This window comes from Streptomyces sp. NPDC043896 (genome assembly GCF_056435605.1).
This window is the reverse complement of sequence record NZ_JBWKEE010000001.1, coordinates 141,269-197,567: the sequence shown is the minus strand read 5'-3', so window position 1 is coordinate 197,567 and position 56,299 is coordinate 141,269. Positions and strand designations below refer to the sequence as shown.

The 56,299-nt window shown below is 74.1% G+C and carries 52 protein-coding genes, 1 pseudogene and 1 riboswitch (1 of these 54 only partly in view); of the genes and pseudogenes, 24 read left to right on the top strand and 29 right to left on the bottom strand.

Annotated features, from left to right (window positions below; genetic code table 11):
• From AC069X_RS00970 to AC069X_RS00950, 5 genes and pseudogenes are all read right to left on the bottom strand, one after another.
• Positions 1-370, bottom strand: partial view of an amidohydrolase gene (locus AC069X_RS00970; protein ID WP_478724329.1) — the beginning only. It extends 887 nt beyond the left edge of the window; the window shows 370 of its 1,257 coding nt (coding positions 1-370); its start codon is at positions 368-370; the stop codon falls past the left edge of the window.
• A 137-nt stretch (positions 371-507) separates the two neighbouring features.
• Positions 508-1,647, bottom strand: a complete 1,140-nt coding sequence (locus tag AC069X_RS00965; protein WP_478723722.1) for a hypothetical protein — start codon at positions 1,645-1,647, stop codon at positions 508-510.
• A gap of 37 nt (positions 1,648-1,684) precedes the next feature.
• Entirely contained in the window at positions 1,685-2,605 is a 921-nt protein-coding gene (locus AC069X_RS00960; protein ID WP_478724327.1) for an N-acetylneuraminate synthase family protein, read from the bottom strand.
• Between the two features lie 378 nt (positions 2,606-2,983).
• Positions 2,984-3,343 (bottom strand): annotated as a pseudogene (locus AC069X_RS00955) (cytidylyltransferase domain-containing protein); the annotation flags it as partial.
• Positions 3,344-3,360: 17 nt separating this feature from the next.
• On the bottom strand, positions 3,361-5,127 hold the full coding sequence (locus AC069X_RS00950; RefSeq protein WP_478723721.1) for a DUF6716 putative glycosyltransferase: 1,767 nt from the start codon (positions 5,125-5,127) through the stop codon (positions 3,361-3,363).
• Between the two features lie 182 nt (positions 5,128-5,309).
• On the opposite strand from AC069X_RS00950, the gene AC069X_RS00945 reads away from it, so the two are divergent.
• On the top strand, positions 5,310-6,305 hold the full coding sequence (locus AC069X_RS00945; RefSeq protein ID WP_478723719.1) for a glycosyltransferase family 2 protein: 996 nt from the start codon (positions 5,310-5,312) through the stop codon (positions 6,303-6,305).
• On the top strand, positions 6,302-7,639 hold the full coding sequence (locus tag AC069X_RS00940; RefSeq protein ID WP_478723717.1) for a polysialyltransferase family glycosyltransferase: 1,338 nt from the start codon (positions 6,302-6,304) through the stop codon (positions 7,637-7,639). The genes AC069X_RS00945 and AC069X_RS00940 overlap by 4 nt, the downstream gene beginning before the upstream one ends.
• Positions 7,640-7,719: 80 nt before the next feature.
• On the opposite strand, the gene leuE is transcribed toward AC069X_RS00940, so the two are convergent.
• Together leuE and AC069X_RS00930 are read right to left on the bottom strand one after the other, a co-directional pair.
• Positions 7,720-8,370, bottom strand: a complete 651-nt coding sequence (gene leuE, locus AC069X_RS00935; protein ID WP_478723715.1) for a leucine efflux protein LeuE — start codon at positions 8,368-8,370, stop codon at positions 7,720-7,722.
• Positions 8,371-8,415: 45 nt separating this feature from the next.
• On the bottom strand, positions 8,416-10,011 hold the full coding sequence (locus tag AC069X_RS00930) for an acyl-CoA mutase large subunit family protein (protein ID WP_478723713.1): 1,596 nt from the start codon (positions 10,009-10,011) through the stop codon (positions 8,416-8,418).
• Between the two features lie 164 nt (positions 10,012-10,175).
• Between AC069X_RS00930 and AC069X_RS00925 the strand changes: the two genes are divergently transcribed.
• The gene (locus tag AC069X_RS00925; RefSeq protein WP_478723711.1) at positions 10,176-11,033 is read left to right on the top strand and encodes a L,D-transpeptidase family protein; all 858 of its coding nucleotides are present in this window, start codon (positions 10,176-10,178) and stop codon (positions 11,031-11,033) included.
• Between the two features lie 339 nt (positions 11,034-11,372).
• Here AC069X_RS00925 and AC069X_RS00920 read toward each other — a convergent pair whose 3' ends face one another.
• Both AC069X_RS00920 and AC069X_RS00915 read right to left on the bottom strand, forming a co-directional pair.
• Entirely contained in the window at positions 11,373-12,410 is a 1,038-nt protein-coding gene (locus AC069X_RS00920; RefSeq protein ID WP_478723709.1) for a hypothetical protein, read from the bottom strand.
• A complete protein-coding gene (locus AC069X_RS00915; RefSeq protein WP_478724325.1) occupies positions 12,410-13,159 on the bottom strand; it encodes an RNA polymerase sigma factor in 750 nt (249 codons plus the stop codon). The genes AC069X_RS00920 and AC069X_RS00915 overlap by 1 nt, the downstream gene beginning before the upstream one ends.
• Positions 13,160-13,494: 335 nt before the next feature.
• Between AC069X_RS00915 and AC069X_RS00910 the strand changes: the two genes are divergently transcribed.
• From AC069X_RS00910 to AC069X_RS00865, 10 genes are all read left to right on the top strand, one after another.
• Positions 13,495-14,109, top strand: coding sequence for a 2-oxo-4-hydroxy-4-carboxy-5-ureidoimidazoline decarboxylase (locus tag AC069X_RS00910; protein ID WP_478723708.1), 615 nt, complete (start codon positions 13,495-13,497; stop codon positions 14,107-14,109).
• 152 nt (positions 14,110-14,261) lie between these two features.
• Entirely contained in the window at positions 14,262-14,642 is a 381-nt protein-coding gene (gene sdhC, locus AC069X_RS00905) for a succinate dehydrogenase, cytochrome b556 subunit (protein ID WP_125818878.1), read from the top strand.
• Between the two features lie 5 nt (positions 14,643-14,647).
• Positions 14,648-15,130 (top strand): succinate dehydrogenase hydrophobic membrane anchor subunit, encoded by a 483-nt coding sequence (locus AC069X_RS00900; protein ID WP_267033120.1) that lies wholly within the window; start codon positions 14,648-14,650, stop codon positions 15,128-15,130.
• A 23-nt stretch (positions 15,131-15,153) separates the two neighbouring features.
• Positions 15,154-16,908, top strand: coding sequence for a succinate dehydrogenase flavoprotein subunit (gene sdhA / locus AC069X_RS00895; RefSeq protein WP_285345623.1), 1,755 nt, complete (start codon positions 15,154-15,156; stop codon positions 16,906-16,908).
• Positions 16,908-17,666 (top strand): succinate dehydrogenase iron-sulfur subunit, encoded by a 759-nt coding sequence (locus tag AC069X_RS00890; protein ID WP_125818876.1) that lies wholly within the window; start codon positions 16,908-16,910, stop codon positions 17,664-17,666. The genes sdhA and AC069X_RS00890 overlap by 1 nt, the downstream gene beginning before the upstream one ends.
• Positions 17,667-17,893: 227 nt before the next feature.
• Entirely contained in the window at positions 17,894-19,075 is a 1,182-nt protein-coding gene (locus AC069X_RS00885) for a serine hydrolase domain-containing protein (RefSeq protein ID WP_478723705.1), read from the top strand.
• A 114-nt stretch (positions 19,076-19,189) separates the two neighbouring features.
• Positions 19,190-21,187 carry a bifunctional metallophosphatase/5'-nucleotidase gene (locus AC069X_RS00880; RefSeq protein WP_478723704.1) on the top strand — a complete coding sequence of 666 codons (1,998 nt, stop codon included), beginning with the start codon at positions 19,190-19,192 and terminating at the stop codon, positions 21,185-21,187.
• Positions 21,188-21,268: 81 nt separating this feature from the next.
• Positions 21,269-21,688 (top strand): hypothetical protein, encoded by a 420-nt coding sequence (locus tag AC069X_RS00875; RefSeq protein WP_478723702.1) that lies wholly within the window; start codon positions 21,269-21,271, stop codon positions 21,686-21,688.
• Between the two features lie 3 nt (positions 21,689-21,691).
• Positions 21,692-22,120 (top strand): thiol-disulfide oxidoreductase DCC family protein, encoded by a 429-nt coding sequence (locus AC069X_RS00870; protein WP_478723700.1) that lies wholly within the window; start codon positions 21,692-21,694, stop codon positions 22,118-22,120.
• Positions 22,121-22,131: 11 nt separating this feature from the next.
• Positions 22,132-22,866 (top strand): TetR family transcriptional regulator, encoded by a 735-nt coding sequence (locus AC069X_RS00865; protein WP_478723698.1) that lies wholly within the window; start codon positions 22,132-22,134, stop codon positions 22,864-22,866.
• Positions 22,867-22,893: 27 nt separating this feature from the next.
• On the opposite strand, the gene AC069X_RS00860 is transcribed toward AC069X_RS00865, so the two are convergent.
• The gene (locus AC069X_RS00860; RefSeq protein WP_478723696.1) at positions 22,894-24,141 is read right to left on the bottom strand and encodes an MFS transporter; all 1,248 of its coding nucleotides are present in this window, start codon (positions 24,139-24,141) and stop codon (positions 22,894-22,896) included.
• Between the two features lie 107 nt (positions 24,142-24,248).
• On the opposite strand from AC069X_RS00860, the gene AC069X_RS00855 reads away from it, so the two are divergent.
• Complete coding sequence (locus AC069X_RS00855) at positions 24,249-24,785, top strand: MarR family winged helix-turn-helix transcriptional regulator (protein ID WP_478723694.1); 537 nt, start codon at positions 24,249-24,251, stop codon at positions 24,783-24,785.
• A gap of 73 nt (positions 24,786-24,858) precedes the next feature.
• On the opposite strand, the gene AC069X_RS00850 is transcribed toward AC069X_RS00855, so the two are convergent.
• Together AC069X_RS00850 and AC069X_RS00845 are read right to left on the bottom strand one after the other, a co-directional pair.
• The gene (locus AC069X_RS00850) at positions 24,859-26,490 is read right to left on the bottom strand and encodes a metallophosphoesterase (protein ID WP_478723692.1); all 1,632 of its coding nucleotides are present in this window, start codon (positions 26,488-26,490) and stop codon (positions 24,859-24,861) included.
• Positions 26,490-26,729, bottom strand: coding sequence for an SCO4848 family membrane protein (locus AC069X_RS00845; protein ID WP_478723691.1), 240 nt, complete (start codon positions 26,727-26,729; stop codon positions 26,490-26,492). Before AC069X_RS00845 ends, AC069X_RS00850 begins: the two co-directional genes overlap by 1 nt.
• A 121-nt stretch (positions 26,730-26,850) precedes the next feature.
• Here AC069X_RS00845 and AC069X_RS00840 point away from each other — a divergent pair, with 121 nt between their 5' ends.
• Positions 26,851-28,143 carry a D-alanyl-D-alanine carboxypeptidase family protein gene (locus AC069X_RS00840; RefSeq protein WP_478723689.1) on the top strand — a complete coding sequence of 431 codons (1,293 nt, stop codon included), beginning with the start codon at positions 26,851-26,853 and terminating at the stop codon, positions 28,141-28,143.
• A gap of 171 nt (positions 28,144-28,314) precedes the next feature.
• Here AC069X_RS00840 and AC069X_RS00835 read toward each other — a convergent pair whose 3' ends face one another.
• From AC069X_RS00835 to AC069X_RS00820, 4 genes are all read right to left on the bottom strand, one after another.
• Positions 28,315-29,214, bottom strand: coding sequence for a YihY/virulence factor BrkB family protein (locus AC069X_RS00835; RefSeq protein ID WP_478723687.1), 900 nt, complete (start codon positions 29,212-29,214; stop codon positions 28,315-28,317).
• A gap of 169 nt (positions 29,215-29,383) precedes the next feature.
• On the bottom strand, positions 29,384-29,968 hold the full coding sequence (locus AC069X_RS00830; protein ID WP_478723685.1) for a 2'-5' RNA ligase family protein: 585 nt from the start codon (positions 29,966-29,968) through the stop codon (positions 29,384-29,386).
• Between the two features lie 83 nt (positions 29,969-30,051).
• A complete protein-coding gene (trpS, locus tag AC069X_RS00825; RefSeq protein WP_478723683.1) occupies positions 30,052-31,065 on the bottom strand; it encodes a tryptophan--tRNA ligase in 1,014 nt (337 codons plus the stop codon).
• Between the two features lie 192 nt (positions 31,066-31,257).
• Positions 31,258-32,523 carry a serine hydroxymethyltransferase gene (locus tag AC069X_RS00820; protein WP_478723681.1) on the bottom strand — a complete coding sequence of 422 codons (1,266 nt, stop codon included), beginning with the start codon at positions 32,521-32,523 and terminating at the stop codon, positions 31,258-31,260.
• 33 nt (positions 32,524-32,556) lie between these two features.
• Positions 32,557-32,647: riboswitch (ZMP/ZTP riboswitch) on the bottom strand.
• Positions 32,648-32,764: 117 nt separating this feature from the next.
• On the opposite strand from AC069X_RS00820, the gene rocD reads away from it, so the two are divergent.
• From rocD to AC069X_RS00805, 3 genes are all read left to right on the top strand, one after another.
• Complete coding sequence (gene rocD / locus AC069X_RS00815) at positions 32,765-33,970, top strand: ornithine--oxo-acid transaminase (protein ID WP_478723679.1); 1,206 nt, start codon at positions 32,765-32,767, stop codon at positions 33,968-33,970.
• Between the two features lie 176 nt (positions 33,971-34,146).
• Positions 34,147-34,767, top strand: a complete 621-nt coding sequence (locus AC069X_RS00810) for a hypothetical protein (RefSeq protein WP_478723677.1) — start codon at positions 34,147-34,149, stop codon at positions 34,765-34,767.
• Between the two features lie 134 nt (positions 34,768-34,901).
• The gene (locus AC069X_RS00805; RefSeq protein WP_478723675.1) at positions 34,902-35,447 is read left to right on the top strand and encodes a hypothetical protein; all 546 of its coding nucleotides are present in this window, start codon (positions 34,902-34,904) and stop codon (positions 35,445-35,447) included.
• Here the strand turns inward: AC069X_RS00805 and AC069X_RS00800 are convergent.
• Both AC069X_RS00800 and AC069X_RS00795 read right to left on the bottom strand, forming a co-directional pair.
• Positions 35,437-36,633, bottom strand: coding sequence for a glutathionylspermidine synthase family protein (locus AC069X_RS00800; protein ID WP_478723673.1), 1,197 nt, complete (start codon positions 36,631-36,633; stop codon positions 35,437-35,439). The two genes, AC069X_RS00805 and AC069X_RS00800, sit on opposite strands and share 11 nt — an antisense overlap.
• Before the next feature lie 5 nt (positions 36,634-36,638).
• Entirely contained in the window at positions 36,639-36,941 is a 303-nt protein-coding gene (locus AC069X_RS00795) for a hypothetical protein (RefSeq protein ID WP_478723671.1), read from the bottom strand.
• 98 nt (positions 36,942-37,039) lie between these two features.
• On the opposite strand from AC069X_RS00795, the gene AC069X_RS00790 reads away from it, so the two are divergent.
• On the top strand, positions 37,040-37,852 hold the full coding sequence (locus AC069X_RS00790; protein WP_478724323.1) for a DMT family transporter: 813 nt from the start codon (positions 37,040-37,042) through the stop codon (positions 37,850-37,852).
• A gap of 437 nt (positions 37,853-38,289) precedes the next feature.
• Here AC069X_RS00790 and pdxR read toward each other — a convergent pair whose 3' ends face one another.
• Positions 38,290-39,729, bottom strand: a complete 1,440-nt coding sequence (gene pdxR, locus AC069X_RS00785) for a MocR-like pyridoxine biosynthesis transcription factor PdxR (protein ID WP_478723669.1) — start codon at positions 39,727-39,729, stop codon at positions 38,290-38,292.
• Between the two features lie 46 nt (positions 39,730-39,775).
• Here pdxR and AC069X_RS00780 point away from each other — a divergent pair, with 46 nt between their 5' ends.
• Positions 39,776-40,291 (top strand): carboxymuconolactone decarboxylase family protein, encoded by a 516-nt coding sequence (locus AC069X_RS00780; RefSeq protein ID WP_478723667.1) that lies wholly within the window; start codon positions 39,776-39,778, stop codon positions 40,289-40,291.
• 81 nt (positions 40,292-40,372) lie between these two features.
• Here the strand turns inward: AC069X_RS00780 and AC069X_RS00775 are convergent, their stop codons facing one another.
• From AC069X_RS00775 to AC069X_RS00755, 5 genes are all read right to left on the bottom strand, one after another.
• A complete protein-coding gene (locus AC069X_RS00775) occupies positions 40,373-41,263 on the bottom strand; it encodes a hypothetical protein (RefSeq protein WP_478723665.1) in 891 nt (296 codons plus the stop codon).
• Positions 41,264-41,266: 3 nt separating this feature from the next.
• Positions 41,267-41,641: a hypothetical protein gene (locus AC069X_RS00770; protein WP_478723663.1), complete on the bottom strand. Its 375-nt coding sequence runs from the start codon at positions 41,639-41,641 to the stop codon at positions 41,267-41,269.
• Positions 41,631-43,379 (bottom strand): hypothetical protein, encoded by a 1,749-nt coding sequence (locus tag AC069X_RS00765; RefSeq protein ID WP_478723661.1) that lies wholly within the window; start codon positions 43,377-43,379, stop codon positions 41,631-41,633. Before AC069X_RS00765 ends, AC069X_RS00770 begins: the two co-directional genes overlap by 11 nt.
• A gap of 137 nt (positions 43,380-43,516) precedes the next feature.
• Positions 43,517-44,506 carry a malate dehydrogenase gene (locus AC069X_RS00760; protein ID WP_478723659.1) on the bottom strand — a complete coding sequence of 330 codons (990 nt, stop codon included), beginning with the start codon at positions 44,504-44,506 and terminating at the stop codon, positions 43,517-43,519.
• A 223-nt stretch (positions 44,507-44,729) separates the two neighbouring features.
• Complete coding sequence (locus AC069X_RS00755) at positions 44,730-45,332, bottom strand: short chain dehydrogenase (protein ID WP_478724321.1); 603 nt, start codon at positions 45,330-45,332, stop codon at positions 44,730-44,732.
• 79 nt (positions 45,333-45,411) lie between these two features.
• Here AC069X_RS00755 and AC069X_RS00750 point away from each other — a divergent pair, with 79 nt between their 5' ends.
• Positions 45,412-46,305, top strand: coding sequence for a LysR family transcriptional regulator (locus AC069X_RS00750; RefSeq protein WP_478723657.1), 894 nt, complete (start codon positions 45,412-45,414; stop codon positions 46,303-46,305).
• Here AC069X_RS00750 and AC069X_RS00745 read toward each other — a convergent pair.
• Positions 46,292-46,843 carry a DUF3017 domain-containing protein gene (locus AC069X_RS00745; protein ID WP_478723655.1) on the bottom strand — a complete coding sequence of 184 codons (552 nt, stop codon included), beginning with the start codon at positions 46,841-46,843 and terminating at the stop codon, positions 46,292-46,294. The two genes, AC069X_RS00750 and AC069X_RS00745, sit on opposite strands and share 14 nt — an antisense overlap.
• A gap of 7 nt (positions 46,844-46,850) precedes the next feature.
• The gene (locus tag AC069X_RS00740) at positions 46,851-47,711 is read right to left on the bottom strand and encodes a bifunctional methylenetetrahydrofolate dehydrogenase/methenyltetrahydrofolate cyclohydrolase (protein ID WP_478723653.1); all 861 of its coding nucleotides are present in this window, start codon (positions 47,709-47,711) and stop codon (positions 46,851-46,853) included.
• A 252-nt stretch (positions 47,712-47,963) separates the two neighbouring features.
• On the opposite strand from AC069X_RS00740, the gene AC069X_RS00735 reads away from it, so the two are divergent.
• Positions 47,964-48,713, top strand: a complete 750-nt coding sequence (locus AC069X_RS00735) for an RDD family protein (protein ID WP_478723651.1) — start codon at positions 47,964-47,966, stop codon at positions 48,711-48,713.
• A 130-nt stretch (positions 48,714-48,843) separates the two neighbouring features.
• Here the strand turns inward: AC069X_RS00735 and purH are convergent, their stop codons facing one another.
• On the bottom strand, positions 48,844-50,427 hold the full coding sequence (purH, locus tag AC069X_RS00730; protein ID WP_478723649.1) for a bifunctional phosphoribosylaminoimidazolecarboxamide formyltransferase/IMP cyclohydrolase: 1,584 nt from the start codon (positions 50,425-50,427) through the stop codon (positions 48,844-48,846).
• Complete coding sequence (purN, locus tag AC069X_RS00725; protein ID WP_478723647.1) at positions 50,424-51,047, bottom strand: phosphoribosylglycinamide formyltransferase; 624 nt, start codon at positions 51,045-51,047, stop codon at positions 50,424-50,426. Before purN ends, purH begins: the two co-directional genes overlap by 4 nt.
• Before the next feature lie 249 nt (positions 51,048-51,296).
• On the opposite strand from purN, the gene AC069X_RS00720 reads away from it, so the two are divergent.
• Positions 51,297-51,878: a hypothetical protein gene (locus AC069X_RS00720; RefSeq protein WP_478723645.1), complete on the top strand. Its 582-nt coding sequence runs from the start codon at positions 51,297-51,299 to the stop codon at positions 51,876-51,878.
• A gap of 565 nt (positions 51,879-52,443) precedes the next feature.
• Here AC069X_RS00720 and AC069X_RS00715 read toward each other — a convergent pair.
• Entirely contained in the window at positions 52,444-54,006 is a 1,563-nt protein-coding gene (locus AC069X_RS00715) for a cell division protein PerM (RefSeq protein WP_478723643.1), read from the bottom strand.
• Positions 54,007-54,125: 119 nt separating this feature from the next.
• On the opposite strand from AC069X_RS00715, the gene AC069X_RS00710 reads away from it, so the two are divergent.
• Positions 54,126-56,180, top strand: coding sequence for a helix-turn-helix domain-containing protein (locus tag AC069X_RS00710; RefSeq protein ID WP_478723641.1), 2,055 nt, complete (start codon positions 54,126-54,128; stop codon positions 56,178-56,180).
• The last annotated feature ends 119 nt before the right edge of the window (positions 56,181-56,299 follow it).

Sequence of the window (56,299 nt, the reverse complement as noted above, 5' to 3'; positions counted from 1 at the left end):
GGACGTCGTGGCCGCAGGCGTGGGCCCGGTCCGGGTAGGTGGAGCGGTACGAGACGTGCGTCTTGGCGTCCGGGATGGGCAGGGCGTCGATGTCCGCGCGCAGGGCCAGCATCGGCCGTTCCCCGTCCCAGGTGCCGACGTCACAGATGAGCCCGGTGCCGGACTTCAGGACGCGTGGTCGCAGGCCGGCTTTCTCCAGCCTGGCCTTGATCGCCGCGGTGGTACGGAACTCCTGGTGTCCTAGCTCGGGGTGCATGTGCAAGTCCCGGCGGAAGGCGATCAGTTCGGCACGCAGCCGGTCCGGCAGCTTGCCGGGCAGCTCGGGCCGGACAGGCTTGCCGGGCAGGGCGGTCTGGGGCTCGCGGGACATCAACTGGTTCACCCGTTGAAGGGTAGGCGCACGGATGGGTCAACTGTCCGGAGATCACCAAAAGTTCATGCCCTTAGGGGAAAGAAAAGCGGCCTCTGGACGCATGACCGGTTGCACCCGGGGGTAAACTCGCGCGCTCATCCGGCCGCGGGCGTGCTCCCGGCGGGCAGTCTGCGCACATCACGGGCGGTGTCCGTGACCCCGTCGAGGAAGCCGCGGGCCCTGGGCGACGCGCCGGGGGCGAGCCAGGCGGGGTCGATACCGCATACGGCCACCGTCACGCCAGTACCGGTGAGCGCGTACGGCAGCGTGTGGACGACCGTGGACGGAAAGCTGACGATCGTACGGCCCACCGGCCCCCGACGGGCGATCAGCTCCAGCGGCAGGTCCGGCCGTACGATCTCCAGCCCCGTCGCCTCGCTCAGCGCGCGCAGCTTCTCCGGCGACTCCCGGCGGTGCGCGAAGTACCGGGTCACGCCGTGCTCCCGGGTCAGGGCGGACACGGCATCCAGGTAGCGGGCCGGGTCGACGACCCCGGTCTCCACGAGGGAGGTGCCGACCAGGTCGGTGCCCCTGGTCAGGCGGGGCGGGCCGAACCGGGCACGGGTCCAGGCGAAGTCGTTGACCCGCAGCTCGGTCCCCGGCAGCGGGGTGACCGGCATCGAGGTGAACAGCTCGACGCGCCGCCCCTCCCCCGGCCGCAGCCGGCGCCGCGCCGCGCCCGACACCGGTGCGTACGCCAGTTCGCGCACCCGGGACAGGGGCCCGCCGCCGGTGCGGTGCCAGCGGCGCAGCCGCTCGCCCCGGCCGAGCTGCGCGACGAACTCCATGGTGGCGGTGCCGTCGTCGACGACGACCAGTTCGGCGGCCCGGGCCGGGACCAGCAGCAGCTGGACGAAGCGGGAGAAGGGGTCGCCGACCACGATCCGCCCGGCCCGGCGCACGGCCGGGCCGAGGGCGGCCAGCGCCCGCAGGGGGGCGCCGGAGCCGCCGCGGGCCTCCTGCCAGTGCACGGCGTACCCCTCGTCGCGGGCGATCCCGGCGACCCGGCGCAGCTGCCCCCGGGACATGGGGTCGGTGGGCGGCAGGACGACGATCCGCAGCCGGTCGGCGACGGTGCGCGGGTCCGGCCGGCGGCGCTCGGCGAGGGGGCCGGGCTGGGCCGGGACGGCGGCCAGCAGGGGCTCGTGCCCGCGCCGGGTGTGCGCCCACTCCAGCACGTTGAGGAGCTGGACCGGGCTCTCCACGAGGGCCAGGGTGGAGGCGGAAGGGTTCACCACGTACTCCGTCGGGGGAGGAGGGGCGGCGGCCGGCTCAGATCGCGGCCGGGGCGGGGACGGTTCCCTGGACCCGGCGGAGCTTCTTCATGGGGCCGAGTTCGGAGGGGTAGACGCGCTTGACGCCGTCGCCGAGGGCGGTCTCGATGGTGCGGATGTCGCGGACGAGGCGGGCGAGGCCGCCGGGTTCGACGGAGGCGGCCTGGTCGGAGCCCCACATGGCGCGGTCGAGGGTGATGTGCCGTTCGACGAAGGTGGCGCCGAGGGCGACGGCGGCCAGGGTGGTCTGGAGGCCGGTCTCGTGGCCGGAGTAGCCGATCGGGACGTTGGGGTACTCCTCCTGGAGGGTGTTGATGACCCGCAGGTTCAGCTCCTCGGCCTTGGCCGGGTAGGTCGAAGTGGCGTGGCAGAGGAGGATGTTGTCGCTGCCGAGCACCTCGACGGCGTGCCGGATCTGCCGGGGGGTGGACATGCCGGTGGAGAGGACGACGGTGCGGCCGGTGGCGCGCAGGGTGCGCAGCAGGTCGTCGTCGGTGAGGCAGGCGGAGGCCACCTTGTGGGCGGGGAGGTCGAACTTCTCCAGGAAGGCGACGGCCTCGGTGTCCCAGGGGGAGGCGAACCAGGCGATGCCGCGCCGGGCGCAGTGCTCGTCGATGGCGAGGTAGTCGGCCTCGCCGAACTCGACGCGGTGGCGGTAGTCGATGTAGGTCATCCGGCCCCAGGGGGTGTCGCGCTCGATGTCCCACTGGTCGCGGGGGGTGCAGATCTCGGGGGTGCGCTTCTGGAACTTGACGGCGTCGCATCCGGCTTCGGCGGCGGCGTCGATCAGGGCGAAGGCGGTGCCGAGGTCGCCGTTGTGGTTGATGCCGATCTCGCCGACGACGTAGACGGGGCGGCCGGGGCCGGCGACGCGGGGGCCGAAGGTGCGGAGGCGGGGTTCGGTGGTGGCGACCGTCATGGCGGGTGGCGTCCTTCGCTCGGTGCGTGGGGTGTGGTGCGGGGTGCTCTGGCTCTGCGGGGTGTTCTGCGGGGTGTCGAACAGGGGCGCGAGGAGGCGGGCGCGGGCGAGGTCGTGGGGGTCGTCGACCTCCAGGACCCGCGCCGGGTCGCCCGGTACGGGCAGGACCCGGCCGAAGAAGCGGTGCCGGGCGGTGCGGAAGCCGGCGGCGGCCATGGCGTAGGCGGCGCCGGTCTCCAGGAGTTCCTCGGGGCGGTCCTGGCGGCGGGGACGGTACGAGGCCTCGTGGTTGACCCCGCTCCCGGAGCCGTCGGCGGCACGCCGCCAGAGGAAGCCGTGGAAGGGGGCGGTGGTCAGGGCCGAGTCGGCGCCGCCCGAGGCGACGGCGGCGGCGACGGACTCGACGTCCGGGCCGGTGAGGAAGGGGCTGGTGCACTGGACGAGGAGGACGACGTCCACGGTGAGCGAGTGCAGCTCCTCGAAGGCCTCCAGGGCGTGCAGGACGGCGGCCTCGCTGCTCGCGGTGTCCCCGGAGAGGGCGGCGGGACGGGCGATCACGTGGGCGCCGGCGGCGCGGGCGGCGGCCGCCACCGACTCGGAGTCGGTGGAGACCACCACGTCGGTGACGGTGGGCGCGGCCCGGCAGGCCCGCACGGCGCGGGCGACGAGCGGCACCCCGCCGACGGGGGCGGTGTTCTTGCCGGGCACCCCCTTGGACCCGCCGCGCGCCGGGATCACGGCGAGGACCCGGGGGCTCACAGCTCGCCCAGCCTGCGGATCACCGGGGCGACGCGCTGGACCCCGTGCCGGTAGGCGCCCCGGGCGGCCTCGCGCAGGTGCGCCCGCAGCCACCGCCGGGCCGCCGACCCGTCCGGCCGGACGGCGCCCGGCAGCGGGGTCCCGTCGGGGGCGAGGTGCTGCCGGGCCAGGATCCCGGGGAGGTACCCGGGGGCGGTGGCGAGGGTGTAGTACGGGGCGACGGGCGGCAGCCGGTCGAGCGCGAGCAGCCCGCCGAGGCGCTCCCGCGCGGCGGCGTAGGGGTCGCCGTCGGCGGACCCCGCTGCGGCGGACGCGGGCGGAGTGGATCCCCGGGCGGCGGACGCAGGGCCGGCGGACGCGGGGCCGGCGGACGCGGGCGCGGCGGACGCGGGCGCGGCGGACGCGGGTGCGGCTGACCCGCCGCCGGAGGACCCGAACGGGTCGGACCCCGGGCCGGCGGGCCTGGTGCCGGCAGGCCCCGGGGCTGCCGGCACAGCCGGGGCGGCATCCGGGCCCGCGGGGCCGGATGCGGCCCACCCGGATGCGGCGGACCCCGGCGCGGCGGGCCCGGGCGCGGCGGGCCCGGGCGCGGCGGGCCCGGGCGCGGCGGGCCCGGGCGCGGCGGGCCCGGGCGCGGCGGGCCCGGGCGCGGCGGGGCCGGGCGCGGCGGGGCTGGGGGCGGCCGGCACCCCGTCGGCCGTCCCCGGGCGGGCGGCCCCCGGCGCGGGGGGTGCGGCCGGGACGCCGTGGGCCGCCATCCAGGCGGGGTCCCCCTGCGGCAGCAGCCCCGCGTCCAGCTGGTCCCACGACGCCAGGCAGCCGGAGCCGAGGAAGTGCTGGTTGCCGAGCGCCTCGCGGATGCCGAGGTCGGTCAGGACCGCGGTCGGGATGCCCCGGTGCAGGGACTCCAGGGCGGCGGTGGAGGAGACCGTGACCAGCAGGTCGGCGGCGTCCAGTACCTCGCCCATGTTCCCGTAGGCGAGCCGGCAGTTGGGCGGGAGCCCGCCGGGGAGCCGCTCGGCGAGGCGCTGGTAGGGGTGCTCCTCCAGGTGCGTGGTGTGTTCCCCGGGCCGGCTGCGCAGCTTGACCAGTACCTCGCGCTGCGGGTGCAGCCGGGCGTGCCGGGCGGCGCGGCCCAGCAGGTAGGTGCGGTCGGCGCGGCTCTCGGGCACGGAGGGCTGGACGGCGAAGACCACCCGGCGGGCCGTGCTCCCGGTGCTCTCGTACGGGGCTCCCGCCAGGAAGGGCAGGGCGGTCTCGGTGACGGCGTCCGGGCCGGCGCCGGCGCCCTCGTACACGGCGCGGAAGCGGTCGGCGTCGTGGCGCGAGTTGGCGAGGACCAGGTCGGCCCCGTGCCGCAGCAGCAGCCCGTCGGCGAGCTTCTCGTAGACGACCCCGACGTACCCGGTGACGAACACGGGCCGGGCGGCGGGCTCCGGCCACAGGGCGCGGGCCCCGTGCAGGACGGCCTGGACGGCGCCGCCGACGAGGGCGAGGACGACCACGTCGTGGCGTTCGCGCCCGCCCGCGATCTCGGCGAGGAACTCGGCGCAGGTCACCTCCACCGGCTCGCCGTCCGCCGCGGCCCCCGCCTCGCCGAGCTGGCGGGCGGTGGGGGTGGCCCGGCCGCGCAGCAGGTACCCGGTGACATGGTGGTTCCCGGGGGCGAGGCGGCGGGCGGTGAGGGCGCCCCATTTCCAGCGTGTGTCGGAATCGGCGAGTACGGCGATGCGTAGATCGGCCCGGCTGGCTCTGAATGGCACTGGCACCCGGCAGAAGCTATTCCGCATTTCCGGTGTTCGGCCCAACGAGCGCACAACGGCGGGTTAACAACCCGTCGACGAAATGCGAAAGCGCCCGGGTTAACGCGCCCGCCCCGCGCCGTTCACATGGAATACGCATCCGGGCCACGGTGAATGCCGGGGGGCGCCTTAATGTCTCGCGGGTGCTCAAGCTCTCTGTTGTCGTGCCGTTCTACAACGTGCAGACGTACGCACCGGATGCCCTGAAGAGTCTCGAACTCAACGCCCGCGAGGATTTCGAGTTCCTGCTGGTCGACGACCGTTCCACGGACGGGACGCCCGAGCTGCTGGAGCGCGCGGCGGCCGGCGGGGTGCCGGGGGCGGTGCACCTCAGACGGGACCGCAACGGCGGGCTCGCCTCCGCCCGCAACACGGGGCTGGACGCGGCGCGGGGGGAGTACATCGCCTTCCTGGACGGCGACGACTGGCTCTCGCCGGGCCACTTCGCCCGTACCCTGGCCGCCGTCGAGGCGCTGGGCTGCGATTTCGTACGGACCGACCACGTCCAGGTGACGGGCCGGGCGCGCAGCGTGCAGCGGGTTCCGTACGGGCCGGAGGGGGTGGTGGGGGATCCGCGCGCCGGGATCCTGCCGGCCTCGCGGGCCACCGCGGTGGACTACCCGTACGCCTGGGCGGGGATGTACCACCGGCGGCTGCTGGACCGGGGGCTGCTGCACTTCACCGACGGGCTGCGGACGGCGGAGGACCGGCCGTGGATCTGGCGGCTGCACCGCGAGGCGGCGTCCTTCGCGGCGGTGGGCCTGCCGGGGGTGTTCTACCGGCGGGGCATTTCCACTTCGTTGACGCAGATCGGCGACGAACGGCAGCTCGATTTCATTCGCGCATTCGACGAGGTCCTCGCCGGGGTGACGGCCGACCGGGAATGCGAACTCCTGATCCCCAAAGCCGTCCGAACATATTGTGCGATCATCGCGCACCATATCGGCTCCATCGAGAGGTTCGAACCGGCCGTGGCGAAAAAACTCCGCTCCATGAGCACGGCCGCGCTCGGCCGCATGCCGGCGCCGGTGCTGGACCGGGTCGTCGCCTCGATGGACGCCGAGCGCGCCGCCCTGCTCCGGGGACTGCGCCGCAGGCGGCGTCCCTCGGCGGCCCGTGTCGCGGGGGCGGCCGCGTGAACGTCACCCAGATCTTCCTCGTCTCCACCCTCTACGGGTCGGCCACCCTCGCCGCCGCCCTCGACTCGGGCTGCTTCCCCCCGGCCGGCCGGCGGATCCTGCTGACCAGCAACCACTCCCTCACCCCCGAGATCACCCCCGGGGTCGGTGCGGCACCGGGCTTCGGGGTGCTGCGGACCCGCTTCGACGAGGTCCTCGACTGGAACGCGTTCGTCGCCCCGCAGCACCCCAGCAGCTGGGCCCCGCGCCCGGAGGACGTGCCGATGTGGGAGCGGCAGCTGCGCGCGCAGTGGGGGCTGGGCGGGGACCGGGTGGAACTGGTCGTGGAGTCCCTCCAGGTGCCGCCCGCGCAGAGCCTGTGCCGGGTCTTCCCGGGGGCGGCGGTCGACGTCTACGCCGACGGGCTGATGTCGTACGGGCCGACCCGCTTCCGCCTGGACCCGCAGATCGGCATGCGGGTGCGGCGGGTGCTGCACCCGGACCTGGTGCCGGGACTGGAGCCGCTGCTGCTGACCGAGTTCGGGGTGCGGGGGGAGGTGGTGCCGGCGCCGGCCGTGCTGAAGGTGCTGGCCGAACTGGCGGACGTCCAGGAGGTCACCGCGTACGCGCCCCGCGAGGAGGAGCCGCCCGCCCTGCTGCTGGGCCAGTACCTGTCGGCGCTGGACCTGATGTCCCCCGACGAGGAGGAGGAGCTGCACGCCGACATGGTGCGCGGCGCCTCCGAGTGGGGGCACCGGGAGCTGGTGTTCAAACCGCACCCGAGCGCCCCGGCGGCGTACTGGCAGCGGGCGCGGGCCGAGGCGGAGCGGCTCGGGGCGCGCCTGACGGTGCTGACGGCCCCGGTGCCGGCGGAGACGCTGTACCAGCGGCTGCGCCCGGCGCTGGTGGTGGGCTGCTTCTCGACGGGGCTGCTGACGGCGCGGGCCCTGTACGGGATCCCGGTGGCGCGGACGGGGACGGGGGCGCTGCTGGCCCGGCTGGCCCCGTACCAGAACAGCAACCGGATCCCGCTGACGCTGGTGGACGCGCTGGTGCCGGACCTGCACGGGCCGGCGCAGGACCCCCCGGCGGACCTGGCCGGGCTGGTGGCGGCGGTGGGCTTCACCATGCAGCCCCGGGTGCTGGCCGGGCGCCGGGCGGAGGCCGAGGCCTACCTCGCCCGGCACCTGACCCCGCAGACCCGGCGCTACTTCGGCCGCCGCCGGCTGACCACGCTGGGCCTGCCGGGCGGCATCCCCGCGCAGCTGTCGTTCCTGCCCCGGAGTCCGGCCGTGCGGCGGACGGTGCACCGGCTGCGCAGGCGGCTGGGCAAGCGGCTGGGCGGCGTCGGCTGACGCCCGCCGGGCGGGGTGCGCCAGGGCGGGGTGGGCCCCGGGCGAGGTGCGCCGGGCAGGGCGCGCCGGGGTGGCCGGGATCAGCTGACGGCCAGCTTGGCCGCGAAGCCGAGGAAGATCACGCCGGCCGCCGAGGTCGCCCCGGCGGACAGCCGCTTGCGGCGCCGGAAGGCGGCGGACAGGCGGGTCCCGGCGAATATCAGGGTGGACAGGTAGAGGAAGCTGACCAGCTGCGAGACCGTACCGAGCAGCAGGAACGACAGCGCCGGGTAGGCGTACCCGGGGTCGACGAACTGCACGAAGAAGGACAGCAGGAAGAGGATCGCCTTCGGGTTGAGCAGGCTCACCAGCAGCGCCCGCCGGTACGGCCGCTCGGCCGCTCCGGCCGGCTCCTCGCCGGTGACGAGCTCCTCGTGGCGGGCCCGGCGGGTGCGCCACATGCCCCAGGCGGCCCGCATCATGCCGACGGCCAGCCAGCCGAGGTAGCCGGCGCCGAGCACCTTGACCACGGTGAACAGGACCGGGCTGGTCTGGAGGAGCGCGCCCGCGCCGACCGCCGCGAGCACCATGAGCACGGTGTCCCCGGTGAACACGCCGCAGGCGGCCTTGTAGCCCTCCTTGACCCCGCGCCGTGAGGCGACGGAGAGCACGTAGAGCGAGTTCGGCCCCGGCAGCAGCACGATCAGCGCGACGGCCGCGAGATAAGTAGGAAGATCTGTCACACCCAGCATGGGCAGGAGTGTCCCACGAGGACACACCTGTCGCGCCAGTCCATTTCAGTGGGCGGGACCGGACGGTTCGTAGCCACCCCAGACCTCCCTGAGCACCCCGCACACCTCCCCCACCGTGGCCCGCGCCCGCAGGGCCTCCTTCATCGGCGGCAGGACGTTCTCCCGCGTCCCGGCCGCCGCCGACCGCAGGGCGGCCAGCGCCCCGGCCACGGTCCGTCCGTCCCGCTCCGCCCTGAGCCGTTCCAGGGCGGCGCACTGCCGGGCCTCGATCGCCGGGTCGACCCGCAGCGGCTCGTACGGCTCCTCCCGCTCCAGCGCGAAGCGGTTGACGCCGACCACGATCCGCTCCCCGGCCTCCTGCTCCCGGGCGATCCGGTAGGCGTTGGCCTCGATCTCCTCCTTCTGGAAGCCGGCCTCGATCGCGGCGACCGCCCCGCCCATGTCCTCGATCCGCCGCATCAGCGCCAGCGCGGCCTCCTCCACCTGGTCCGTCATCCGCTCGACCGCGTACGACCCGGCGAAGGGGTCGACGGTCAGCGGCACGTCCGTCTCGTACGCGAGCACCTGCTGGGTGCGCAGCGCGAGACGGGCCGCCTTCTCCGTCGGCAGCGCGATGGCCTCGTCGAAGGAGTTGGTGTGCAGCGACTGGGTGCCGCCCAGCACGGCGGCCAGCGCCTGCACTCCGACGCGTACGAGGTTCAGCTCGGGCTGCTGCGCCGTCAGCTGCACCCCGGCCGTCTGGGTGTGGAAGCGCAGCATCAGCGACTTCGGGTTCCGGGCGCCGAACTCCTCGCGCATGACCCGGGCCCAGATCCGCCGGGCGGCCCGGAACTTGGCGACCTCCTCCAGCAGGGTGGTGCGGGCGACGAAGAAGAAGGACAGCCGGGGCGCGAACTCGTCGACCGCCATCCCGGCGGCGAGCGCGGTGCGGACGTAGGCGATCGCGTCGGCGAGGGTGAAGGCGATCTCCTGCACGGGCGAGGCCCCGGCCTCGGCCATGTGGTAGCCGGAGACGGAGATGGTGTTCCAGCGGGGGATCTCGTCGCGGCAGTAGCGGAAGGTGTCGGCGGTCAGCCGCAGGGAGGGCCCGGGCGGGAAGATGTACGTCCCGCGCGCGATGTACTCCTTCAGGACGTCGTTCTGCACGGTGCCCGTCAGCCGCTCGCCCGGGATGCCCTGTTCCTCCGCGACCAGCTGGTACATCAGGAGCAGCAGGGCGGCCGGGGCGTTGATGGTCATCGAGGTGGACACCCGGTCGAGGGGGATCCCGGCGAGGAGCACCCGCATGTCCTCGACGGAGTCGACGGCGACGCCGACCTTGCCGACCTCCCCGTGCGCGAGCGGGGCGTCGGAGTCGTGTCCCATCTGCGTCGGCAGGTCGAAGGCCACGGACAGGCCGGTCCCGCCGCCCTCGATCAGGGCCCGGTAGCGGGCGTTGGACTCGGCGGCGGTGCCGAAGCCGGCGTACTGCCGCATGGTCCAGGGCCGCCCGGTGTACATGGTGGGGTGGATGCCGCGGGTGTACGGGTACTCGCCCGGCGCACCGAGGCGCTCCCGGGGGTCCCAGCCCGTCAGGTCGGCCGGTCCGTAGACCGGTTCGACCGGGATTCCGCTCTCGGTCCGTGGCGTGGAACGGGCCATGGGGTGAAGCCTCCGTGTCCGGGGAGCCGACGGGCCGGGGGCCGATACGACCTCGCCCGCGGCGACCGCTGGTCACAATGGGGCAACATCGCGCGTTCCTCCGCAACTGTCCACGCCCGTGAGGCATCACCTAGATACACGACGTTGAACTCGGGGGACCCGCCATGCACCGACAGAGAGCCATCATCCGCACGCTCGGCCTGGCCGCCGCCGTCGCGCTCGCCGCGACCGCGTGCGGCCCCCAGAGTCCCGGTGCCGGTCCGGCCGCTCCCTCCTCACCGGCGGGCGGATCCCCCTCGGCGTCCCCGTCCAAGCAGGACGACAAGCCCGGCACGGCCTCGCCCTCCGCTTCGTCCCCGTCCGCCCCCTCCGGTTCGGCGGCGCCCGGCGCCAAGCCGCTGATGGCCAACGGCGACGAGAGCGAGCAGGTCCGCGAGCTCCAGGCGCGGCTGCGCCAGCTCAAGCTGGTCTCGACGGCGCCCACCGCCTTCTACGGCTCGAAGACGACCGCGGCGGTCAAGACCTTCCAGTCGCAGCACGGGCTGCCGGCGACCGGGTCGGTGGACGAGGCGACCTGGCAGAAGGTGCTGGGCCTCACCAAGCAGCCGACGGAGCAGGAGCTGCGTCCGCCGACCACCAACGAGGTGGACGCCCCGGACCCGCGCTGCATGCAGGGCCGGGTCCTGTGCATCAGCAAGGAGAGCCGCACCCTCGCCTGGATGATCGACGGCAAGGTGGTCTCCTCGATGGACGTGCGCTTCGGCTCGGAGAACACGCCGACCCGCGAGGGCCTGTTCCAGGTGGACTGGAAGGCGAGGGAGTGGACGTCGACGCTCTACCACACGTCGATGCCGTACTCGATGTTCTTCAGCCACGGCCAGGCGGTGCACTACTCGTCCGACTTCGCGGCCCGCGGCTACGACGGCGCCTCGCACGGCTGCGTGAACGTCCGGGACAAGAAGAAGCTGGCGGAGGTGTTCGACCAGGTGCAGGTCGGCGACAAGGTCGTCGTCTACTGGTGATCGGGGCGCGGTGACGGGGGCGGACCGACCCGGGCGCGGTGACCCGGCCCGGTGAACGGGCGCGGTGAACGGGCCCGCGTCGACGGGGCCGGTGATCCGTGATCCGGTGGTCCGGCCCGGGTGAACGGGGCCGGGAGGAGAGAGGGCGCGGGCAGGGCCGGGGGAACGTGCCCCGCCCGCGCCGGGTGCGCCGAGCCCAGGGGTACGGGGGGAACCCCGGCTCGTGCGCGGCCGATGACCAGTCGGCTCGATACGTACTGCGCCGGCGGTTCGAAAAGTGTTACTCCCCCCGTGCGGGGAGAGCGCCGAAACGTTTCAGCCACCCGTTCCGGCCATCCGTCAGCGCGTACGGAAACCCAGCCCGCCGCCCGTCAGGGAGGACGGCGTCGGCAGCGGGGCGCTGCCCTGATCGGCCCCGCTCTGCGGGACGCCGCCCCGGGTGGCCCCGTCCAGCAGGGTCGCGCAGAAGCGCTGCACCTTGGCGGCCCCGCCGGCGAGCTTGGCGAGGTACTCGCGCCGGTCGTCGGCGAGCTTCTTGGCCTTGTTCTCCCGGCACAGGTCCTCGGGCCGGGGCTTCTCCACCGCGCCGCCCTGGTTCCTGCCGTCGGCCTCGGTGCCGCCGCCGCGGTCGGTGAACGTGTCCCGGGTGCCGTCCGTGCCCGCCGCTCCGCCGCCGCCCGTACCGGTCGTGCCGGGCGGCACGGACCGGCTCGGGGCGGTCCCGGGGAGCGTGGGCACCTCCAGGCCGGGCATCCGCGAGACGTCCGGGCTGTACGAGGGCACGTCGCCGCCCAGGGACGGCGTCGGCCGCAGCTGCGGGACGAGGGTGGGGCCGGCGGTGTCCCCGGCGGGCGCCGGGTCCGAGTCGGCGCTGACCGACACCGCCGGGGCGGGGCCCGCCGTCAGGTGCGCGGCGCGGTCCAGCAGACCGGTGCCGGCGACGGCGGCGATCCCGCCGACGGCGACCCCGGCCAGCGCGGCCGCCAGGCCGAAGCGCGCGGCCGTGGCCGGGCGCCGCTGCGCGGGTATCCGTACGCGGGGTATCGGGGCCAGGTCGACCAGGGGCTCCTCGGCGCCGCCGGCTCCGGCCGGGGCGTCCGCGGGTACGCCGGCACCGGCCGCCGCGGATCCCGCCGTCGGGGACGCCGCACGGGACGCCAAGGCGCGGGCCGCGCGGAAGGCGGCCAGGGCGGCTTCCTCCCCGGGCAGTTCTCCCCCGGCGGTGCGCGGGGTCAGGGCGTCGAGGGCGGCGCGCATGCGAGCGGCCTCCGCCCGGGCGTGCGGGTCTCCGCCGGATCCGACCGGGCCGGGGGTTCCTCCGCGCAGCAGCTCGTCCGCCGTGGCCCCGTCCAGCCACGCGTTGTGCTCGTCGGCCATCACATGTCCTTCTGCGTCCGCCAACGTGAATGCGTCACACCGGTTCGCTCCACCAGGCCCCCCGTCCGCCCCCGCTGCGCGGGTACCGCGTCGAGGTCGCGCTCCCGTGCCTGGTCCCCGGCATTATGGCCGACCCGGGCCCGGGGTTCCGCTTCGTTTTCCGTCCCGTCCGCCCCGCCCGTCCCGCCCGCGGGACCGAACTCCGCGCTCAGCAGCTCCGCGAGCTTCTTCAGCCCCCGGTGGGCGGCCGTGCGGACCGCGCCGGGGCGCTTGCCCAGGGTCTCGGCGGCGCTCTTGGCGTCCAGGCCGACGACCACCCGCAGGACGACGGCCTCGGCCTGGTCCTGGGGGAGCTGGGCTATCAGCTTCATCGTGCGGCCGGTGGACAGGGCCTCCATGGCCTCGCCGTACGTGTCGGAGTCCGCGGCCCGGCCGGTCAGCTCGGTCTCGTCACCGCCGACGGCGGGACGGCGGCCGCGCATGCGGATGTGGTCGAGGGCCCGGTTGCGGGCGATGCGGGCGGCCCAGCCGCGGAAGCGGTCGGCGTCGCCGGTGAAGGAGGCGAGGTCGCGGGCGATCTGCAGCCATGCCTCGGAGGTCACGTCCTCGGCGTCGCCGTCACCGACGAGCGTCCGGACGTATCCGAGCAGGCGCGGGTGCACGGCGCGGTACACAGTCCGGAACGCGCTCTCGTCGCCGTCCTGTGCCGCGAGCACCGCGGCGGTCAGCTCCGCGTCGTCCCCCAGCAAAGTCCCCAACCCGTTCAACGTCCTGTACGTGTGGCGCAAATCCGCACGTTACGGCTTTCACGTACCTCTCGTCCACGAGTTGTACAACCAGCAACCAACCCTGCGCGGAGCGGGGTGTGACAGAAAACGCACTCCATACGCTGACATGAATACGGGCTTGTCGCACGAGTCCGTGACGGATGGCGACCGGGGCCTCTCCTGTGGGGGGTGGCGGCCTCGGTCGCCCTCCCCTTTCCAGACGGGTCAAACCTCCCCGCCCTCATCCTTTCGGCTCACTTCCGGGTGAAATACCCGTTCGGGCCGGGCGCGGCCCCTCCGAGATCGCTAGCGTTGCGGTGCACCCGCGCCGCTCCCCGAGGAGAACTCCGCTGTCCAGCCACCTTCCGGCACAGGTCCGCGGTCCGGCCTCCGCCCCCGGCGCCGGACTGGCGCGCTTCAACTCCCTGCCGCACGAGACCGCCCGCGCCGTCCTGCTGCGCTGCTGCGGCAGCGGGCGCTGGGCCCACCGGGTGGCCGCCCACCGCCCCTACCCGGACACCGCCGCCCTGCTGGCCGCGGGCGACGAAGCCGCGTACGACCTCTCCCAGGGCGACCTCTCCGAGGCGCTGGCCCGGGAGTCCTCGGCGGAGCTCGGCCAGGGCGCCCCGTACGCCGCCCTGCTCGCCCTCGACGCGGCGCGGGCGGAGTACGAGCGGACCTTCGGGCACGCCTTCGTGATCTGCCTGGACGGCCACCCGCCGGAGGAACAGGTGGACCAGCTGCTGGCCGCGATCCGCCGCAGGATGGCTCACGAGATCGACGAGGAGCGCTCGATCGCCGCCGAGGAACTGCGCCTGGTGACCCGCTCCCGGATGGTCCGGCTGCTGGACGGACTCGCCGGAGTCCACCGGCCCGACCCCGACGACGGTCTGTCCGCGGCCGGTTTCGGGCTATTTGCTCCTGTGGGATAGCCCGTCCGTGCCTGTTTGATCACACCGGCGGACCCCGGGCGAGGGAACCGACGAAGCGTCGCTACGATGTCCGGGGCCGGTGGACCGTACCCGGCCGGGCCCGACCGACAAAGAAGCCGGCTGGCCCCCGCCCCGCTTCCGGAGGGTTTTCCGTGCCGGCTGGAACGTTGTACCGCGGCCGGGAAGGAATGTGGTCCTGGGTGGCTCATCGAGTCACCGGCGTCCTCATCTTCTTCTTCCTGTTCGTACACGTCCTCGACACCGCTCTCGTCCGCGTCTCCCCCGAGGCGTACGACGATGTCGTGGCTACCTACAAGACTCCGATCGTCGCGCTGCTGGAGTACGGCCTCGTCGCCGCCATCCTGTTCCACGCGCTCAACGGTCTCCGTGTCATCGCCGTGGACTTCTGGTCCAAGGGCCCCCGCCACCAGAAGACGATGCTCTGGTGGGTCGTGGGCATCTGGGTCCTGCTGATGGGCGGGGCCCTGTACCCCGTGCTCGGCCACGCCTACCTCGAACTGTTCGGGAAGTGACACGTATGTCTTCTGACACTTCTTCCGCCAAGGCGATCGGCGACGTGGAGGGCGTTTCCCTCTACGACACCGACAACCCGGCGCCCTACATCGAGGCCCCGCGCAAGCGCACGGGCAAGACCCCTCGCTCGACCCGCGGCAACTTCGAGATGGCCGCGTGGCTCTTCATGCGCCTCTCGGGCATCGTGCTGGTCGTCCTCGTCATCGGCCACCTGCTGATCCAGCTGGTGCTGGACGGCGGCGTCTCCAAGATCGGCTTCGCCTTCGTGGCCGGCCGCTGGGCGTCCCCGTTCTGGCAGGTCTGGGACCTGCTGATGCTGTGGCTGGCCATGCTGCACGGCGCCAACGGCCTGCGTACCGTCATCAACGACTACGCGGAGCGCGCCAACACGCGGCTGTGGCTGAAGGGCCTGCTCTACACCGCCACGGTGTTCACCATCCTTCTGGGCACGCTGGTGATCTTCACCTTCGACCCGAACATCCGCTAGGCAACGGGGCTGAGGCGAATCAAATGAAGATCCACAAGTACGACACCGTCATCGTCGGCGCCGGTGGCGCGGGCATGCGCGCCGCCATCGAGGCGACGAAGCGCAGCCGCACCGCCGTGCTGACGAAGCTGTACCCCACCCGCTCCCACACGGGCGCCGCGCAGGGCGGCATGGCCGCCGCGCTGGCCAACGTGGAGGACGACAACTGGGAGTGGCACACCTTCGACACGGTCAAGGGCGGTGACTACCTGGTCGACCAGGACGCCGCCGAGATCCTGGCGAAGGAGGCCATCGACGCGGTCCTCGACCTGGAGAAGATGGGCCTGCCGTTCAACCGCACCCCGGACGGCACCATCGACCAGCGCCGCTTCGGCGGCCACTCCCGCAACCACGGCGAGGCGCCGGTCCGCCGGTCCTGCTACGCCGCGGACCGCACGGGCCACATGATCCTCCAGACGCTGTACCAGAACTGCGTCAAGGAGGGCGTGGAGTTCTTCAACGAGTTCTACGTCCTGGACCAGCTCCTGGTCGAGGAGGACGGCGTCAAGAAGTCGGCCGGTGTGGTCGCGTACGAGCTCGCCACCGGCGAGATCCACGTGTTCCAGGCCAAGGCCGTCATCTACGCCTCCGGCGGCACCGGCAAGTTCTTCAAGGTGACCTCCAACGCGCACACCCTCACGGGTGACGGCCAGGCGGCCTGCTACCGCCGCGGCCTGCCGCTGGAGGACATGGAGTTCTTCCAGTTCCACCCGACGGGCATCTGGCGCATGGGCATCCTGCTGACGGAGGGCGCCCGCGGTGAGGGCGGCATCCTCCGCAACAAGGACGGCGAGCGCTTCATGGAGAAGTACGCGCCGGTCATGAAGGACCTCGCGTCCCGTGACGTCGTCTCGCGCTCCATCTACACGGAGATCCGCGAGGGCCGCGGCTGCGGCCCCGCCGGCGACCACGTGTACCTGGACCTGACGCACCTCCCGCCGGAGCAGCTCGACGCGAAGCTCCCGGACATCACGGAGTTCGCGCGCACCTACCTCGGCATCGAGCCCTACACGGACCCGATCCCGATCCAGCCCACCGCGCACTACGCCATGGGCGGCATCCCGACCAACGTCGAGGGTGAGGTCCTGGCGGACAACACCACCGTCGTCCCCGGCCTGTACGCGGCCGGCGAGGTCGCGTGCGTGTCGGTGCACGGCGCCAACCGCCTGGGCACCAACTCGCTGCTGGACATCAACGTCTTCGGCAAGCGCTCCGGCATCGCGGCGGCCAAGTACGCGGCCGAGAACGACTACGTCGAGCTGCCGGAGAACCCGGCACAGCAGGTCGCCGACCTGGTCGAGCACCTGCGCAACTCCACGGGCAAGGAGCGGGTCGCCGACCTGCGCCTGGAGCTCCAGGAGACGATGGACGCGAACGTGATGGTGTTCCGCACGGAGCAGACCATCAAGACCGCGGTCGAGAAGATCGCCGAGCTGCGCGCGCGCTACAAGAACGTGTCCGTCCAGGACAAGGGCAAGCGCTTCAACACGGACCTGCTGGAGGCCATCGAGCTGGGCAACCTGCTCGACCTGGCCGAGGTCATGGCCGTGTCCGCGCTGGCGCGCAAGGAGTCCCGCGGCGGTCACTACCGCGAGGACTACCCGAACCGCGACGACGTCAACTTCATGCGCCACACCATGGCGTACCGCGAGGTCGGCGCCGACGGCCAGGACTCCGTCCGCCTGGACTACAAGCCCGTCGTCGTCACCCGCTACCAGCCGATGGAGCGTAAGTACTGATGGCCACCCCCACCCTGGACAAGGTCGAGGCCGAGGCCGCGGCCTCGCACAACATCACGGTCACCTTCCGGATCCGCCGCTTCAACCCCGAGGTCTCGGCCGAGGCGGAGTGGCAGGACTTCCAGATCGAGATCGACCCGAAGGAGCGCGTGCTCGACGGTCTCCACAAGATCAAGTGGGACCTCGACGGCACGCTGACCTTCCGCCGCTCGTGCGCGCACGGCATCTGCGGCTCCGACGCGATGCGGATCAACGGCAAGAACAGGCTCGCCTGCAAGACGCTGATCAAGGACATCAACCCGGAGAAGCCGATCACCGTCGAGGCCATCAAGGGCCTCACGGTGATGAAGGACCTCGTGGTCGACATGGAGCCCTTCTTCCAGGCCTACCGCGACGTCATGCCGTTCCTGGTCACCAAGGGCAACGAGCCGACGCGCGAGCGCCTGCAGTCCGCCGAGGACCGCGAGCGCTTCGACGACACCACCAAGTGCATCCTGTGCGCCGCGTGCACGTCCTCGTGCCCGGTGTTCTGGAACGACGGCCAGTACTTCGGCCCGGCGGCGATCGTCAACGCGCACCGCTTCATCTTCGACTCGCGCGACGAGGCCGGCGAGCAGCGGCTGGAGATCCTGAACGACAAGGACGGCGTGTGGCGCTGCCGCACCACCTTCAACTGCACCGACGCGTGCCCGCGCGGCATCGAGGTCACGAAGGCGATCCAGGAAGTCAAGCGCGCGCTGATCACGCGCCGCTTCTGATCCTTCCGACGCGTCCCTCACAGCGCGCGGCCCCGGCGGGCCCGTCGCGCTCCGGGGCGCTGCGACGGACTCCGTCCGCCGGTCCCGTACGGGGCCGGTGAGCGTCGAGGCCCCGCACCCGGACATCCTCCGGGTGCGGGGCCCCACGCGTCTTCGGGGGTGGGTCAGGGTCGGGTCAGGGGTGGCCCCGATGGTCCGGGGATCTTGCTCACGGCAGGCTTACAGCCATGACGAACCCCGCGAACTCCGCTCCGCGCAAGGCCCGTTGGGCGACCATGCTGGCCGCCGGCGTGGCTCTGGCCGCCATCGGCGCCGGCACCCTGCCCGCCGTGGCCTCCGCCTCCGAACGCCCCTCCGCCGCCCCGGTCACCGGTACGGTCCACACGCACCGCCCGCTGGACCGCGCCGCCCTCCAGGACTCCCTGGCCGGGCTCCCGGACGTGGCCGTCAGCGGGGCGCTGGCCCGGGTGAGCGGCAGGGACGGACGCTGGAACGGTACGGCGGGGTCCACCGTCCCGTCGGCCGACGCGAGCTTCCGGATCGGCAGCGTCACCAAGGTGTTCACCTCCACGGTGACGCTCCAGCTGGTCGCGGAGGGCCGCCTCGGCCTGGACACCCCCGTGCAGGAAATCCTGCCGGGCACCCTTCCCGCCGACTGGGCGCCGATCACCATCGGGCAGCTGCTGAGCCACACCAGCGGCATGCCCCACCCCGTGGCCCCCACCGACGGCACCACCCCGGCCTCGGCGATCGCCGACGCGCTGCGGGCCGCCGCCGAGGAGGGCGCGCCCAAGCCCGTACCGGGGGCCGCGCAGCAGTACAACGGCCTGAACCACTTCCTGCTCGGCATGGCCGTCGAGAAGGTGACCGGCCGTACGTACGCGGAGGAAGTGCAGCGCCGCATCGCCCGCCCGCTGGGGCTGCGCCACACGTACGTGCCCGCCGCCGGCGACCATTCGCTCCCGGCCCCGCACACCCGGGCCCTGTGGGACGCCTCCGGGACCGGTACCGGCGAGCTCGTGGACAACTCCCGGCAGAGCCCCTGGGCCTGGGCGGAGGGCGGGATGATCTCCAACGCCCCCGAGCTGGAGCGGTTCTTCACCGCCCTGATGCAGGGCCGGCTGCTGCCGCCCGCGCAGCAGAAGCTGCTGACCGAGGCGGTCCCCGGCTTCGAGGGCAACCTCTCCTACAGCCGGGGCGGCCTCCAGCACGTGCGGCTCGGCGAGAACACCTGGGTGTGGGGCAAGACCGGCTCGTCCTACGGCTACACCAGCGGCGTCTTCGTCAACGAGGACCGCAGCCGGGTGCTGGTGTACTCCCTCAACCCGACGAACCGCCGCCCGAAGGACAAGACCGAGGGCCTGACGGAGCGGGAGCACATCTTCAAGATCGCCGGCGCGGCCTTCTGACCCCGGGCCCGCGGCGCCGCCGCCACGCCGCTCGACGGGCCCGGGGAACGCCGCCGGCCGGATCGCGGCCCGGCGCGTCGACACGGGCCGGGCGGCGCGGGAGCATGGGCGGATGTGACGAGGCCCGCCAAGACCGCATGCGCTGACCGGAGTTCGGCCCACCTCGGGCGCCGGACGTTCCTCACCTCCCTGGGGACCGTCGCCGCCACCTTCGCCACCGGGATCCCCGCCCACGCCACGGAGCACGCGCGGGACGCCGCCACCGCCGCCGAATACGTGGACGTCCAGCTCCTCGACATCACCGATCTGCACGGCTACCTCCAGGCCGCACCCGGGGGCAACGCCGTCATCGGCGGCAACGGCGGCCGGACGTACACCGTCGGCGGCGTCGCGTACATGGCCGCCCATCTCGCCCGGCTGCGGGCCGGCCGGGCCAATTCGCTCTTCTTCACCCCCGGGGACGCCTTCGCCGGCTGGGAGTTCGACGCCGCCGCGTTCGCCGACGAGCCGACCGTCGAGGCCCTCAACCGCATGGGGCTGGACTTCGCGACCGCCGGGAACCACGAGTTCGACAAGTCCCCCGCCATGCTGCGCCGGCACATGGAGCAGGGCGTGCCGTTCCCCGTCGTGGGCCGCGACGCCACGTTCACCGACTCCTCCGGGGCCCGCTTCCACGGCTCCGACTTCCGCTACCACAGCGCCAACGTCGTCTGGGGTGCCGACGGGAGCACGGTCCTGCCCGCGTACAACGTCGAGACGGTCCGCTCCGCCGGCGGGCAGGAGCTGCGGATCGGGTTCATCCACCTCACCGCCCTCGGCACCGAGGTGATGCCCGGCTCCTACCAGCCCGGGCTCGCCACCCTCGACGAGATCGCCACCGCCGACCGGTACGCGGCCCTGCTCAAGTCCCAGGGCGTGGGCGCCATCGTGCTCAGCGTCCACGACGGGGCGGTGGCCGGCGCCGACTTCAACAGCGGCTCCGACCCCTCCGGCCCGGCCCTCGACCTGGCGCTGCGGGTCTCCCCCGACATCGACGCCATCGTCACCGGCCACTGGCACACCCGGTTCAACATGATGGTCCCCGACCCGAACGGCGTCCCCCGCCCCTTCGTCGAGGCGGGCTGCCACGGCCAGCTCATCAACGAGATCAGCCTGCGCCTCGACCCGGCGACGGGCAAGGTGGTCCGCGAGCTGACGGTGTCCGTCAACCATCCCAACACCCGCGACGTGGCCCCCGATCCGGCCCTCAAGGAGGTCGTCGACTACTGGGCCGGCCAGGCCGCCGCGCGCGACGCCGCCCGGATCGGCAGGCAGACCGGCTCGTTCCTGCGTACGCGCAACACCGCCGGGGAGTCCACGATGGGCGACCTGGCCGCCGACTGGGCGCTGTGGGCGGGCCGCCGGCCGGCCGACCCGGAGAACGACGCCAACGTCCACCCCAACGTGCCGGCCCAGCTCGCGCTGGTCGCCGCCGCTCCCCGGGTGGGCCAGGCGGTCATCGCGGGCGATCTGGTCAGGGACGCGGCCTCGGGCGGCGCCGTCACCTTCGGCCGCGCCTGGCGGGCCGTCGGCTTCGGCGACCCGGTCGTCAGCGCGACCGTGACGGGGCAGCAGATCCACGACGCCCTGGAGCAGCAGTGGACGACGGCGGCCAGCGGCGAGCTGCTCTTCGCGCCGCTGGCCGTGTCCGCGAACGTCCGCTACACCTTCGACGCCCGGGGCCGGGTCGGTGACCGCGTCCGCCCGGCGGACGTCTTCATCGACGGGGTGCCGCTGGACCTCGCCCGCGCCTACCGGCTGGCGGCCCCCTCGTACACCTTCCTGGCGTACGACGGTTACGGCGCGCTCCGGGGTTTCCGGGCCCCGTACCGCCACCAGCGGGACTACGAGAGCTTCATCGCGTACGTCCGGGAGAAGCAGACGCTGACGCCGGCGCCGCTGAACCGGGTGACGGCCGCGAACACGGCCCGGCTCGGGGCGGACGTCGGGACCGTCCTGGAGCCGGGTCCGTTCCTGCTGTCCGACGGCTCCCCGATGCCCCGGCCCGAGGCCGCGCTCGTGGCGGCGGACCGTCCGCCGGCGACGCCGGAGGGCTTCCGGCCGCCCTGCTGAACAAAGGCTTGAACCTGTTCAAAAACAGGTCTACAGTCAGCCTTGCCAAGAAGTTGAACACGTTCAAGGGGGCTGAGGGCAATGGACCTCACCGTGGTCGCGTACGTCATCTACCTGCTCATCAGCATCGGCCTGACCGTCTGGGTGGCCCGCACGCTCAGCCGCAACGGCCGCGTCTTCATCGCGGACGTCCTCCAGGGGAACGAGAAGCTCGCCGATGCCGTCAACCACCTCCTCGTGGTCGGCTTCTACCTCGTGAACATCGGCTTCGTGACCCTCTACCTGCGCTCGGGCGGGACGATCCTCGAAGCCCGCGGGCTCTTCGAGGAGCTGTCGGTCAAGCTCGGCGTCGTCCTGCTGGTCCTCGGGGTCATGCACCTCGGCAACGTCTGGGTGCTGAGCCGGATGCGCCGCCGGGGGATCGCCGAGCGGCAGGCCCAGCAGCTGCCGCCGGTACCGCCGGTCGCCCCGCAGGGGTGGACCGCTCCGGCCGGTGCCTGAGCCGTGGCGGGGACCGCGCGGGCCGGAGTCCGGCACCTGACCGTCCTGTACGACGCCGACTGCCCCGTGTGCACCCGCATCCGCGACTGGCTCGTCCGGCAGCGGCAACTGGTCCCGCTGCGGATGGTGCCGGCCGCCTCCGCCGAGGCGTGGCGGCTGTTCCCCGGGCTGGCGCACGCCGAGACCCTCCGCGAGATCACCGTCGTCGGGGACGGGGGGCAGGTGTGGCGCGGGACGGACGCCTTCATCGTGTGCCTGTGGGCGCTGGCGGAGCACCGCGCGAAGGCCGTCGGACTCGCCACCCCGGCGGGCCGGCCGTTCGCCGCGGCGGCGATGCACGCGGCCGCCGCCGTCCGGCACGCGGTCCGTACCAATTCCGAAGCGGAGGCCGGGGAACCGGCCTGTGACGAGCACTGCTCCGTGCCCCGATAAGGTCGGACACCGTGACAGATCAGAAGGCGCCCAAGAGCGAGCAGACCCGCACGCTCATCCTCGAAACCGCCCTCCGGCTCTTCCAGGAGCGCGGGTTCGACAAGACGACCATGCGGGGCATCGCCAAGGAGGCGGGGGTCTCGGTCGGCAATGCGTACTACTACTTCGAGTCGAAGGAACACCTGGTCCAGGGCTTCTACGACCGGATCGGCGCCGCCCACCAGAAGGCGGTCCGGCCCATCCTGGACCAGGAGACGGACCTCCAGAAGCGGCTCGCCGGCGTGCTGACGAGCTGGATGGACATCGCGGATCCGTACCACGAGTTCGCCTCGCAGTTCTTCAAGAACGCGGCGGACCCGGAGAGTCCGCTCAGCCCGTTCTCGCCGGAGTCGGAACCGGCGCGTCAGGCCGCCATCGACATCCACCGCGAGGTGCTGGCCGGGGCGAAGACCAAGGTCCCGGCCGAACTGGCGGACGTGCTGCCGGAGTTGATGTGGCTCTCGCAGATGGGCCTGGTCCTGTATTGGGTCTTCGACCGCTCGCCCGGCAGCGAGAAGACCCGGCGGCTCGCCGAGCGCGGCGCGCAGCTGACCACGCGGGGCATCGTGCTGGCCCGGTTCCGGGTACTGCGGCCGCTGGTGCGCGAGGTGCACGAGCTGTTCGCGGACTTCCTGCCGGGCATGGCCCAGACGGCGGCCTCGCGCGCCGGGAAGCGCGCGTCGGACCCCCACCCCGGGGAGGAGTGAGGGTCCGGGCGGGTCGTCGCCCGCGGGTCAGCGGCCCAGGACCAGGAGGGCCGCCACGGCAGGGCCGAAGGCTCCGCCGAGCTGGTAGCAGAGGGTGAACAGGCCGATGGCGCTGGGCCGGTGGGCCTCGTCGGGGGCCACGGACACCGCGTGGGTCGACAGGACCGCGTTGGCGGCGGTGGCGGTGAACACCCCCGCCGCGGTGGCCGCCAGCAGCAGCGGGCCCGAGGCGGCGAGGACGCCGGTGAGGGCGGCGGCCGCGCCGGTCGCGACCAGGACCGTACGGACGGCCGTGCGGCTCATGCGGGCCGAGGCGGCGGCGAGCAGCCAGGACAGCGCGGAGCCGGTGAGCAGCGCGACCAGCTGTCCGGCACCGGCGGAGGCGGCGTCCCATCCGGCTCGGTCGGCGAGCAGCCGGGGGACCGAGAAGAGCAGGGTGAAGTAGGAGGTCGACAGGACCAGCGCGAGCAGGGCCGAGACCACGAACACGGGCCGGCGCAGCAGGGCTGTGGGCACGAACCCGTCGGGGCGGCGGCGGACGTGCAGGGTGAGCAGCACGGCGGCCACGAGGGCCCCGCCGAGGGCGGCGAGCGGTGCGGTCGGCAGCAGGACCAGGGCGGTGGCGAGCAGGGTCAGCAGGGCGGCGCCGCGGCCGTCGAAGCGGCCGGAGGGGGGCGGGGTGCTCGTGCCAGCGCGCCGGATGACCACGGGTACGGCCAGCAGGGAGACGGCCTGGACGGCGAGGGCGACGCGCCAGGAGGCGCCGTCGGCGAGGGTCCGGCCGAGCAGCGGCCCGGAGGCGCCGAGCATGCCGAAGCCGGCGCTGATGACGCCCATCCGGCGGGCGGTGCCCGCGAGGCTCATCGCCGCCGCGACCAGCCCGGCGCCGCCGGCGGCCTGGGCGCAGCGGCCGACGAGGGTGAGCGGCAGCCAGGGGGAGGCGGCGACCAGCAGGGTGCCGGCCAGGACGAGGACGGTGGCCAGGCGGAGCACCGCGGCGAGGCCCCGGCGGCGCAGGAGTCCGGCGAGCAGCGGGGTGCCGACGGCCATGGCCCAGCCGAAGGCGGTGAGCAGCCAGGCGGCGGTGCCGTTGCCGACGCCGAGGGAGGCGGCCATGTCCGGGAGGATCAGCACGGGCGCGTTGGCCCCGGCGGCGATGGGGGTCGCGAGCAGGGCGAGCCAGAGGACCGGGACGGGCCCCCGCGCGGCGGCCGCCGGGGCGGCGGCCTTCCGGGTGGTGCTGCTGCTGGTGGTGGTGCCGGTGGTAACCGTCATGGTGCCCACTCCCCCTCGTGCCTCAACCTTGACAATCTCAACGTTGAAATAAAAACAGACGGACTACCTCAACGTCAAGTGTCTTAACGCTGAGGTATTCTTCGGGCATGGAGAAGCACGGAAACGACCAGGACCTGGCGGCCGTCATCGTCGGCCAGTGGGAGAAGGAGCGCCCGGACCTCGCGGAGGCGCTGTGGCCCGTCGAGGTGCTGGCCCGGATCCAGCGCATGACCCGGATCATCGACAAGTACCTCAAGACCTTCACGGCCGAACACGGCCTGGAGGTCGGCGAGTTCGACGTACTGGCCACCCTGCGCCGGTCAGGGCCGCCGTACGCGCTGACCGCGGGCGCGCTGGTCCCGGTCTCCATGGTGACCTCGGGCGCGATCACCAACCGGATCGACCGGCTGGAGGCCAAGGGCCTGGTCGAGCGGGTCCGCGACGGGGCCGACCGCCGGTCGGTGCGCATCCGGCTGACCGACGGGGGCCGCACCCTGATCGACACCCTGATCGAGGAGCACCTGCGGCGCTACGCGACCCTGCTGGAGCCGCTGGACCGCGACACGTGCGAGGCCCTGGGCGGATCCCTGCGCACGCTGCTGCTGGCGCACGGCGACGCCCTCGTGCCGCCCGCGGCCGGCTGAGTTCGGGGCCCGCGTACGCCCGCGCACGCCCGTGCGGGCACGCGCGGACGCACGCCGTCCGGAGCGACGCGGGTCAGGCCTGGTACGAGGCGAGTTCGACGACGGTGATGTCGGAGGGCGCCCCGACCCGGACCGGCGGACCCCAGGCGCCCGCGCCCCGGGACACGTACAGCTGGGTGTCCCCGTAGCGCTCCAGGCCCGCGACGGTCGGGTTCGCCAGCTCGGCCAGGTACTCGCCGGGCCACAGCTGGCCGCCGTGGGTGTGTCCGGAGAGCTGGAGGTCCACGCCGTGGCGGACGGCCTCGTCGATCACGATCGGCTGGTGGGCGAGGAGCACGGAGGCACGGGCGCGGTCGCGGTCCCCGAGGGCCGCCTGGAAGTCGGGGCCCTTGCCCTCCTTCTCCCCCTGGACGTCGTTGACCCCGGCGAGGTCGAAGTGGGGCAGTTCGCGGCGGGCGTTCTCCAGCGGGGTGAGGCCGAGTTCGCGGACGTGGTCGACCCACTGCTCGGCGCCGGAGAAGTACTCGTGGTTGCCGGTGACGAAGAAGGCTCCGTGGCGCGCGCGGAGTTCGCGGAGCGGTTCGGCGGCGGGGCCGAGGTCGTGGACGTCGCCGTCCACGAGGTCGCCGACGATGGCGATGAGGTCGGGCTGCGTGCCGTTGACGGTGTCGACGATGCGGCGGGCGTGGGCGCGGCCCAGCACCGGGCCGAGGTGGACGTCGCTGACGACGGCGATCCGGAACCCGTGCGCGGCGCGCGGCAGCCGGGCGAGCGGCACCTTCACCCGCTTCACGCGGGGCCCGCGGAGCACTCCGTAGGTCCCGTTCGCGACGACCCCGCCGGCGGCGGCCACGGCGGCCCCGCCCAGCACCCGCGCCACGAACACCCTCCGGCTGACCCCGCCGGCGCCGGCGGCGTCGGCCGTGCCCGGCTGCGGGGCCTCGGCGGCGTCGGGCTGCGGCGCCCCGGCCCGCCCGGCCGCGCCGGGTGAGGCGGCCCCGGCTTCGGGGACCGCGGCCTCCGCGGGGGCGCCGGGCACGGGGGCGCCGGGCACGGGGGCGCCGGGCACGGGGGCGCCGGGCACGGGGGCGCCGGCGGTGCCGGCCTCCGCAGCCTCCGCGGCAGCCCCGGGCGCGCCACCCGCGGCCGCGAGGGCGCCGGCGGTGTCGACCGCGACGGCAGCCCCGGGCGCGGTGGCCTCGGCCTGCCCGGCCGCGACCGGCGCGGGGGTGGCGGCCGGCGGGCCGGCGGGGGTGGCGGCCGGCGGGCCGGCGGGGGCGGGGCCCTGCGGGGCTGTCGCCCCACCCGCCCCTTCCCGCAACCGGGGCTCCGCCCCGGCCGCCCCGGCCGGATCAAGCCCCTCCGGCGACTGCGGAGGCGGGGCCACCGGGAGCCGGCGGAGCCACAGGCGGCGGATCGGTTCCGCCACCGCCATCGCCAGCGTCAGGTAGAGCAGCACCGCCAGCCACATGTACCCCGGCCACGCCACCAGCCGCTCCAGCCAGAACGGCGCACCCGCCCGCCCCGCCGTCAGCGCGGCCAGCGCCAGCAGGGGCAGCGCGAACGCCAGGGCCGTGCCCGCCTTGCGGGCCGGCCCGCCCGCGCGCGTCGTGTCGCGGACCAGCCGCACCCACAGCCACCGGTGGACCAGCCCCAGCAGCGCCAGTACCGCGACCACCGCCACGATCGCCACCACCACGGTCATCACGACTCCCGCCGCAGCGCCCGGAGACCGCGGACCCCGATCACACCAACGGCCGTCCCCAGGAGAAATGACGTCACCGCCAGGAGAAGGTGTACCCAGAAGTAGGCCGTGGGCTGACCGTCGTCGAAAGCCAGACCGCTGGCGTCATTGAAGAGGTTCTTTACGAACGTGGACCAGATCACCCAGGACCAGGCTCCGAACGCTGCGAGGAACCAGGACGCGGTGCGGCTGAGTTTCATGCCCCCAGTATCGGATTCGTCCCCAGGACGGACGCGCCGGGGTGGGCCGTACCGGGGGTGGTTGGGCCCGGTTGGCCGGTCCTGGACGCCGGTCAGTCCATCGGGATGTACGTTCACCTGCGTGTCTGCCAAGAAGACCGCGCTGACGGTCCTTTCCGCCGCACTGCTGGTTCCAGCGGTGCTCATGGCATCCGCGAGCGCGCCCGTACACGCCGCGCCGGCGCCGCCCCCGCCGGCCGACGGGAAGGGGCAGCCCCCGAAGGCACCGAACGCCGCCCCCGCACCGCCCCCCTCGATGTCCACCGTCGGCGGCGCCCGCCTCGGGCAGCCCGGCACCCAGGTCAACCCGCTGCCCGGCGCGCCCGCCCTGCCCGCCAACCTCAGCGGCCGGTCCTGGATCGTGGCGGACGCCGAGACCGGCGAGGTCCTCGCGGCGCACAACGCCCACTGGCGGCTTCCCCCGGCCTCCACCATGAAGATGCTCTTCGCCGACACCGTGCTGCCCACCCTCCCCAAGGACCAGGTCCACCACGTCACCGACGAGGACATGGACGGCGTCGGCCCGGGCAGCAGCCTGGTCGGCGTCAAGGAGGACCACGACTACTCCGTCCACGACCTGTGGCTCGGCGTGTTCCTGCGTTCCGGGAACGACGCCGTGCACGTGCTCTCGGCGATGAACGGCGGTATCGACAAGACCGTCCAGGACATGCAGGCGCACGCCGAGGAACTCCAGGCCCTGGACACCCACGTGGTGTCCCCGGACGGCTACGACGCCCCCGAGCAGGTGTCCAGCGCGTACGACCTCACCCTCATCGCCCGCTCCGGCCTGCAGAAGCAGGACTTCCGGGAGTACTGCGGGACGGCCGAGGCCAAGTTCCCCGGCAGGCAGGAGGCCGGCAGGCCCCGCGACTACTTCGAGATCCAGAACACGAACCGGCTGATGACGGGCGCGGGCGGCATCACCCCCTACAAGGGCATCGCCGGGGTGAAGAACGGCAACACCACCATGGCCGGCTCGACCTTCACCGGCGCCGCCCAGCGCGGTGACAAGAAGCTGCTGGTGACGGTGATGAACCCGGACGACGGCGGGGTGAACTCGGTCTACGAGGAGACCGCCGAGCTCTTCGACTGGGGGTTCGCGGCGGTCGGGAAGGTCAAGCCGGTCGGCGAGCTGGTGCCGCCGAAGAGCGCGGACGCCTCCCCGCACGGCTCCCCCGCCCAGTCCCACGAGAAGGGCGCCCGGGCGGCGGGCGGCGCCTCCGGCAGCAGCGGGCTCGGCACGGCGTTCGGGATCGCGGGCGGGGCGCTGGCCGTCCTGGCGGGCGGCGCCTTCGTGGTGAACCGCCGCTGGCCGCGCGGCCGCCGGGGCCCGGGAGGCAGCGCCGGCAGCCCGGACGGCCCGGACACCCCCTAGGGCCTGTCGTCAAACTTCCGTCTGCCCCGCGACGCCTGGCACGCGCTCTCGCCGCACCGGGCGGAAGCCCGAGTACGTCCAGTACGAGGGCTGCCGCCCGGCACGCCGAGAGCACGCACCAGACGCCGCGGGGCCGCCCTCCGGGCGACGACGGCAGTTCGACGACAGGCCCTAGTCCCGCTCCCGGCCCTGCTCCGCGTCCTCGGCGTCATCGGCCCCCTCGTCCTTCCGGGTGGCCGTCCAGGACGCGCAGAAGAGCAGCAGTTTCGCCGTGAAGTTGATCCACAGCAGGAGGGCGATCGGCACGCCGAAGGCCCCGTACATGCTTTTGGCCGCGACCTCCCGCATGTAGCCGCTGAGCAGCAGTTTCAGCAGTTCGAAGCCCGCCGCGCCGATCAGGGCCGCCTGGATCAGGCGGCCGCGCGGCGGCTCGACGCCGGGCAGCAGGGTCAGCAGGTAGAGCAGCAGCAGGAAGGCCGCCAGTACGCCGACGGCGAAGGCCGCGCCGCGCAGCAGCGCTCCGCCGGCGCCCTCGCGCGGGATGTGCAGGAACTCGGCGGACTTGCCGACCGCGCTGGCCCCGATGACCGACGCGGCGGCCGAGGCGAGGGCCGCGCCGCCGAGGCCGAGGAGGACGAGGGCGTCCTTGCCCTTGCGCAGGACGGGGTTGCCCTCGTCCTCGTCGTCCTTCTCCCACACGGCGCGCAGGCAGTCGCGCATGGAGCCGATCCAGCCGATTCCGGTGAAGAGGAGGACGGCTCCGGCGACGAGGCCGACGGTGCCGGCGTTGGCGACGAGTGCCTCGATGTCGAGCTGGTCGGAGATGCCGGGGACCTGCTCGGCGAGTCCTTGCTGGAGCTTGTCCAGCTGCTCCTGGCTGAGCAGCGCGGCGCCGACGGCGGCGGCGACGGTGATCAGCGGGAAGAGCGCGAGGAAGCTGATGAAGGTGATGGCGGCGGCGAGCCGGGACCAGTGCACGCGGTCGAGGCGCTCGTACGAATGCCAGGCGTGGGTCCGCATGCCGGCGGAGACCGCCGGGCCGATCACCGGGAGCTTCGTCAGCCAGTCCATGGGGCCACCGTAAATGAGCTGCTGGAAATAGCGGGGATTGCCGCTTTCGGGCACTACGGTCGTCGATTGTGACTTTTCGCCCTACGGATCGTCCCCCGGCTCACCCGTTCCATGCGCTGCTGTTGCGGAGTTTTTGGTTCCACTCGCGGCGTGCCCTGCGGCTCCTGCGTCAGGAGCGCGGTATGGCCGTGTCGCCCACCGGAGCGGGCTGTGCGGGGACGCCGGCGGCGCCGGTGCCGAAGGGGTACTCGCGCAGCTTGCGCCAGACCCCGTCCGAGCCCTGCTCGTAGAGGGCGAAGCCCTCGCACAGCCAGGCGGCGGAGTAGTCGGCGAGCTCGGCGAACGCCCGGTCCATCGCCTCCTCGGAGATCCCGTGGGCGACGGTGACGTGCGGGTGGTACGGGAAGGCCAGCTCGCGGGCGAGCGGCCCCTCGGGGTCGCGGACCTGTCCCTGGAGGCGGGTGCAGCCCGGGGTGCCCTCGGCGAGCCGGACGAAGACGACCGGCGAGAGGGGGCGGAAGGTTCCCGTCCCCTCCAGGCGCATCGGGAAGGCCCGGAAGGCCTCGGCGACCTCCGCGAGGTGGGCGCGGACCGCGGGCAGCCGCTCCGCCTCCACCTCGGTGGGCGGTACGAGGGTCACGTGCGTGGGGATGCCGTGCGCGGCGGCGTCCCCGAAGCCGGCGCGCAGCTCCTGGAGCTGGCGGCCGTACGGCTCCGGGACCGCGATCGAAACGCCGAGCGTTACGGTCCCCACGTGTGTCTCCTTGGTGTGTGTACGGGGTGCTGCCGCCTCAGTGTGGCGGCAGCACCCCCTCGGCCGCCAGGGGCCTCGGAACGTCAGTGCTTGGCGGGCAGGAAGCCGAGGCGGTCGTAGGCCTGCGCCAGGGTCTCCGCGGCGACCGCCCGGGCCTTCTCCGCGCCCTTTGCCAGCAAGGAGTCCAGGGTCTCCGGGTCGTCCAGGTACTCCTGGGTGCGCTGCTTGAAGGGTGTGACGAAATCGACCATGACGCCGGCCAGGTCGGTCTTCAGCGCGCCGTAGCCCTTGCCCTCGTACCGGGCCTCCAGGGCGGAGACCGACTCGCCCGTGAGGGTGGAGTAGATCGTGAGCAGGTTGCTGACGCCCGGCTTGTTCTCGACGTCGAAGCGGATCTCGGCCTCGGTGTCGGTCACCGCGCTCTTGATCTTCTTCTCGGTGACCTTGGCCTCGTCGAGGAGGTTGATCAGGCCCTTCGGGGACGACGCCGACTTCGACATCTTGATCGCCGGGTCCTGGAGGTCGTAGATCTTCGCGACCTCCTTGACGATGTGCGCGGCGGGGAGGGTGAAGGTCCGGCCGAAACGCTGGTTGAAGCGCTCGGCGAGGTCGCGGGTCAGCTCGATGTGCTGGCGCTGGTCCTCGCCGACCGGGACGGCGTTCGCCTGGTAGAGCAGGATGTCGGCGACCTGGAGGATCGGGTACGTGAACAGGCCGACGCTGGCGCTGTTGACCCCGCCCTTGGCGGACTTGTCCTTGAACTGGGTCATCCGGCTGGCCTCGCCGAACCCGGTGATGCAGTTCATGACCCAGCCGAGCTGCGCGTGCTCGGGGACGTGGCTCTGGACGAAGAGCGTGCAGCGCTCGGGGTCGAGGCCGGCGGCGAGGAGCTGCGCGGCGGACAGCCGGGTGTTCGCGCGGAGGTCCTTCGGATCCTGCGGCATGGTGATCGCGTGCAGGTCGACGACCATGTAGAAGGCGTCGTGCGTCTCCTGGAGGGCGACGTACTGGCGGATCGCTCCGAGGTAGTTCCCGAGGTGGAACGAGCCGGAGGTGGGCTGGATGCCGGAGAGCGCGCGAGGACGATCAGAAGCCATGCCCCCCATTCTTCCACCTGCCCGGCCCGGCCCCGGCACCCCTCCTTCCCGCGCCGCGCGACGGACTCCGCCGGCCGGATCCGGCCCCGCCCGCCGGCCGCCGGGCGGGCCGGTGGGCGAGGGCGGCCGGGTGCGCCGGGGGTGCCGCCGCGCGGGGCGGGGTCCCCGGCGCCGAGCCGCGCGAGCGGTGCGTCAGGCGGGCAGGCCGGGGGCCGGGAAGGCGGACATGAGGGCCGCGACCTCGGAGCGGATCGCGGCCAGCGCCGGCTCGTCGGCCTTCGCCGCGGCGTCCACCGCGCGGGAGATCCACTCCGCCACCACCGGCATGTGGGCGGCGGTCAGGCCCCGCGACGTCAGCGACGGCGTGCCGATGCGGATGCCCGACGGGTCGAACGGCTTGCGCGGGTCGAACGGCACCGTGTTGTAGTTCACCACGATCCCCGCCCGGTCCAGGGCCTTCGCCGCGATCTTGCCCGGGACGCCCCGCGAGGTGAGGTCCATCAGGATCAGGTGGTTGTCCGTACCGCCCGAGACGAGGTCGAAGCCCCGCTCCAGAAGCGCCGCGGCCAGCGCCTTCGCGTTGGCCACGACCGCGTGCGCGTACGAGACGAAGGACGGCTGCGCGGCCTCGTGGAGGGCCACCGCGATGCCCGCCGTGGTCTGGTTGTGCGGGCCGCCCTGGAGGCCGGGGAAGACCGCCTTGTCGATGGCCTTCGCGTGCTCCTCCTTGCACATGAGCATCGCGCCGCGCGGCCCGCGCAGGGTCTTGTGGGTGGTGGTGGAGATGACGTCCACGTGCCCCGCCGGGGAGGGGTGGGCGCCGCCCGCGATCAGGCCGGCGATGTGGGCCACGTCCGCGACCAGGACCGAGCCGGCCTCCTCGGCGATCGAGGCGAACGCCGAGAAGTCGATGGTCCGGGGAAGGGCCGTCCCGCCACAGAAGATGATCTTCGGGCGCTCCGCCAGGGCCAGCTCCCGGACCGCGTCGTAGTCGATCAGCCCGGTGTCGGGCCGCACGCCGTACTGGACGCCGCGGAACCAGGAACCCGTCGCCGAGACGCCCCAGCCGTGCGTCAGGTGGCCGCCCATCGGCAGGGCCATGCCCATCACCGTGTCGCCGGGCTTCGCGAAGGCCAGGTAGACGGCCAGGTTCGCCGGGGAGCCGGAGTACGGCTGGACGTTGGCGTGGTCCACCCCGAACAGGCCCTTGGCCCGCTCGACGGCGAGGGCCTCGACGCGGTCGATGTTCTGCTGGCCCTCGTAGTAGCGGCGGCCCGGGTAGCCCTCGCTGTACTTGTTCTGCAGGACCGTGCCGGAGGCCTCCAGGACCGCCGCGGAGACGTAGTTCTCGCTGGGGATCAGCCGCAGGGTCTCCGCCTGGAGGGTCTCCTCGGCGGTGACGAGCGCGGCGAGCTCGGGGTCGGTGGCGTACAGGGCGGGCTGGCGGTGCGCGGTCATCGCGGCTCCTCCGGGGTCGATGTCGGTTCGTCCCCGCGAGGCCCAGGCGAGCGGCCCTGTGTGCGGTCGTACGCGCACGACTCCCCCGGAGTTGGTTCTCCGTACGCCAGTCGCCGTGCGTACCGAACACCTTAGCGGGCGCGGCACCGCGCAGGTTTCCGGTTCCACGATCCGAGCGACGATACAAATGACGTCACCCACGTCACCCGCGCCACCAGCCAGACGGACGATCGGAGACCCCGTGTCGAGAACTGCTGATGCCATCCGTTCCGCCGACGAACACAGCGCGCACAACTACCACCCCCTGCCGATCGTCGTCGCCTCGGCGGAGGGCGCGTGGATGACCGACGTGGAGGGCCGCCGGTACCTCGACATGCTCGCCGGGTACTCGGCGCTCAACTTCGGCCACTGCAACCGCCGGCTGCTCGACGCCGCCCGGGCCCAGCTGGAGCGGGTGACGCTCACCTCGCGCGCCTTCCACCACGACCGCTTCGCGGACTTCTGCACCGAACTCGCCGCGCTGTGCGGCAAGGAGATGGTGCTGCCCATGAACACGGGTGCGGAGGCCGTGGAGACGGCGGTGAAGACGGCCCGCAAATGGGGGTACGAGGTCAAGGGCGTTCCGGACGGCCAGGCGAAGATCGTCGTCGCCGCGAACAACTTCCACGGCCGGACGACGACCATCGTGTCCTTCTCCACCGACCACGAGGCCCGCGACCACTACGGCCCCTACACGCCCGGCTTCGAGATCGTCCCGTACGGGGACCTGACCGCCCTCGACGCCGCGGTCACCGCCAACACCGTGGCCGTGCTGCTGGAACCGGTGCAGGGCGAGGCGGGCGTCCTCGTCCCGCCCGCCGGATACCTGGCGGGCGTACGGGAGCTGACGCGCCGCCGGAACGTCCTGTTCATGGCGGACGAGATCCAGTCCGGGCTGGGCCGCACCGGCCGGACCTTCGCGTGCGAGCACGAGGGGGTCGTGCCGGACGTCTACGTCCTGGGCAAGGCGCTCGGCGGCGGGGTCGTGCCCGTGTCCGCCGTGGTCGCCGACCGGGACGTGCTCGGGGTGTTCCGGCCGGGCGAGCACGGGTCCACCTTCGGCGGGAACCCGCTCGCCTGCGCCGTCGCGCTGGAGGTGATCGCGATGCTGCGCACCGGCGAGTACCAGCAGCGGGCCGCCGAACTCGGCGACCACCTGCACCGGGAGCTGAACCTGCTGGCCGGCGGGGGTGCGGTGACCGCCGTACGCGGACGCGGGCTGTGGGCGGGCGTGGACATCGACCCGGCGCACGGGACGGGCCGCGAGGTGTCCGAGAAGCTGATGGAGCTGGGGGTGCTGGTGAAGGACACCCACGGGGCGACGATCCGGATCGCGCCGCCGCTGGTGATCGGCAAGGAGGACCTGGACTGGGGGCTGGACCAGCTGCGGTCGGTGCTCTCCTCCTGACGGCGCCCCCTGGTCCGCCCCCGGCGCGGCCGCGCGCAAGCCGGGCCAGGGGGCCGGGCCGGGTCGACACCCCGGGACCGGGGGGCGAGCATGAACAGGGCGGGCGCGTTCAGGACTCCCCAGGCCGCCGCCCCGGCGCGGCGGCCGCGGCCCGTCCCTCCGATGGGAGCACCCCCATGCACCGACGCACTCGGCACGCCCTGGTCCGCGGTCTCCTGGCGTCGTCCGCCGCCCTCGGCGGGCCGGCCGTCCTCGTACCGGCCGCCGCCGCGGCGCCGCCCGCCGCCAGCTGCACGGTGACGCCGTCCGCGGACGGGAACTCCGTCGTCATCACCGGCGAGGGCTTCTCGGCACCCCGCGACCTCAACGACGGCGAGTCCACCGAGCGCCTGAACGTCGACGCCAACGGCAACTTCCGCGTGCAGCGCTTCCAGAAGAACGCCGACTACACCGTCCTCGCCGTCAACGAGAAGCAGGACTTCGTCTTCGTGAACTGCCAGGTCGCGGCGTCCAAGGCCCCGACCACCGCTCCCTCGCCCCGGCCCTCCCCGTCCCCCACCGGGCAGGTGCCCAGTCCGACGCTGCTGCCCAGCCCCACGGCGCCGCTGCCCTCCACGCTCGGGACCACCGCCCCGCCGGACTACCAGCGGGGCTACGCGGCGGGCTACCAGGCCGGTACGGCGGCGGCCGCGACCTGCGTGCCGCCCGTCCAGGACAAGACCCCGGACCGGTCCGCCGACTACTGGCGGGGCTGGATCGCGGGCGCCGACGCCGCCTTCACCAGGTACTGCTCCTGAGCCGGCGCGGCGGACCCCCGGCGGGCCGGGCCTGCGGTGGACACCGGGGGCGGTCCGCCGGACGATGGGAGGACCCCGTACGGGTGCGCGCCCCGGCTCTTCACCCGGGCCGACCCTCCGATGGGAGCACCCTCATGCACCGACGCAACCGACACCCGCTGATCTGCGCCGCCCTGGCGTCCTCGGTCGCCCTCGGGGGCGCCGCCGCCCTCGCCGGACCGGCCGCCGCCGCCCCGGCGGCGGTGCCGTCCGCGACCTGCACGGTCACTCCCGACCCGCAGGGACGGTTCGTCGTCATCACCGGCGAGGGGTTCTCTCCCCCGCGCACCCTGAACGACGGCGAGACCACGGAACCCCTGAACATCGACGCCGACGGCAACTTCCGCGTGCAGCGCTTCCAGAAGAACGTCGACTACACCGTCCTCGCCGTCAACGAGGACCAGGACTTCGTCTTCGTGAACTGCAAGGTCGCCGGGACGGGCTCCGGCACCGCCGACGACCGCAAGGACTACCGGAAGGGCTACCACGACGGCGTCGTGGCCGCGAGGCACGCGGCCCAGGAGGGCTGCGAGGAGCCGCCCGAGCCGGACAAGAGCCAGGCCCGGTCGGACTCCTACTGGAAGGGCTGGTCGGCGGGTGCCGACCGGGCCTTCGACAGGATCTGCGACGTCACAGAATGACGTGCGGCAGGAAACGGGCGTACTCGTCCGTGACCGGCCCCGCCGACTCCCGGATGCCGAGTCCCGCCGCCTCCTCCTCGACGACCCACGCGCCGAGCACCACCCGGTTGCCGTCGAAGTCGGGCAGCGGGGCCAGCGCCTGGAAGACGTACGCCTCCCCCTCGGCCGGGACGAAGGGCTCGCCCTCGCCGCCCGCCTCGTGCAGGGTGACCCCCGCGCCCTCGCGGCCCAGCAGCGGCTTGGCGGCGTACCCGCAGGTGTCGGCCAGCTCGCGCGGGCCGTCCAGGTAGGCGGGCAGCAGGTTCGGGTGCTCGGGGAAGAGCTCCCAGAGGATCGCCAGCAGCGCCTTGTTGGCGAGCAGCATCTTCCACAGCGGCTCGATCCAGGCGGTGGTGCCCGAGCCGCCGCCGTGGTCGTACGTGCCCAGCACCTGCGGGCCGAACTCGTCGGTGGCCAGCCACTCCCACGGGTAGAGCTTGAAGCAGCTGCGGATGAAGCGGAGCCGCTCGTCCACGAAGCGGCCCGAGAGGCTGTCCCAGCCGATGGTCTCCACGGACAGCGCGTGCGTCTCCAGCCCGGCCTGCTCGGCGGTCTCCTGGAGGTAGGCGACCGTCATCAGGTCCTCGCCGAGCTCGTCGGTCTCCGAGTGCGCGAAGTGCACGGGCCCCGGCGGCAGCAGCTCGGCCTGGCGGCGCCAGGCCTCGACGAGCCGCTCGTGGAGGGAGTTCCACTGGTCGGCGCCCGGGAAGCGCTCCTCCATCCAGAACCACTGCGGGCTCGCCGCCTCGACGAGGGAGGTGGGCGTGTCGGCGTTGTACTCCAACAGCTTGGCGGGCTCGCCGGCGCCGTCGTAGCGCAGGTCGAACCGGCCGTAGAGGGAGGGCTGTTCGGCGCGCCGCCGCCATGACTCGGCGATCCGGGCGGCCAGCTTCGGGTCGGTGATGCCGAGGTCCGCGAAGCGGTCGTCGTCGACGATGTGCGCGGCCGCGGCCAGGCACATGGCGTGGAGTTCCTCGACCACCCCCTCCAGCGCCTCGACCTCGGGGAGCGAGAAGGAGTAGTACGCGCTCTCGTCCCAGTAGGGGCGCAGGGAGTCGTCGGGGTAGCGGGTGAGGGGGTAGATCAGCCCCTGCTCCTCGACGGTCTTCTGCCAGTCGGGGCGCGGTTCGATGGTGTGGCGCTGCATGTACCTCAGCCGCCGGAGGAGCCGGAGGTGCCGTGGCCGCCGATGCCGCCGCGCGTGACGGCGGACTTGTCGAAGCTGCCGCCGGTCACCTTGCCGTTGCGGACGGTGCCGCCGTAGTAGTACGAGCCGGTGCCGCCGGACTTGCACTCCTTCGCGTTCAGGTGGTCCAGCGTCGAGCGGGAGGCGCAGCGCTTGTCGGGCTCGTTGCTGCTCCCGCAGGCCACGAGGGTGGCGGCGAGCAGGCCCATGCCGCCGAGGGCGACCGCGCCGGAGCGCATGCGTCGTCTGGTCGTGTTGCCGGTATCCATGGCCTGCACCCTAGAGCGGGGGCGCGGGGGTAGGGAATCCGGCCACCGTCACACCCTTGTCACGACGGGTGACCTAGAGTCGGTTCGTGCTGATTGGGATGGTTTGCGCGCTGGGTGCGGCGGTCTGCTTCGGTACGGCGTCGGTGCTCCAGGCCATGGCGGCCCGGGCTGCGGCGCGGCCGGGCACCGGCTCGGGGGTGGACGCGGCGCTGTTCCTGCGGGCGGTGCGGCAGTGGCGGTACCTGGCGGGGCTCGGGCTGGACGCGGTCGGCTTCGTCCTCCAGATCATCGCGCTGCGGCACATCCCGATCTACGCGGTGGGGGCCGCGCTGGCCGCCAGCCTGGCGGTGACGGCGGTGGTCGCGGCCCGGCTGCTGCGGACGCGGCTGTCACGGCTGGAATGGGGCGCGGTGGGGGTGGTGTGCGCGGGGCTGCTGATGCTGGGGCTGGCGTCCGGTGAGGAGGGCTCCGGTACGGGGTCGCTCGCGCTGGAGCTGGGCCTGCTGGCGGTGGTGGGGCTGGTGCTGGTGGCCGGCGTGCTGGCGGGGCGGCTGCCGGACGGGCCGCGCGCGCTGGTGCTGGGGCTGGCTGCGGGGACGGGCTTCGGGGTGGTGGAGGTGGCGGTCCGGCTCGTCGACTCCGTCTCCCTGCGGGAGTTGCGCGAGCCGGCGCTGTACGCGCTGCTGCTGGGCGGGGCGGCGGCGTTCCTGCTGCTCACCTCCGCCCTGCAGCGCGGCTCGGTGACGGCGGCGACGGCGGGCCTGGTGCTGGGCGAGACGGTGGGCCCGGCGGTGGTGGGCGTGGTCTGGCTCGGGGACCGCACCCGTGAGGGGCTGACGGGGCTGGCGGTGGCCGGCTTCGCGGTGGCCCTGGCCGGCTCGCTGGCCCTGTCCCGCTTCGGCGAACCGTAGCCCTGGCCGGGCGGCTCGACGCCGTTCACGGCCCCGGCCGCACTCGGCGGGACGGACCGCTCCCCGGCCCCGGGGCGCGGGACCCGAGCCGCTGCTCCCCGGACGCCCCGGACGCCCCGGGCTGCGGCCGCGGGCGCGGGTGCCGGCCGGCGGGTGCGGGTGCGGGTGCTGCGGGGCTGTCCCCTCCCCGCCTTCCACCGTTCCCCGGGCTGCGGGGGCTCGGGCGCGCAGCGCCCGTACCGGGGCCGGGGGCAGCGCCCCTGAGAACGGGTGAAGGGCGGGGAGGGGCCCAGCCCGCGCAGCGGCCCACCACCCGCACACGACCCACCGGACTCAGCCCGAAAACCCGCCCCGCGCCCCGGCCCCGACGGCCGGAGGCGGGCGCGGCGACGCGAGGCCGGAGAGGCGCCCGGGCGCCGAGCCGCGCGAGCGGGGCGTCAAGGAGGCGGCGGCGCGTCAAGAGGCCCGGGCAGCACGGCCGTCAGGGCCGCCAGGGTCGGAGTCCAGGCGCTGGTGGACGGGGTGCCGTAGCCGACGACCAGCGCCTCGCGCGCCGGCATCGCCGAGTCCGGGTGCCGGAAGCGGGCGAGCCCCTCCAGCGCCAGGTCCTGCCACGCCGCGGCCTGGACGAGCGACCGCTCCGTGCCCGCCGGCAGGTCCAGCACCGCGTGCAGCCCCGCCGCGATGCCGGACACCGGCACGCGGCCCGCCACCGCCGCGACCAGCTCGTCCCGCCGCCGCCGGTACCGCAGGCGCATGCCGCGCACGTGGCGGTCGTACGCCCCGGAGGTGATGAACTCCGCCAGGGTCAGCTGGTCCAGGGCGCTGGACGTCCAGTCGACCGCGCCCTTCGCCGCCAGCACCTCCTCCAGCAGGTCCGGCGGGACCGCCATCCACCCCATCCGCAGCCCCGGCGCCAGGGACTTGCTCGCGGTGCCCAGGTACACCACCCGGTCCGGGTCCAGCCCCTGGAGCGCGCCGACGGGCTGGCGGTCGTAGCGGAACTCCCCGTCGTAGTCGTCCTCCAGGATCACCCCGCCGGTGCTCCGCGCCCAGTCCACGGCCGCCGCCCGCCGCGCGGGGGTGAGGGCCGCGCCCGTCGGGAACTGGTGCGCCGGGGTCAGCAGCACCGCGCCCGTGCGGGGGCCGAGCCCGGCCAGGTCCGGGGTGCGGGCGCCGTGCTCGTCCACCCACAGCGGCCGGGTGACCAGTCCGGCTCCGGTCAGCAGGTCCCGGTGCACGTCGAGGCTGTACCCCTCCACCGCCACCTCCCGCACCCGGCGCGCCCGCAGCACCTGCCCGAGGAGCTGGAGCGCGTGCGCGAAGCCGGCGCACAGCACGATCCGGTCCGGGTCCGCGTACACCCCGCGCGCCCTCGCCAGGTACCCGGCGAGGGCCTCGCGCAGCTCCACCCGGCCGCGCGCGTCGACGGCGTACCCGAAGGCCTCGTTCGGGGCGTCGGTCAGGGCCCGCCGGGCCGCCGCGAGCCACGCGCCGCGCGGGAAGCCGCCGAGGTCCGGGGAGCCGGGCACCAGGCTGTACGCGGGCCCCCGGCGCGCGGGGCGGCGTACCTGCGGGGTGCCCGCGGCCCGGCGGACCCTGGCCCGCTCGGCGACGCGGGTGCCCGAGCCCTGGCGGGCCGTCAGCCAGCCCTCGGCGACGAGTTCCGCGTACGCCTCGGCGACGGTGTTGCGAGCGATCCCCAGGTCGGCGGCGAAGGACCGGGAGGACGGCAGCCGCGTCCCGGGCGGGAGCCGCCCGCTGCGCGCGGCCTCCCGCAGCGCCTCCGTCAGCGCGGCCCGCAGGCCGCGCCCGCCCGCCGCCGCCGCGAGGTCCAGGTGCAGGTCGGCTCCGAAAGTGGCCCACGTTCCCGTCATGGAGATGGACCATATACGCGGGCCGCCTCGCCCCTACGGTGGACGCATGAGCAACAGCAACGACCACACCCGCACCGCCGAAACCGCCGCCGAACACACGCCGCGCATGCAGTTCGCCAAGGCCGCCCCCGAGATCTACAAGGCCATCGTCGGGCTGGAGATCGCGTCGAAGAAGGGCCTGGACCCGAGCCTCGTCGAACTCGTCAAGATCCGCGCCTCGCAGATCAACCACTGCGCCTTCTGCCTGGACATGCACGGCAAGGACGCGCTCGCCGCCGGCGAGAGCGTCGAGCGCGTCCTGCTGCTCGGCGCCTGGGAGGAGTCGCGGCACTTCTACACCGAGAAGGAGCTGGCGGCGATCGAGCTGACCGAGGCCGTCACCGTCCTGACGGACGGTTTCGTCCCCGACGAGGTGTACGAGCGGGCCGCGAAGCACTTCGAGGAGGCCGAGCTGGCCCAGCTGATCGCCGTGATCGCGACGATCAACGTCTGGAACCGGATCGGCGTCACCACCCGCATGGTGCCGGGGCACTACACCCCGGCGTCCGCGAAGAGGGCCTGACCGGACCGGCCCCGGGGTCAGCAGTCCGGCCGGCCCCGGGGTCGGTCCGGCCGGCCCCGGGCCCGCCGCCGGGCCCCGGGGTCACTCCGGCCGGAACGAGTCCAGGGCCGCAGTCAGGTTCGCCCGCGTCGTCGCCGCGTCGGCGGCCGGGCCGGCCGCCAGCAGCGCCCACCGTCCGCCGTCCGGGGTGGTCACGATCCGCTCGATGCCCCGGCGGCGGCCGTTGGACTCCGCGCTGTCGTACTCGTACACCAGCTCGCAGCCGCTTCCGGCCGTCGGCTCGACGGAGACCCTCCGGTACCCGGGGTTCCCGGCGTCCAGCTGGTCGGACGAGAGCTCCAGCAGCACGCACGGGCCCGTGGAGGCGCTCTCGGTGACCCGGAAGATCTGGAGCAGGGCGCTGCGGTCGCCGGGCCGGCGGTAGAAGGAACCGCTGCCCGTCTCGTTGGAGCTGGGCTCCCAGCCGGTGGGGACGGCCACCGAGAAACCCTTGGCGTTGCGCACCACGGTGTAGCCGCCGCCGGTGCTCGGCGAGGGGCTGGGCGGGGGCGTCGGCGTCGGCGACGGGCTCGTGGGACCGGGGGACGGGGGCCCCGACCCGGTGGCCGTCGGCGAGTCCGACGCGGAGGCCGGCGGGCGGGCGGCCGCCCCCCGGTCGTCGTCGGCGCCGAGCAGCATCCACGCCGCCACCGCGGCACCGCCCGCAACCGCCGCCGCCAGCCCCACCAGCACCGGGGTGCGCCACTGCTGCCCGCCGCCCGGCGGGGGCGGGGGCGGGGGCGCCGACGGCGGCACCGGGGGCCACGGCTCGTGGTACCCGGGGGCGGTCCGCGGGGGTGTCGGGGGCAGCGGCGGGGGTGGCGGCTCGGGCCGCGCCGCCGCCGGGCCGGAGGGCGTGCCCGCTTCCGGCGCCGGCCCCCACTCCCACCGCTGCGACTGCGGGTCCCAGCGGGCGCCGTCCGACGAGGACACCGGTCAGGCTCCCAGCGCGGTGAGCAGCCCGCCCAGGGCGGTGGCCGCGCTCAGCGCCTCCACCAGCGGGGCCCACCGCTCCAGTGCCCCGCGCAGCCGCGCGGGCAGGCCGGGCCGGATCTCCCCGCCCTCCTCCAGTTCCCCGGCGGCCTCGTCGAGTTCGGCGTCGAGCTGCGCGCGCTCGGTGCTGCGGGGCAGCCGCACGAGGGCGGCGCGCAGTTCGCGTACGGCCTCCAGCAGCTCGTCGGCGCCGGGCGCGCGGTCCGGGCCGGCGTGGTGGTGGTGGACGGTGTTGGTGTTGTCGCCGCCGCCGATGCTGAAGGCGCTGCCGTGGATGTCGCCGATGCGGATCCGGCGCTCGTCGCCGTTATTTGCCACCGCTGCTCCCCTTGCCGCTCGTACCGATGGTGTTGGTGTTGTTGCTGCCGTTGAAGCTGGCGGCGCTGTTGTTCATCGACTGGATGTAGATGCCGCCCTCGGCGACGTGCACCGCGCGCTGGGCGAACTCCTCGGTGTGCCAGCCCGCTTCGTGCAGGGCGACGGTAACCCCGCCGACGACCCGGTCCTGAATGGTTTTCAGGTACCGGGCGAGGTCCATGAGGTGGAACAGGGAGCCGTCGTCCATGGCGGCGAGTTCGCGCACCGACACCTCGGGCCCTTCGGGGCGGGCTCCGCCGTGGCCTCCGGTGGCGATCCGCCACCAGCTGGCGGTCCCGCGGCCCAGGGTGGCGACGGACGCGGCGAACGAGCCGGGGGTGGCGGCGAGCGCCTCGGCGGCCCGGCCGAACCAGTTGTTGTTCAGCAGGCGCTGGGCGGCCGCGTCGGCGTTCTGGAAGCGGATGCCGACGGGCAGCAGCACGTGCGGGGCCACTTCCAGCATCAGCATCCGGCCCTGGGTGTGGACCCGTACGAACACGGTGACGACGAGGTTCTCGTCCCAGCCGCCGACCCGGATCCGCAGGAAGTGCCTGCGCCGCTCGCCGCCCTCCTCCATGGCGTCGGCGCGGTGCTCGGCGAACTGCCGCGGGGACAGCGGCGCCGCGTCCCGGTGCGGGAGGCCGACGGCCGGCAGGAAGACGCACTCGTCGACGACGAGCTCGCGCAGCCGGTCCAGGACGGCCTCCTGCGCCTCCCGCGAACCGTGCGGGGACGGCACGCGCAGGGCGTGCAGCAAGGGGACGATGCGCTCCACGATGTGGGCGTTGGTGACGGGGTGCGGCTTGCGGTCGGGGCCGAGGTCCTCGCGGGGGCGCAGTTCCACGGACAGCTGCCAGGGCCGGAAGGCGTCACCCGCGCCGGTGAACGGCGCGTTGATGTTGTACATGACCAGCGGGGCGTGCTGTTCGTTGTGGATTCGGTCGCGGACCCGGGCGAAGCGGGGGCTCCGCACGGCTTCCGCGGGGTCGTTCGCCCGGTCGGCGTACCGGGACGGGGAGAGCTCCCGGAGGACGATCCGGGCGGCGTGCCCGCGCTGGAGCGCGACGACGGCGACGATCGCCGCGAACACGGCGGGGGTCAGCCACACGATCGGTGAACCGGAGGACGACGAGGAGCCGTAGTCGCCGTAGCCGGAGGAACCGTAGCCGGAGGAGCTGTCGAAGAGCTTCTCGAAGTCGAACATCCTGAGCAGGGTGAGCGCGTCGCCGGTCGCGGCGCTCCACAGGGTCAGGACGGTGAGGACCAGCGACACCCACGCGTAGACCCGGACGACGAGGCCCAGGAAGCGGACCAGCGGGTTGCGCCGGGCGCGCAGCCACTTGGCGAGGCCCAGCAGCAGGAAGGGGACGAGCAGGAGGGTGAGGCCGCCGCTGGTCAGCAGGGAGCCCACGAACCAGGCGCCGATGACGCCGGCGGCCCAGGCGAGCTCGATGCGGCGGGCGCGGAGCGCGTGGGCGAGGACCCGGGTGGCGTCGAAGCCGTAGGAGGGGGCGGCGATCCGCTCCTCGTGCACGAAGAGTTCGTCGATCACCCGATCGCGGTACGCCGCGTCGAGGTAGGTTCCCGCGCACAGGAGACGTCCGGCCTCGCTGACGGCGGGGCGCACCGGAGGGCGGCCGCCCTGCGGGTCCGCTCCGGCGCCGTCGCCGGGCTGATGGGGAATCACATGGTCGGTCACCGGGTGACCTTATTTTTCCCCTACAGGTAGGGGACAGGTGCATTCACGCCAAAGCGCCCCGACCGGGTTTGGTCGGGGCGCTCTGGGGTTCGTACCGGTCAGGCGGTCGCACGAACCGCCTGGTCAGAACGGGTGGATCAGATCAGGCCGAGGCCGCGCACCGCGTCGCGCTCCTCGACGAGCTCGGCCACGGACGCGTCGATGCGCGCACGGGAGAACTCGTTGATGTCCAGGCCCTGGACGATCTCGTACTTGCCGTCGGCGCAGGTGACGGGGAAGGAGGAGATGATGCCCTCCGGGACGCCGTAGGAGCCGTCCGACGGGATGCCCATCGAGGTCCAGTCGCCCGCGGCGGTGCCGTTGACCCAGGTGTGCACGTGGTCGATGGCGGCGTTGGCGGCCGAGGCGGCCGAGGAGGCGCCACGGGCGTCGATGATCGCGGCGCCGCGCTTGGCGACGGTCGGGATGAAGGTGTCGGCCAGCCACTGCTGGTCGGCCACGACCTCGGCGGCGTTCTTGCCGGCGATCTCCGCGTGGAAGATGTCGGGGTACTGGGTCGCCGAGTGGTTGCCCCAGATCGTCAGGCGCTTGATGTCGGTGACGTCGGAGCCGGTCTTCTGGGCCAGCTGCGTGATCGCGCGGTTGTGGTCCAGGCGGGTCATCGCGGTGAAGCGCTCGGCCGGTACGTCCGGGGCGGCGGCCTGCGCGATGAGCGCGTTGGTGTTGGCCGGGTTGCCCACGACCAGGACCTTGATGTCGTCCGCGGCGTGCGCGTTGATCGCGGCGCCCTGCGGCTTGAAGATGCCGCCGTTGGCGGAGAGCAGGTCACCGCGCTCCATGCCGGCGGTGCGCGGGCGGGCGCCCACGAGCAGCGCGACGTTGGCGCCCTCGAAGCCCTTGTTCGGGTCGTCGAAGATGTCGATGCCCTTGAGGAGCGGGAAGGCGCAGTCGTCGAGCTCCATGGCGGTGCCCTCGGCGGCCTTCATGCCCTGGGGGATCTCCAGGAGGCGGAGCTTGACCGGCACGTCCGCGCCGAGCAGGTGGCCGGACGCGATGCGGAAGAGCAGCGCGTAGCCGATCTGGCCGGCGGCGCCGGTGACAGTGACATTCACGGGAGTGCGGGTCATGGCCTTCTCCGTTAGACAGCTGGCGGTGGGGCGTCCCCGCCCCATGTGCTGGGCCCCCGTGCGGGGGTAGGACGCCGCTTCCCTGTCCTGAATCTTGACGTGAAGAGACATCCGCGGTCAGGCTATCCGACCCGCGGGGCCCCCAATCCCCCGGACCCTGTGGTCCACGGCACACGGATGCCCGGTGTCGAAGGTTTCGAAGGTCCGGAGGGGTGTCCGGCCCTCACTCCACCCGGAAGATCTCCCCGGTCCGGTGCCCTTCGACGGACTTCACGTAGGCGTTCGCCGCGCGGGCGACGGGGACCGGGTCGAATCCGGCGAAGGTCTCCCCGTACGCGTCGAGGGACTCGGTGAAGACGGTGGGGCTGACGGCGTTGATCCGCTGGCGGCCCGGGAGCTCGATGGCGGCGGCCCGCACGAAGGCCTCCACGGCGCCGTTGGCGAGGGCCGCGACCGAGCCGGTGAGGAGGGGCTCGCGCGCGAGGATGCCGGTGATCAGGGTGAAGGAGGCGTGCCCGGGCAGCCGGGGGGCGCCCTGGCGGACCAGCTCGATCTGGCTGACGGCCTTGCCCTCCAGGCCCTCGCGGACGTCGGCGGTGGTCAGCTCGGACAGCGGGCGCCACGGGACGCTGCCGGCGGCGCTCGCCACCGCGTCGACGGGGCCGGCCTCCTCGTACATCGCCCGGATGGACTCCGGGTCCGTGATGTCGACGTACAGGTCCGCGTCCTTGCGGGAGGCGGTGACCACCTCGTGGCCGCGGGCGCGCAGGGCCGTGCGGACCGCGGTGCCGAGGGTTCCGTTGGCTCCGACGAGGAGCACCTTCAGGGGCTTCATACGACGAGCATCCGCCCCGCCCATCGTGAAGTCCAGCTACTTCGACTACACCCATCGTTAAGCTGAACTCATGCTTGACGTGAAGCGGATGGTCATACTCCGGGACCTGGCCGAGCACGGGAAGGTGACCGCCGTCGCCGAGCTGCACCAGGTGACCCCCTCCGCGGTCTCCCAGCAGCTGCGCGCGCTGGAGGCCGAGGCCGGAGCCGTCCTCGTCGAACGGGAGGGACGCGGCCTGCGGCTCACCCCGGCCGGCGCGGCGCTGGCGGCCGCCTGCGAACCGGTGCTCGCCGCACTGGAACGGGCCGAAGGGGCGGTCCGGGCCCTCGACAGCGGCCCGGCCGGCGAACTGTACGTCGGCTGCGCCCCGAGCGCGCTGGCCACGGTGGCCGCACCGCTCGTCGCCCTCCTCGCCCGCCGCCACCCGGGGCTGCGGCCGCGCGTCGTGCAGGCCGACCCCGAGGAGGCCGTGCCGCAGCTGCGCGGGCGGCGCCTGGACCTCGCGGTGACGTACGCGTACCCGCTGCTCGGCGCGGCCCCCGCGAGCGGCACCACCGCCGTCCCGCTGTTCGACGACCCGCTGTGCCTGGCCCTGCCCGAGGCCCTGCTCCCGGCCTACGAGCGGGAGGGGCCGGCGGCCCTGCGCGGGGCCGACTGGGTCTCGGCGCCCGCCCCGAGCAGCTGCCGGGAGATGCTCGTGCACACCTGCCGCAACGCCGGGTTCACCCCGCGCATCGCGCACGAGTGCTCCGACCTGCGGTCCGGGCTGTGGCTGGTCGCCGCCGGGCGGGCCGCGTCGGTCCTGCCGAAGCTGCTGTGCGACGCGCCGCCGCCCGGCACGGCGGTGGTCGAACTGCCGGGCCGGGGGCGGATCCTCCAGGCGGTGGTCCGGGCGGGCACGGAGACCCGCCCGGCGATCGCGGCCGCCCTGGCCGCGCTGGTGGACGTGACTAGCGCACGGTGAAGCGGACCGCGCTCTCCAGGAACGGGATCTCCAGCAGCGGCTTCGGCTCCATGACCAGCGCGAGCAGGGTGATGGCCACGCCCAGCACGCCGTACGTGATCATGTCCGTGAACCGGGAGCGCACCGCGAGCATGCCCACCGAGGGCAGCACGCGCCGCATCACCGCGGCCCCGATCAGCGCGATGCCGATCACCAGGCTGCCGACCCGGGGGTGCCCCATCGCCGTGGTCAGCAGCCCCACCGCCGTGGCGGCGAGGACGCTGAGCATCGGCCACTGACGGGCGGGCGCCGACACGGCCCCGGGGATGGCACGGCCGGCGCCCTCGGGGCGGGCCGTGTCCTGGGTGACGGTCGGGAACCGCCGGGACCGCGCGGCGGCGGGCCGCGCCGGCCCGGACGACCCCGGGCCGGCGCCGGGGCCCGTACCGCTGCCCGTACCCGTACCGCCGCCCGTACCCGCACCCGCACCCGTACCGCCGCCGCCCGGGCCGGGCTCCGCGCCGGGCTCCGGGCGGGGAGCGCCGCCCGTACCGCTCACGTCGTGCTCAGCCCGCACTGCCGGTCCGCTCCGCCGCCTCGACGACGTTCACCAGCAGCTGCGCCCGGGTCATCGGGCCGACTCCGCCCGGGTTCGGGGAGATCCAGCCGGCCACCTGGGCGACGCCCGGATGGACGTCCCCGACGATCTTGCCGCTCTCGTCGCGGCTGACGCCGACGTCGAGCACGGCCGCGCCCGGCTTCACGTCCTCCGGCTTGACCAGGTGCGGGACACCGGCCGCCGCGACGACGATGTCTGCCTGGCGCAGCAGCCCGGAGAGGTCGCGCGTACCGGTGTGGCACAGCGTCACGGTCGCGTTCTCCGACTTTCGGGTGAGCAGCAGACCGATCGAGCGCCCCACGGTGATGCCCCGGCCGAGTACGACGACGTGCGCGCCGTTGATCTCGACGCCGTGGTGGCGCAGCAGCTCGACGATCCCGTACGGGGTGCACGGCAGCGGGCCCTGCTCGTTCAGCACCAGCCGGCCCAGCGACATGGGGTGCAGTCCGTCGGCGTCCTTGGCCGGATCCATCAGCTCCAGGACGCGGTTGGTGTCGATGCCCTTGGGGAGCGGGAGTTGCACGATGTAGCCCGTGCAGTCCGGATTGTCGTTCAGCTCGCGCACGACCGCCTCGATGTCCTCCTGGGAGGCCGTCGCGGGCAGTTCGCGCTGGATGGAGGCGATGCCGACCTCGGCGCAGTCCTTGTGCTTGCCGTTGACGTACCAGCGGCTGCCGGGGTCGTCGCCGACCAGCAGGGTGCCGAGGCCGGGGGTGACGCCCCGTGCCTTCAGCTGCGCCACACGGTCCTTCAGTTCGGATTTGATCGCGGCCGCGGTGGCCTTGCCATCGAGAATCTGGGCGGTCATGCGGGCATCCTCCCGGATGGAGCGGCCCGGCTTCCAGTCGGAGGGTGGCCGGATCGCGCTCTTGGTTGCACTTGCACAACAAGTCTGGCCCGCTCCGGCAACCAACTGGACAAGCCCGGTGCGGGCCCACCACGATGACGGGCAGCAAGACGATCGGAAAGAGTGCCGCGGGCAGTGCCGGGGGGCGTACCGCAGAAGCAAGTGTCCTCCAGCGTGCCGTGCGTCCCCGCACTTCACGGAGGAAAGACCCAGATGAGCTTCGGCGACCCGAACAACCCCTACGGGCAGCAGCAGCCGCCGCAGGGCCAGCCCGGCTACGGCTACCCGCAGCAGGCCCCGCAGGGCGTCCCGCCGCAGGGCCAGCCCGGTTACGGCTACCCGCAGCAGGGCCAGCAGCAGCCCTACGGCGCCCCGCCCCAGGCGCCGGGTACCCTCCAGGCCAACAACGGCTACATCAACGTCGCCGGCCTCGGCACCGTCCAGGTCGCCACGATGGGCCGCCGCTTCGGCGCCCGCGTGATCGACGGTCTGATCATCGGTGTCCTGTACTTCATCCTGAGCTCCGTCGTGTTCGCGGGCGCCTTCGGCGCGGCCAGCGACATCAAGGACTGCTCGGGCATCGACCCGATGTCCCCCTCGTACTCGACCTGTGTCAACGAGGCGGCGGCCCAGGCCGGCGAGGCCGCGGGCGGCATCTTCGCGGCCTTCTTCGGCGGCCTGCTGATCCTCGGCCTCGCCACCCTGCTCTACGAATGGCTGATGATCGCCTTCGTGGGCGCCACCGTCGGCAAGATGGCCCTCGGCCTGAAGGTCGTCAAGGAGAACACGGGTCAGGTCCCGGGCATCGGCGGCGGCTTCATCCGCTGGATCATCCCGATGGTCGGCTCCGTCCTCTGCGGCATCGGCCAGGTCCTGGTCTACCTCTCCCCCTTCTTCGACAACTCGGGCAAGCTCCAGGGCTGGCACGACCGTGCCGCCGGCACCCTCGTCGTGAAGAAGTAAGCAGGATCCGCTCACGGCGAAGGCCGCGTCCCGCAGTGCGGGGCGCGGCCTTCGCCGTATGCCGGTTCTACCGGGTCACCGGGGTACCGGGTCCACCAGGTCCACCGGCTCTGCCGGGTCTGCCGGGCGCTCAGTGGAAGAAGTGGCGCGTACCGGTGAAGTACATGGTCACGCCGGCCTTCTGCGCCGCCTCGACGACCTGCTCGTCACGGACGGAACCACCCGGCTGGACCACGGCCTTGATGCCGGCGGCGGTCAGGATCTCCAGCCCGTCCGGGAACGGGAAGAAGGCGTCCGAGGCGGCGTACGAGCCCTGCGCGCGCTCCGCGCCGGCCCGCTCGACGGCGAGCTTCGCCGAGTCGACGCGGTTGACCTGGCCCATGCCGACGCCGACCGAGGCGCCGTCCTTGGCGAGCAGGATGGCGTTGGACTTGACGGCGCGGCAGGCCCTCCACGCGAAGGCGAGCTCGGCGAGCTCCTCGGCGGACAGCGCGTCGCCGGTGGCCAGGGTCCAGTTCGCCGGGTCGTCGCCCTCGGCCTGGAAGACGTCCGAGTGCTGGAGCAGCACGCCGCCGCTGATGGGCTTCAGGTCGCCCGGCTGGTGCGGGGTGCCGTCCACCTTCAGGACGCGGATGTTCTTCTTCTTGGCGAGGATCTCCAGCGCGCCGTCCTCGTAGCCGGGGGCGGCGATGACCTCGGTGAAGATCTCCGCGACCTGCTCGGCGAGCTCGACGGTCACCGGGCGGTTGACGGCGATGACGCCGCCGAACGCGGACAGCGGGTCGCAGGCGTGCGCCTTGCGGTGCGCGGCGGCCACGTCCTGGCCGATGGCGATGCCGCACGGGTTGGCGTGCTTGATGATCGCGACGCAGGGCTCTTCGTGGTCGTAGGCGGCCCGGCGGGCGGCCTCGGTGTCCACGTAGTTGTTGAAGGACATCTCCTTGCCGTGCAGCTGCTCGGCGTTGGCGAGCCCGCCCGGCTGCCCGTCCGTGTAGAGGGCGGCGGCCTGGTGCGGGTTCTCGCCGTAGCGCAGGGTCGACTTGCGCTCCCAGGAGCCGGCCAGGAACTCGGGGAGGTCGCCCTCCTCGCCCACCGGGGCGTACGCGTTGGTGAACCAGGACGCGACGGCGACGTCGTAGGCCGCGGTGTGCTGGAAGGCCTCGGCCGCGAGCCGCTTGCGGGCCGTCAGGTCGAAACCGCCGCCCTGGGCGGCCGCGAGGACGTCGGCGTAGCGGGCGGGGCTGGTGACGACCGCGACCGAGGGGTGGTTCTTGGCGGCGGCGCGGACCATCGACGGACCGCCGATGTCGATCTGCTCGACGCACTCGTCGGGGGTGGCGCCGGAGGCGACCGTCTCCCGGAACGGGTACAGGTTGACGATCACCAGGTCGAAGGGCTCCACGCCCAGCTCGGCGAGCTGGCGCTGGTGGTCCTCCAGGCGCAGGTCGGCGAGGATGCCGGCGTGCACGCGGGGGTGGAGCGTCTTGACGCGGCCGTCGAGGCACTCGGGGAAGCCGGTGAGCTCCTCGACCTTGGTGACGGGCACCCCGGCCGCGGCGATCTTCGAGGCCGTCGAGCCCGTGGAGACGAGGGCGACGCCCGCCTCGTGCAGGCCGCGGGCCAGCTCTTCCAGTCCCGTCTTGTCGTAGACACTCACGAGCGCGCGGCGGATCGGCCGCTGGGTCGTAGCCGTCGTCGTTTCGTTGGCGGTCACTGGATTGTTACCTTTCGTCCCTCAATGCGGTAGCCGTGCCGGGCCAGGCGCCCCACGACGTCGACGAGCAGCTGGCGCTCGACTTCCTTGATGCGCTCATGGAGCGCGGCTTCGTCCTCCCCGTCCCCGATCTCCACGACACCCTGGGCGATGATCGGACCGGTGTCCACGCCGCTGTCCACGAAGTGGACCGTGCAGCCGGTGACCTTCGCCCCGTACGCGAGGGCGTCGCGCACCCCGTGCGCGCCGGGGAAGGCCGGGAGGAGGGCGGGGTGGGTGTTGATGAACCGGCCGCCGAAGCGGTCGATGAAGCTCTTGCCGACGATCTTCATGAACCCGGCCGAGACGACCAGGTCCGGCGCGTGGGCGTCGGTCGCCTCCGTGAGGGCGGCGTCCCACTCCTCGCGGCTCCCGTAGGCCTTCACCGGACACACGAAGGTGGGGATCCCCGCCTTCTCCGCCCGTTCCAGACCGGCGATGTTGCCGCGGTCGGCCCCGACGGCGACGACCTCGGCACCGAAACCCTCGGCTCCGCCGGGGTGGGCGTCGATGGCGTCGAGCAGGGCCTGGAGGTTGGTGCCGGAGCCGGAAACCAGCACGACCAGGCGGGAGGCGGCCATGGGAGGCCCTTTCTCACAGGATTTGCCACGTTCGTCTTGTGTGGTCATACGAAACTTCGGGGTACCGATATACGGGGAACCATACGAAGCCACCGACCGCCTGCAACGATACCGGCACACCGGACCGCCCCCGAGGGACGGGGGGACGGGCGGGCGGTAGCGTCTGGCGTACAAGCCGCGAACGACGCGGTACGCGCCCCCGCACGCGGGGCGCGCGCCGCCCACGACACAGGGGAAGTCACACACTCGATGCCGGACCGCCGCCAGCCCGACCCCTCGACCGACGACAACCCCTTCGCGGCACCCCCGGAGGGCCGGCCGGACCAGCCGTGGCAGCCCCGGCAGCCGCAGCGCCCCCAGGACGGCGGCGGTCCGGGCGGCGGCGGCCCCACGGAGCCCGGCGAGGGCGGCGGCCCGGCCCGCTGGGACCCCACGGACCCGGTCCAGCGGCGCGCCCGGTACGCGCTGCTGTCGGGCATGTGGGGCTTCTTCTTCGGCATCTTCGGGATCCCCTCGGTGGGGCTGCTGCTGGGCGCGCTGGCCCTGTACTGGGGCATCAGCGCCCTGCGCGGCCGCCCGGCGACCGACGCGGACCCCGGCGGCCTGTCCGCCCTCGGCCCGGCGGCCCGCCCCCAGCGCGCGGCGGCGGTGAGCGGCCTGGTCACGGCCTCGCTGGCGATCCTGCTGGCGGGCAGCTCGTACGCACTGCAACTGGCGTACAAGGACTTCTTCGTCTGCCGCGAGGACGCCCTGACCCGCACGGCGGAACTCGAATGCAACACCCTCCTCCCGGACAACGTGGTGGGCCAGATCCTCAAGGTCCAACGCTGACCGGCGCCCACACGACGCCCTGACGCACCGCGCCGCCGCCGCTCACCGCGCGGCGTCGGCGGGCCGGGGGTTGTGCCCGCGCACACCAGCCCGCCGGCCGGCTTCCGGCCCCGCCGGCGTTCGCGGCACGGGCTCCTGGGGGCGGAGCCCCGGAAGGGGTCCGGGCGGAGCTCTGGGGGCGGAGCCCACGCACGGGGTCCGGGCGCAGCCCCGGGAACGGCGCCTGGGGGCAGGGCCCCAGAAGGGCTCCGGGCACAGCCCAGGAAACGGGGCCTGGGGACAGACCCCGGAAAGGGTCCGGGACACAGCCCGGGGAACGGGGTCTGGGGGCAGAGCCCCGGAAGGGGTCCGGGCGCAGCCCCGGGAACGGGGCCTGAGGCGGAGCCCCGGAAGGGGTCCGGGCGCAGCCCGGGGAACGGCGCCTGGGGGCAGAGCCCCAGAAGGGCTCCGGGCGCAGCCCCGGGAACGGGGCCTGAGGCGGAGCCCCGGAAGGGGTCCGGGCGGAGCCCGGGGAACGGGCGAAGGGCGGGTAGGGGACCTCGCCCCGCGCAGCGGCACCCCCGGGTCAGGACCCCGGCCGCCGCCGCGCGAGCACCCGCGCCCCCACCACCGCCGAGGGCAGCAACGGTTCCGCAGGAGCCACCCCCACCGCGGCCACGGCCTCAACGACGGGCACCACCACCGGCGCCGCCACCGCCACCGGCACGACCTCCACCGGCGGAGCCACAGGGCCGGGGCCCACTACCTCCACCGCGGGAGCAACCAACGGCTCGGCCGCCCTCCGCAGCGCCTCCCACCGAAGCTCCCGCACCCCGGAGTCGTGCCACGCGTCCCCCTCCACCCCGTCCGCCCCCGCAGCCCTCACCGGCCGCATCCGCCACACCTGCACCCCCACCGCCAAGGGCACGGCCAGCACCAGCGTCCACCCCGCCGCCGCACCCCCCACCGCCCACCACACCGGCCCGACGCCGGCCAGCATCCGCGACCCCAGCGGCCCGGCCGCGGCCGCCGCGAGGCCGGCCATCGCCAGTCCGCAGACCACCGCCCCCAGCGCCGCCGTCAGCGCGGTCTCCCCGTACGAGACCTCCCGCGCCCGCCGCACCGCGAACCACCCCACCGCCAGCCCCGCCGCCACCGGCACCCCCAGCGCCGCCCACGTCAGCGGCGTCCCCGGTCCCGGCGCCGGCAGCGCCGCCAGCAGCGGGAACCCCGGCAGGGCCGAAGCCCCCTCCAGCCCGAGCGGGGTCGCCACCGTCCCGGCGCCGAGCGCGAAGCCGGGCCCGAGTCCGTACGCCGCGCCCCACACCATGGCGTTCGGGATCAGCGCCAGCGCGAGCAGCAGCACCGCGAACCGGCCCGACCACACCCCGGTCAGCGTCAGGAAGGAGTTCTGCACCTCCGCCGCGTGCCACGCCAGCGAGGCCCCGACGAGCAGCGCCCCGCCGCCCAGCAGGACGAACACCCCCGCCGCGCCGGAGCGCAGCGCCAGCGCGTAACGGGGGCGGGCCACGGCCCTGCGTACGCCCCCCGGAACCCATGCCGGCAGGGGCCCCAACGGCTTGCCCCGGGCCGCCCACACCCCGCCGGCGGCGGCGAGCACGGCCACCATCGGCACGTGCCAGGCCGCACTGAGCGGGTCGGCCGGCATGGGCCCGCCGGCGGCGTACACGGTGGCCAGCGCACCGACCGTCAGGTAGCCGCAGGTCACGGCGGAGAACACGGCACCGGCCGGCAGTACCTCGTCCCCCTCCGCCCCGGCGGCGTCCCCCGAGGCGCTGCCCAGCCGGGCCGCGCGCCGCATGAGCAGTACGGGGAGCGCCACGAGCAGCAGCGGGACCAGGCCGACGGGGGCCGGCACCCCCGACAGGGTGTCGTAGCGGACGAGTTCCGTGCCGTGGGCCATCAGCCACAGCCCTGCGGCGAGGTGCAGCGCGCCGCCGGGGCCGCTGTCCGGGTAGGGGGAGCTGATCCACAGCACGATCACGAGCACGGCGAGGAAGCCGAGCCCCAGTCCGGCGGCCACGGCCCCGCCCAGCACGCAGGCGGCGGCCGCCGGTGAACGGCGCCGCGCGGCGGCGGCCCTCGGGGCCGCCGGCAACGGGGTCCCGCGTTCGGTCACTTGGGTCACCCCGCCATGGTGCCTTCGACACGCGCTATGTCCGGGTAACGACCGATTATCCGTGGTGTCGTTCAAGATACGTTTATGTACTTTATTGCCCAGAGCAGCCGTGTCGCGGGGAGAGTGGCATGACACAAGACGTCGAAGCGTCCTCCGGCTCGGAGCTGGGCCTCCCGTCCCCCAAGGAGCGCCGCTGGCTGCGCGAGACGGGCGGGCTGACGTACGAGGAGGTCGCCGCGGAGGTACGCGTCACCGCGGCCACCGTCCGCTCCTGGGAGTGCGGCCGCACAGAGCCCCGCGGGCGCACGCTCGAGGCGTACGCCGCGCTCCTGGACCGGCTCGCGGCCGCGGCGGCCACCGGGGCCGGGCCGGTCCGGCCCGTGGCGGCGGGCCCGCCCACCCGGCGGCCGGGGAACCCGGGCAAACGCTCCGCGAAACCGCCGTCCCACCGCCCCCCGCACTCCCCGTCCGACGGAGCCCCGGCCGCCCGGACCCCGAACGAACCGCCCCCGGACCCCCGGCCCTCGAACGGCCCCACCCCGCCCGCCCCGGCCCGCGACGCCCCGCCCTTGCCGGGCAGCCCCGACCCGGACAGCCCGGTCCCGGGCACCCCGGGCTCGGGCACCCCGGGCTCGGCCGGCCCCCGCCCGGGCACCCCCGGCTCGGGCAACGTCGGATCGGGCAACCCCGGCTCGGGCACCCCCGGCTTGGCCAACGTCGGATCGGGCAACCCCGGCCCGGGCACCCCCGGCTTGGCCAACGTCGAATCGGGCAACCCTGCCTCGAACCGCCACGGCTCGGGCGACCCCGTGCCGGGTGCCCCGGCCCCAGGCGGCCTGGTCGCCGGAGGCCCGACCCCCGGCGGCCCGGCATCGACCGGCCCGGCCGGGGGCGGCACGCACCCGGGCGACCCCTTCCCGGGCGGACGGGGCTCCGACACCCCCATCCGGAACGGCGCCGCCACGGACGGCCCGGCCCTGGCCCGTTCAGCCGACGGCGTCACGCCGCCGGGCAGGCCCTTCCCGGCCGCCCCGACCCCGGGCAGGCCGCTCCCCGGCAGCCCCACCCGGAACGGCGGCGCCCCGGGCGCCCCCTCCCCGCACGCGCAGACCCCGCCCGGCCCCTCCCCGCAGGCCAGCTCCGCCGACGGGTCCGCCGCTGCGGCGCCGGGCGGGCCGTCCGGCCACGGCACCGCCGCCGCCCAGCCGGCCGGGGGCGGTCCCGGCGCGCCCTCCGACGCCCACGGCGAACCCGTCGGCCACCCCCACCCCCACCCCCACCCCGCCCCCGACCTCGACGCCGATCCCGAGGAACCGTTCCTTCACCCCGCCCCGCCGGGCCCCCCGTACGGGCCCCGGCCCAGACCCCCGCAGGACGCCGTCGAGGCGTTCGACGCCCTGTACGACCACGCCGCAGGCGCGCTCGTCCGCCAGGCGTACCTGCTCACCGGCCGCCGCGCCCTCGCCCTGCACTCCGTCGAGGTGGCGTTCCGTCAGGCCTGGGGGCGCTGGCCCGAGGTGGCCACCGACCCCGATCCCGTCGGCTGGGTGCGCGCGGCCGCGTACGAGTACGCCCTCTCCCCCTGGCACCGGTTCCGCCGCGCCCACCGGCACCCGGACAGACCCCCGGCGGACCCCGCCGACCGCGTCCTGCTGGACGCCCTCCTCGCGCTGCCGCCCGTACACCGCCGGTCCGTGCTGCTCTACGACGGCGTCGGCCTCGACCTGCCCGACACCGCCGCCGAGACGGAGGCCAGCACCCCCGCCACCGGCCACCGCCTGCTGCGCGCGCACGACGAGCTCGCCCGCCGCATCCCGGAGCTGGCCGGCCTGTCGCCCGAGCGGCGGACGGCCCTGCTGCGCGCACGGCTCGGCTCGGTCCGGCCCGCAGTCTCCCTGGAGCCGCGCCCGGCGGCCACCGTCCGCACCGTCAGCGAGCACCGCGCCCGGCGGCTGGCCCGGGCCGCCCTCGTCCTGACGGCCGTCATCGCCGCCTCGACGGGGTACACCACCGTCACCGCCCCGGACCACTACGAGCCGCCGATCGCACCCGGCGCGAGCGTCTCCGGGGTCCCGCCGCTGAGCGGGCCCCCGCGGCTCACCGAACAGAGCCGGGTGCTCCAGGACAGGCTGCGCGCCGACCCCGCCGCGGGCCCCCACCGGCTGCACCCGCAGCTCGAATGAGAACGGGAGAACCGGCGGACGAGAAACGGGCGTGGGGGGGGGGACAGGGGGGGGGGGGGGGGGGGGAACCGCCGGGGGGACACCCACCCCACCCCCCCCAGCCCCCCCGAGCCTCCCCT

What these genes read in the sequence shown, in the direction of transcription:
- AC069X_RS00930 (WP_478723713.1), bottom strand. Translation starts at nt 10,011, where the DNA reads ATGGCCCGTTCCACGCCACGGACCGAGAGCGGAATCCCGGTCGAACCG.
- AC069X_RS00735 (WP_478723651.1), top strand. Translation starts at nt 47,964, where the DNA reads ATGAGCTTCGGCGACCCGAACAACCCCTACGGGCAGCAGCAGCCGCCG.
- AC069X_RS00795 (WP_478723671.1), bottom strand. Translation starts at nt 36,941, where the DNA reads ATGGATACCGGCAACACGACCAGACGACGCATGCGCTCCGGCGCGGTC.
- sdhA (WP_285345623.1), top strand. Translation starts at nt 15,154, where the DNA reads ATGAAGATCCACAAGTACGACACCGTCATCGTCGGCGCCGGTGGCGCG.
- AC069X_RS00820 (WP_478723681.1), bottom strand. Translation starts at nt 32,523, where the DNA reads ATGACCGCGCACCGCCAGCCCGCCCTGTACGCCACCGACCCCGAGCTC.
- leuE (WP_478723715.1), bottom strand. Translation starts at nt 8,370, where the DNA reads ATGCTGGGTGTGACAGATCTTCCTACTTATCTCGCGGCCGTCGCGCTG.
- AC069X_RS00860 (WP_478723696.1), bottom strand. Translation starts at nt 24,141, where the DNA reads ATGACGGTTACCACCGGCACCACCACCAGCAGCAGCACCACCCGGAAG.
- AC069X_RS00835 (WP_478723687.1), bottom strand. Translation starts at nt 29,214, where the DNA reads ATGGACTGGCTGACGAAGCTCCCGGTGATCGGCCCGGCGGTCTCCGCC.
- AC069X_RS00710 (WP_478723641.1), top strand. Translation starts at nt 54,126, where the DNA reads ATGACACAAGACGTCGAAGCGTCCTCCGGCTCGGAGCTGGGCCTCCCG.
- AC069X_RS00920 (WP_478723709.1), bottom strand. Translation starts at nt 12,410, where the DNA reads ATGGCCGACGAGCACAACGCGTGGCTGGACGGGGCCACGGCGGACGAG.
- AC069X_RS00900 (WP_267033120.1), top strand. Translation starts at nt 14,648, where the DNA reads ATGTCTTCTGACACTTCTTCCGCCAAGGCGATCGGCGACGTGGAGGGC.
- AC069X_RS00885 (WP_478723705.1), top strand. Translation starts at nt 17,894, where the DNA reads ATGACGAACCCCGCGAACTCCGCTCCGCGCAAGGCCCGTTGGGCGACC.
- pdxR (WP_478723669.1), bottom strand. Translation starts at nt 39,729, where the DNA reads ATGACGGGAACGTGGGCCACTTTCGGAGCCGACCTGCACCTGGACCTC.
- trpS (WP_478723683.1), bottom strand. Translation starts at nt 31,065, where the DNA reads ATGGCTTCTGATCGTCCTCGCGCGCTCTCCGGCATCCAGCCCACCTCC.
- AC069X_RS00760 (WP_478723659.1), bottom strand. Translation starts at nt 44,506, where the DNA reads ATGACCCGCACTCCCGTGAATGTCACTGTCACCGGCGCCGCCGGCCAG.
- AC069X_RS00805 (WP_478723675.1), top strand. Translation starts at nt 34,902, where the DNA reads ATGCACCGACGCAACCGACACCCGCTGATCTGCGCCGCCCTGGCGTCC.
- purN (WP_478723647.1), bottom strand. Translation starts at nt 51,047, where the DNA reads ATGGCCGCCTCCCGCCTGGTCGTGCTGGTTTCCGGCTCCGGCACCAAC.
- AC069X_RS00720 (WP_478723645.1), top strand. Translation starts at nt 51,297, where the DNA reads ATGCCGGACCGCCGCCAGCCCGACCCCTCGACCGACGACAACCCCTTC.
- AC069X_RS00850 (WP_478723692.1), bottom strand. Translation starts at nt 26,490, where the DNA reads ATGACCGTGGTGGTGGCGATCGTGGCGGTGGTCGCGGTACTGGCGCTG.
- AC069X_RS00790 (WP_478724323.1), top strand. Translation starts at nt 37,040, where the DNA reads ATGGTTTGCGCGCTGGGTGCGGCGGTCTGCTTCGGTACGGCGTCGGTG.
- AC069X_RS00875 (WP_478723702.1), top strand. Translation starts at nt 21,269, where the DNA reads ATGGACCTCACCGTGGTCGCGTACGTCATCTACCTGCTCATCAGCATC.
- AC069X_RS00740 (WP_478723653.1), bottom strand. Translation starts at nt 47,711, where the DNA reads ATGACCGCCCAGATTCTCGATGGCAAGGCCACCGCGGCCGCGATCAAA.
- AC069X_RS00845 (WP_478723691.1), bottom strand. Translation starts at nt 26,729, where the DNA reads ATGAAACTCAGCCGCACCGCGTCCTGGTTCCTCGCAGCGTTCGGAGCC.
- AC069X_RS00890 (WP_125818876.1), top strand. Translation starts at nt 16,908, where the DNA reads ATGGCCACCCCCACCCTGGACAAGGTCGAGGCCGAGGCCGCGGCCTCG.
- AC069X_RS00925 (WP_478723711.1), top strand. Translation starts at nt 10,176, where the DNA reads ATGCACCGACAGAGAGCCATCATCCGCACGCTCGGCCTGGCCGCCGCC.
- AC069X_RS00780 (WP_478723667.1), top strand. Translation starts at nt 39,776, where the DNA reads ATGAGCAACAGCAACGACCACACCCGCACCGCCGAAACCGCCGCCGAA.
- AC069X_RS00750 (WP_478723657.1), top strand. Translation starts at nt 45,412, where the DNA reads ATGCTTGACGTGAAGCGGATGGTCATACTCCGGGACCTGGCCGAGCAC.
- AC069X_RS00810 (WP_478723677.1), top strand. Translation starts at nt 34,147, where the DNA reads ATGCACCGACGCACTCGGCACGCCCTGGTCCGCGGTCTCCTGGCGTCG.
- AC069X_RS00800 (WP_478723673.1), bottom strand. Translation starts at nt 36,633, where the DNA reads ATGCAGCGCCACACCATCGAACCGCGCCCCGACTGGCAGAAGACCGTC.
- AC069X_RS00960 (WP_478724327.1), bottom strand. Translation starts at nt 2,605, where the DNA reads ATGACGGTCGCCACCACCGAACCCCGCCTCCGCACCTTCGGCCCCCGC.
- AC069X_RS00855 (WP_478723694.1), top strand. Translation starts at nt 24,249, where the DNA reads ATGGAGAAGCACGGAAACGACCAGGACCTGGCGGCCGTCATCGTCGGC.